This is a genomic window from Enterobacter sp. 186315, assembly GCF_053290175.1.
Genome location: NZ_JBPTTK010000001.1, coordinates 169,094 through 224,887 on the forward strand (window position 1 = coordinate 169,094; position 55,794 = coordinate 224,887).

Below are 55,794 nucleotides of genomic sequence, written 5' to 3' on the forward strand. Positions count from 1 at the left end.
GAATTGTTGTTATAAGAGAGACTAAAAAAAGCCGCCATAACGGGCAGCAAGAAGAAAATGCAGGGGGGCGCCAGCTATTGTAGCGGGGTTTAACTAATTATCTAGTGAAAAAATCGCCGGAAAATGCGCTCCACTGGCAACCTGTTTTTCCAACTGTTATTGTGGTGGGATTAAACGGTGTCACCACCGTACGCAAGAAACAGGAGTTGTAAGCATGTTTACTGGTATTGTTCAGGGCACGGCTAAACTGGTGTCCATTGATGAAAAACCCAATTTCCGCACCCACGTTATCGAGATGCCGGAATATATGCTCGATGGCCTGGAAACAGGCGCGTCGGTTGCGCATAACGGGTGTTGCCTGACGGTGACTGAAATTAACGGCAACCACATCAGCTTTGATTTAGTGAAAGAAACGCTGCGGATCACCAATCTGGGCGAGCTGGTGGTCGGTGATACTGTCAACGTTGAGCGCGCCGCGAAATTCAGCGATGAGATTGGCGGACATTTGATGTCGGGCCACATTATGACCACGGCGGAAGTTGCGAAAATACTGACTTCCGAAAATAACCGCCAGATCTGGTTTAAAGTGCAGGACCCTTCATTACTGAAATACATCCTTTATAAAGGATTTATTGGTATTGATGGTATTAGCCTGACGGTGGGTGAAGTCACGGCGACACGTTTCTGCGTGCATTTAATTCCAGAAACATTGCAGCGCACCACGCTGGGGGCGAAAAAATTGGGCCATCGCGTGAATATTGAAATAGATCCGCAGACCCAGGCGGTAGTGGATACCGTTGAACGCGTGCTGGCCGCAAAAGAGGCGGCAATTATCAGGGCGGCAGAAGCGGAATAAAAACAACCCCGGATATCCGGGGTTATTTTTTATCGGGCCACGCGCAGGCCGTGTTCAACCCCACGGCTGAAAACAACCTGCCAGAGCTGTATATCACGCGCCCGGAATGCACCCGCGCAGGCGTTCAGATAATAGCTAAACATGCGTTTAAATCGTTCGGAATAGTTGTCTGCAATTTCCGGCCAGGCCGCCTGGAAGCGCGCGTGCCATGCCATCAGTGTGGTGTCGTAATCCGCGCCGAAGTTATGCCAGTCTTCCACAATAAAATGCGGCTCGCTGGCGTTCGCAATCTGGCGAACGGACGGTAAACAGCCATTCGGAAAGATGTATTTATTGATCCAGGGATCGACATTGTTGTCGGTGCGCTTAGAGCCGATGGTGTGCAAAAGGAAAATACCGTCAGGCTTCAGGTTACGATCGGCGACCTCGAAATAGGTTTTGTAATTTTTCGGCCCGACGTGCTCAAACATGCCCACGGAGACAATGCGATCGAACTGCTCGTTAAGGTCGCGGTAATCCTGAAGACGGATATCCACATCCAGCCCCTGACAGCGTTCCAGCGCCATCTTTTGCTGCTCGGCAGAAATCGTCACGCCCACCACGCTGACGCCGTAATTCTGCGCCATAAACTGGGCAAGCCCGCCCCAGCCGCAGCCGATATCCAGCACGCGCATTCCCGGCTGTAGCTGCAATTTCTCGCAGATCAGACGCAGTTTAGCCTGCTGGGCATCTTCAAGGGTGGTGGCCTCTTTCCAGTAGGCGCAGGAATATTGCATAAAGGGATCGAGCATCCGGCTAAAAAGGTCATTACCGAGATCGTAATGCTCTTTACCGACGATCCACGCCCGCTTCTTATTTTGCAAATTAAACAGGCGGGCAGACGCCACGCGGAGAGTGTCTTTGAAATGGCGGGGGAGCTGATTTTCCAGCCCGGCGCGTAATACGCTTGTGAAAAAAATATCCAGCCGCTCGCATTCCCACCAGCCGTCCATATAACTCTCACCCAGGCCTAACGATCCCTCCTGCAACACGCGCTTGAAAAAATCGGGATGTTTGACCTGAAGATCCGAGGGGGACGGCCCGTTGATGGCGATGCCTGCACGACCCAATAGTTCACTGACGATTCTGGACCAGTTATCGTCCGGAATGCTGACCTCTTCTATACACGATGAACTCATAGCTTCTCCATCACCTGCTGTGATCAGAACCTTCAAACAGCGTAGACGCTTTTTTTGGTTTGTGAGAAATCTCACGGTATTCCACCGTGAGGCTAATATCCGACGTAGAACAGAGGAAGGGGATAGCCCTTGCCGAAATGCCTTCCATGGTAAAACGGGAGCACTCCGGCTCCCGTTAACACTTAATATTTATCGTATTTAATCGAACCAAATTTAGTATAGGCCTCAAAATTTGGTGATTCAATAGAAAATTCTTAGCAACCTAATCACTGAAATGTAACATAATTTCAGCCGCGATTATGCGTGCGACGTTTCCGCCTGCGTGCCGTTATCTGACGCTTTCTGAGCGGACGATTGCATCCTGTAGCCAAGTACCGCCAGCGCAACGGTTACCAGCATCACGCTGGTGGTGGTCAGCAGCGGAGTGGTAATCAGGGCAGAGACCACCAGGCTTGCCAGGAAGCAGAGGCCAAGCTGAAGCGTATTCTGCAAGGCGGCAGCACGCCCCGTAGCCTGCGGGAACGGGCGTAACGCCTGCGCCACCACAATCGGGTAAATCGCACCATTTGCAATTGCCATCACGCAGAACGGAATCAAGATCTCAGCCAGACCCGCGCCCGGAATAAACCCGACCGCCCAGGTACCGATTACGCTGAGGGCGTAGAGCACCATCAGCCAGGGCAGCATCTGCTGGCCTTGCCATTTTTGCAGCGCCGCACGACAGCCGTATCCGCCAATCAGGAAGGCGATGGTCTGCGGGACATAGCTCAGGCCAATCGCCGCCGGGCTGTAGCCCATATCGTGAAGAATAAAGGGTGAACCCGTCAGCCACGCGAAGAAGCTCGCAGAGCAGGCCGCGTAAATCAGCACGTTTCCGCGATAGGCTTTGCTACGCAGTAACGAGGTAAAGGTGATCGGTTTCGCTTCGGGATGCAGAACTTTTTTATGCGCGGGCTTAAGCGCAAACGCGGGCAGCATCAGGACAAGGGTGATAGCAAACAGCGTAGCGAAAATAGCCTGCCAGTCGAAATGCGCCAGGATCCAGCTTCCCAGCAGCGGGGCAAGCGCCGGAGACAGGCCGACCAGCGGCATGATGGTGGCGAAAATACGGTTAGTGCGCGACGCCGGATAGTAATCCGTGACCAGCGCCTGCCAGGTGACCGCCGCCGCACACACGCCCACCGCCTGAACGAAGCGCAGCACCAGCAGCCAGGTCGCGTCGCGAACCCACAGCATCCCCAGACAGCCCACGGCAAAAATCGCCAGGCCCAGCAACAGCACCGGCTTACGGCCAAAACGATCCGAGAGCGGCCCCCACAGCAGCTGCGCAAAGGCAAAACCGGCAAGGAACAGGCTCAGGCTGGCGCTGATGGCGGCGGCAGGGGTTTGCAGATCCTCCTGCATGGCGGCAAAAGCGGGTAAATACATGTCGGTGGCTAAGAAGCCCAGCACGCTCAGACCGCCAAGCCAGACTAAAAATCCTTTCCCAGGTTGCATTCTTTTATTCTCCTTCAGGAGGCAGGTGTAATTGGCGCAAAGTGTAGGGAGTGCAAAGCGGCTTGTGAAACGCTAATATTTGGCGGTTGCATTCAAAAATTTTGCAGGCAGAAAATGTGGTCAGATTATTCTCTTGAAGTGGTGGACGCTGTCGCCCGTAACGGCAGCTTTAGCGCAGCCGCGCAGGAACTGCACCGCGTCCCGTCAGCCATCAGCTATACGGTGCGGCAGTTAGAGGAGTGGCTGGCAGTTCCGCTCTTTGAACGCCGCCATCGCGACGTGGAATTAACGCCTGCGGGGGCGTGGTTTTTAAAAGAAGGGCGTTCTGTTATCAAAAAAATGCAGATCACCCGCGAGCAGTGCCAGCAGATCGCCAACGGCTGGCGCGGGCACCTGTCGATTGCGGTGGATAACATCGTCAAGCCCGAACGCACCCGGCAGATGATTGTGGATTTCTATCGTCATTTCTCCGACGTGGAGCTGCGCGTCTCCCAGGAGGTGTTCAACGGCGTATGGGACGCGCTGGCGGACGGCAGGGCAGAGATGGCGATCGGCGCGACCCAGGCCATTCCGGTAGGGGGGCGCTACGCGTTTCGGGATATGGGCATGCTGAGCTGGACGTGCGTGGTGGCAAGCACGCATCCGCTGGCGCAAATAGCCGGGCCGCTGAGCGACGACACGCTGCGCGACTGGCCGTCGCTGGTGCTGGAAGATACCTCGCGCTCGCTGCCCAAGCGCATCACCTGGCTGCTGGACAACCAGCGACGGGTGGTGGCGCCGGACTGGGAATCCTCCGCGACCTGTCTGTCGGCGGGGCTGTGCGTGGCGATGGTGCCGGTCCATTTTGCGCGCCCGCGCATCGATGCCGGAGAGTGGGTGGCGCTGGCGCTTGAGAACCCGTTCCCGGACGCGGCCTGTTGCCTGACGTGGCAGCAAAACGACGTCTCGCCCGCGATGGCCTGGCTTCTGGATTATTTAGGGGATAGCGAAACCCTGAACCGGGAGTGGCTACGGGAGCCAGCTTAGCTGGCCCCGTAAAGAGATTAACGGCGGTAGTCGCGGAACGGGCCGTCTGCGACCGAGCGGCGCTCGATAAGACGCGGATGAACCTCAATAGACTGGGACTCTTCGCGCTTGTTCACGATCCTGTCCATCAGCATATTGAAGGCCGTTTCGCCCAGCGAATCTTTCGGCTGGTGGATAGTGGTCAGCGCCGGGGTGAAGAAACGCGCGTTGCGCACGTTGTCATACCCGATCACCGAAATATCCTGCGGCACGCGAAGGCCCAGCTCGTCGGCGGCACACAGCGCGCCCATCGCCATGATATCGCCGCCGCAGAATACGGCGGTCGGACGGTGCTGCTGGGACACGATTTGCTGCATCGCGCGGTAACCGGATTCCGGCTCAAAGTCACCCTGCACGATCCAGTTTTCCGGTACGGCGATCAGCGCTTCTTCCATCGCTTTCATAAAGCCCGCCAGACGACCGGCACCGGTGTTGCGCTCCAGCGGGCCCGGGATCACGCCAATCTCGCGGTGACCGCGTTCAATCAGGTAACGTCCGGCCATGTAGCCGCCTTCGAAGGCGTTATCGATAACCGAGTCGGTGAAGTCTGCGCGCGCTTCGCCCCAGTCCATCACCACCATCGGGATATGACGGTACTCTTCCAGCATCGAAAGCACGGACTCCGGATATTCGGAGCACATCACCAGCAGGCCATCCACGCGCTTTTGCGCCATCATCGACAGATAGGCGCGCTGCTTTTCAATGCTGTTCCAGGCGTTGCCCAGAATCAGGGTGTAGCCTTTCTGGAAGCAGTTTTTCTCAACCGCTTCGATAATTTCAGCGAAATAGGCCGCTTCGCTGCTGGTCGCCAGCAAACCAATCGACTTGGTGTGGTTTACCTTGAGGCTACGCGCCACCGCACTTGGAGAGTAGTGCAGCTCTTTGATCGCCGCCCAGACGGCGTTGCGCGTTTCTTCAGCAACAAAACGGGTTTTGTTAATTACATGTGATACGGTTGTAGTGGAAACGTTTGCTCGTTTTGCCACGTCTTTAATTGTTGCCATTAAATGTCACTCCAGACCATATCCTAAGCTCCTGAAAAACGGGAAGGTAAACGTTTGCCTTCTCACACCCTTAACGCGCAATTCTGGATTGCGGCACGCCGGGAAAACGACACGGGACGTCAGGAGGGGATCAATGGCCGGTACGCTAATAAATTTAGCGTGGAATTTTGTCCTATCTTGATGAAAAGGGGAAGAGTTAAAATGAGGATCGGTTTAAATCCAGGAAGATTTTTGACCTGAACTGTGTAAAAATGAGCAAGCTCACTTTTCGTGGGGGGATTAAAAGGAGAAAAATTGATGAGTTCCGATCTGAAGTTTTCGCTTGTTACCACCGTTATCGTGCTGGCGTTAATCGTGGCTGGCGGTTTGACGGCCGCGCTGCACTGATTTACAAGGGGGGAGAGCCTTCTCCCTCCTCAATACCTTCCTCGATTGTTACTTCTTCAGCAAAAATCTTTTGCCAAATTGTTAACTTCTCATTTTTTGTGATTGGTGTCATGCTTTCGGCTTCTTTGTCCTGTGTCGCGTAATGACACGGCAACCGGAGTTGACCCATGAAAATCAATTTTCCCCTGCTGGCCCTGGCGATTGGCGCTTTCGGGATTGGCACCACTGAATTCTCCCCAATGGGATTACTGCCCGTTATCGCCCGGGGCGTGGATGTCTCGATCCCGGCCGCCGGGATGCTGATCAGCGCCTACGCCATTGGCGTGATGATCGGCGCGCCGTTAATGACGCTGCTGCTCTCTCACCGTGCGCGACGCAATGCGCTGATTTTCCTGATGGCTATTTTTACGCTGGGCAACGTGCTCTCCGCCATTTCGCCGGATTACACCACGCTGATGCTGTCGCGTATTCTGACGAGCCTTAACCACGGGGCCTTCTTCGGCCTGGGTTCAGTGGTGGCCGCAAGCGTGGTGCCGAAGCACAAGCAGGCAAGCGCCGTAGCAACCATGTTTATGGGGCTGACGATCGCCAATATCGGCGGCGTGCCCGCTGCGACCTGGTTAGGCGAAGCCATTGGCTGGCGTATGTCCTTCCTCGCCACGGCGGGGCTTGGCGTGGTGGCGATGGCGGCGCTGTTCTTCTCGCTGCCGAAGGGCAGCGCAGGGGAGCGTCCTGACGTGCGTAAAGAGCTGTCGGTGCTGCTGCGCCCTCAGGTGTTGTCTGCACTGCTGACTACCGTGCTGGGCGCGGGAGCGATGTTTACGCTCTATACCTATATTTCGCCGGTGCTGCACGACATCACTCACGCCACGCCGCTGTTTGTGACCGCGATGCTGGTGCTGATTGGCGTCGGCTTCTCGGTGGGCAATTTCCTCGGCGGCAAGTTTGCGGATCGCTCGGTCAGCGGCACGCTGAAGGGCTTTTTGACCCTGCTGATTGTCATTATGGTGGCGATCCCGTGGCTGGCGCGCAATGAAATTGGCGCGGCGGTGGCGATGGTTATCTGGGGTGCGGCGACCTTTGCCGTTGTGCCGCCGTTGCAGATGCGGGTGATGCGCGTGGCGCACGAGGCGCCGGGGCTGTCATCATCGGTGAATATCGGGGCGTTCAACCTCGGCAATGCGCTGGGTGCGGCAGCCGGCGGTGCGGTGATTTCAGGCGGGCTGGGATACAGCTTTGTGCCGGTGATGGGCGCAATTATCGCAGCGCTGGGATTGCTGCTGGTGTTGATGTCCGGTCGCAAACAGCCGGAAGCCGCCTGCGCGGCAGAATAAAAAAACGCAGAAGGGCGAACCCTTCTGCGTGTCTCTTACGCTGCGAAGTTCTTCGCAACAAATTCCCAGTTAACCAGCGCCCAGAAATGCTCCAGATAGTTCGGGCGCGCGTTACGGTAATCAATGTAGTAGGCGTGTTCCCACACATCGACGGTCATCAGCGGGGTTGCGCTGGTGGTCAGCGGTGTACCTGCGTTAGACGTTGACACGATAGCCAGTTTGCCATCCGCCTCTTTGACCAGCCAGGTCCAGCCGGAGCCGAAGTTTTTGATCGCGGCGTCGGTGAATTTCGCTTTGAAATCCGCAAAGCTGCCGAACGCGGCGTTGATGGCCGCAGCCAGTTCGCCGGTCGGTTCTCCGCCCGCGTTTGGTGCCAGGCAGTGCCAGTAGAAGGTGTGGTTCCAGACCTGAGCGGCGTTGTTGAATACGCCACCGTCAGCGCTACGCACGATCTCTTCCAGCGTTTTGCCTTCAAAGTCGGTGCCTTTAATCAGGTTGTTGAGGTTGGTGACGTAGGTCTGGTGGTGTTTGCCGTAGTGATATTCCAGGGTTTCCACAGAAATATGTGGGACCAGGGCGTCTTTTGCATACGGTAATGCAGGTAATTCGAACGACATTGCATCTCTCCTTATTGTTTTTAATGTTGCCAATAACCATACAGACAACAGGGATAGAGTAGCAAATTGAAAGGGTATGCAAAAGAGGAACTTACCCCGCCGCAGTGCGGCAGGGCAGGGGTTAGCGGATGGTCTGCGGGGTCATGACGCGGCGGGCGCCAACGTAATGACGAACCCAGTAATCTTCACTCAGAGAGGTAATCTGAATGTCCTGGCCGCTGCGCGGGGACTGGATGAATTTCCCGTTGCCAACATAAACGCCAACGTGGTCAGCCGTACCGCGCCCCTGGGTGCGGAAGAAGACCAGGTCGCCGTTTTCGAGCTCGCCGCGATTAACCGGGGAGGCGTCACGCAGGTGGTACATTTCGTTCGCGGTGCGAGGAATACGGAATTTCACTAAATCTTTATAGGCGTAATAGACCAGGCCGCTGCAATCGAATCCGGTACGCGGCGATGTGCCGCCCCAGCGGTAAGGTTTGCCGATCTGCCCCATCAGCTTATTCAGTGCCGTTTTCTGCGCCTTCTGTACGCGCACCTTATGCACTTCAGCGATTTTCATCCCTTTCACGCACTTGGTTTTACGCCCTTTACGGACGGTACATTTTTCGTTGACGAGGTTTGCGGCCGTTTTTTGAACTTTACGCGTGCTGGAAGGGGTGATGCGGGCGACTTTGGCTTTGCTGGAGGTCGTACGTTTGGTAGTTGCTGTGGTTTTTTTCTTTTCGGTTTTGCTGGTGGTTTTTTTCTTACGTTCTGTGTTTTTCGCCAGATGCGTTTTTTGCACGGCAGAATGCCGCACCTGCTGTGATGCGTTAGCCGCTGGCGTGAATGCGAGTGATGTAAACAATAAAGCACAGAGCGTGATCGAGATTTTAGTTATCCGCGCCACTGGCCAATCCTCTGGTAATTGCAGGTCATCAATACTACCTGCGAATGATTTTCAAAACCCGTCGATTCTAATCTATAAAAAGCCCGGAAGTTAATAGCATTTTTCAATCTAAAATTATGTTTCGTTAGCGAGTGCAAAAAAATTGATCGATTTGACACACTGTTGCTCGCTCCTTGAGCAAAACCTTATGCGCAGCAGGGTTAAACTATATATTGAATGCATCTTTTGCGACTAATGGTTAAAATAGCTATACGTGACAAAAATGTTATTTTCCGATGTTGGTCTGAACCGCTACAATGTCAGACGTATGCCGTAACGGAAGTATAAGGAAGCAAAACATGAGCACCACTATTGAAAAAATCCAGCACCAGATCGCTGAAAACCCGATTCTCCTGTACATGAAAGGTTCTCCGAAGCTGCCAAGCTGCGGCTTCTCCGCGCAAGCGGTACAGGCGCTGTCTGCCTGCGGTGAGCGTTTTGCTTACGTCGATATCCTGCAAAACCCGGACATTCGCGCCGAGCTGCCTAAATACGCAAACTGGCCGACCTTCCCGCAGCTGTGGGTTGACGGTGAGCTGGTTGGCGGTTGCGATATCCTGATCGAAATGTATCAGCGTGGCGAATTGCAGCAGCTGATCAAAGAGACCGCAGCCAAGTACAAAACAGAAGAGCCAGGCGCAGAATAAGTTCTCTTCCGCGCAGATAAAAAAAGCGACCCGTTGAGGTCGCTTTTTTATTGCCTGCAAAACCGGCTCAGGGCTGAGGGTCGGCCTCGTCATTGACGGGCAGCGGCCAGCCGCCCAGGCGTTTCCAGCGGTTGACGATTTCACAGAACAGCTCTGCCGTACGCTCGGTATCGTACAGCGCCGAGTGCGCCTGCGTGCCGTCAAATTCGATACCCGCCGTGATACAGGCTTTAGACAACACCGTCTGTCCCAGCGCCAGGCCGCTCAGCGCAGCGGTGTCGAAGGTGACAAACGGGTGGAAAGGGTTGCGTTTGAGCGATGCGCGTTCGGCTGCCGCCATCATAAAGCTGTGATCGAAGGTTGCGTTATGCGCCACCATGATCGCGCGGCTACAGTCGCTCTCTTTCATCCCTTTGCGCACCATTTTGAAGATGGCGTGCAGGGCGTCGTATTCGCTGACGGCACCGCGCAGAGGGTTGTGAGGGTCTATACCGTTGAAGGCCAGCGCTTCAGGCTGAAGGTTGGCGCCTTCGAATGGCTCAACGTGAAAATGCATCGTGGTGTCCGGTGAAATCCAGCCCTGTTCATCCATCTTCAGCGTGATAGCGGCAATTTCAAGCAACGCATCGGTTTTAGCGTTAAATCCGGCTGTTTCAACATCGATCACAACGGGATAAAAACCACGAAAACGGTCGCACAGACCGGTAAGTTGAGCGTTATCGGACATCTGGGTCTCTTACATGGGGAAAAAAGCAGTGCGCATTATGGCAAATTTTAAGAGGGGATGCAGTAAAACTACGGGCGCATAATGCGCCCTGAGGATCAGTTGCCCAGACCGCGACCCGCGTCTTTGGCTTCGATCAGTTCGATCTTGTAACCGTCCGGATCTTCTACGAAAGCGATAACCGTGGTGCCGCCTTTTACCGGGCCTGCTTCACGGGTCACGTTACCGCCGTTGCTGCGAATGCGTTCGCAGGCTTCCGCCGCGTTGTCGACTTCCAGGGCGATGTGGCCATAAGCGGTGCCCAGCTCATAGCTGTCGACTCCCCAGTTATAGGTCAGCTCAATAACGGCCTCTTCGGATTCCTCACCGTAACCAACAAACGCCAGCGAGTATTTGTATTCCGGGTTTTCGCTGGTGCGCAGCAGCTTCATGCCCAGTACGTTAGTGTAGAAATTGATAGAACGTTGCAGGTCGCCAACACGCAGCATGGTGTGAAGTAAGCGCATAATGTCCTCATTAACCAATGGAATGGATTATCTTTTTGATCAGAAACGATGTTTTAGTATAGCGGCGAATCATCGCCGCTATCAATGCAAAACGGGGGAATTACAGGGAAGGGTAGTCGGTGTAACCTTCAGCACCACCGCCGTAGAAGCTTTCCGGACGCTGCGGGTTCAGCGCGGCTTTTTTCTGCAAGCGGGCCACCAGATCCGGGTTGGCGATGAAGTCACGGCCAAACGCCACGGCATCAATCAGACCTTTATTGATCAGATCTTCCGCTTTTTCCGGGGTGTACGCGCCCGCACCGATAATTACGCCGTGGAAGCGATCGCGTACCTTCTGACGGAATGCTTCGGTATAAGGCTGACCGCCCGCCCAGTCCGGCTCGGACATATGCAGGTAGGCAATACCGCGTTTTGCCAGCTCTTCAATCAGGTACAGCGCATCGGCTTCTTCGTTCGGGCCGTTGTCGACGTTCTGGAAAGAGCCAATCGGGGATACGCGAATACCGATACGGTCGGCGCTCCACTCTTTACATACCGCATCCACCACTTCCAGCACCAGACGCGCGCGGTTTTCGACGCTGCCGCCGTACTGGTCGGTACGATGGTTAGAAGACGGAGAGAGGAACTGGTGCAGCAGGTAGCCGTGGGCGGAGTGCAGCTCGACCAGGTCGAAACCGGCTTCACGGGCGTTGGCGACAGCCTGACGGAAATCGTTCACGATGCCCGGGATCTCGTCGAGTTCCAGCGCACGCGGCATGGAGGTATCGACGCGGATCGCGTTGCCGTTTTCGTCGCGCAGCGAGGTGCGGGTGTTGGCGCTCAGGGCAGAGGCGGACACCGGCGCCTGGCCGCCAGGCTGGATGCTGCTGTGTGAAATACGGCCTGTGTGCCACAGCTGCACCGCGATACGGCCATCTTCAGCGTGAACGCCAGCGGTAATTTTTTTCCACGCGGCGATCTGCTCCGGGCTGTGCAGGCCAGGCGCACCCGCGTAGCCTTTGGCCTGGGCGGAGATTTGGGTTGCTTCAGAGATGATAAGACCAGAGCTTGCACGCTGGCGATAGTATTCACCCATCAGTGGCGTAGGGATATCGCCCGGTTCGATGCTACGCAGGCGCGTCAGTGGGGCCATGAATACGCGGTTTGGCGCGGTAACGGCACCGACTTTCAGTGGGGTAAATAATTTTTCAGCGGACATAGATACTCCTGAGTAGACCAGTCGACTAGTAATAAGATAAATAAAAACGCCTTATACGTCAGGCGTTGTAATACAGCTTTTCACATGTGCCAGCGCGCTTTCCAGCGGCACCGCACTGCGAGATATTTTGGCTTGCAGGTTTGCCCCTAACCACAGCGCATACAGCACCTGCGCCTGAGTCAGCGGCTCACCGGAGAAGGCCAGCGTTTTTTCACGGCGGCCGTTCTCAAGCGCCTTCGCCAGCAGCGCGATGACACCGCTGGCGCCTTTATCCATCGCGGCGCGCATATCTTCAGAGAGATCGCACACCTCGGCAGAGAGTTTTACCGTCAGGCATCCGCTGATAATGCCCTGCTGACAGAACTGGTTCAGCGTTTCCTGATAGTAGTTCAGCACACGATCGCGATAGTTGCCTGCGCCGCTGTCAAAATGGGTGGCGAGGCGCTGATGGTATCCGGCATAGTGCCGCTCCAGCATCGCCACGCCAAACGCCTCTTTGGAGCGGAAGTAGTGGTAAAACGACCCCTTCGGCACCTCGGCGGTTTTTAACAGCTCGCTCAGCCCCATACCGGTAAACCCGCGGTGCATACAAAGACGCTCGCCGGTAGCCAGTAAGTTTTCGCGTGTGTAGTGTTCAGTGTTTCTGCTCATGGATCGCACTCTAATAGACCGTTCGGTCTATTGCAAGCGTGTCGACTGCCGACAAGGGTGAAGAATATCCATCTGTGGCTGGTAAACCGTTGATTTCACATCCATCATCCCGAGCACGGTAGCGTACAAATTGTCCTGCGAAACCGCATTTTTTGCAGCCTCGCCGCGCAAGCACTGCGCGTTAACCCCGTAGTTACGGGCGTAATCCGGGGAGAGCCAGAACATAAACGGAATATGCGTTTGTTGTTCAGGTGCAAGCATGTACGGCGTGCCGTGCAGGTAGATCCCGCTTTCGCCCAGCGATTCGCCGTGATCCGAGAGGTAAATCAGCGCCGTGTTCATGCTGCCCTGACGCGCCTTCAGGGCGTCGATGGTTCTGCTGACCACGCTGTCGGTATAAAGAATGGTGTTGTCATAGGTGTTAATCAGCGCCTGATGATCGCAATCCTGGATCTCGTTGGTGTCGCAGGTAGGGGTGAATTTGCGGAAACTATCCGGGTAGCGGCGGTAGTAGGCCGGGCCGTGGCTGCCCATCAGGTGGATCACCAGCACGGTATCCTGCTTCAGGCCGTCGAGCACGTTATCCAGACGATACAGGTTCACGTCATCAATGCAGGATTTGTCTTTGCAAAACTGATCCAGCTTCCACTGGGTCATGTCGGTGTGCGGAATACGGTCGCACGCCCCTTTACAGCCGCCGTCGTTATCACGCCACAGCAGGTTAACGCCCGCGTGTCCGAGCACGTCGAGCAGGCCTTCCTGATGGCGGGCAAGGTCGGCATCGTATTTTTTACGCGGCATGCCGGAGAACATGCACGGCACGGAGACCGCCGTTTCGGTTCCGCAGGAAGAGGCCTGCGGGAAGTTAATCACGTCCTGCTTTTTCAGCTCCGGGTTGGTTTCACGCCCGTAGCCGTTCAGCGAATAGTTCGCCGCGCGGGACGCTTCGCCCACCACAAGTACCAGCACCGTTTTTTTCTGCTGGCTGGAAATCAGCGGCCCTTTACGGGCGTCTTCACCCATGCGCACCAGCGTTTGATCCCCGGCAAACCAGCGCATTTTGCTGTAACGCATGACGGCGCTGACGTAGTTGGCCGGCGTCACCATCTTGACGATGCTTTTGTTGTTGCGAAACAGCGAGGCGTAATCTTTGTAGAAAACGGACGCCACCAGGATGATGACCAGCAGCGCGCCCAGCATCGCGGCAACGCGGGTCAGCAGGGCATACCACCATTTCCCGGTGCGGATGCGCGTCAGGGCTAACACAACGGAAGGGACCAGCCCGGCAACCGCAATCCACAGGATCAGCTGCGGCGTGAGCAGCGCGGTGGCCTCCTGGGAGTTAGTCTCGAAGACGTTAACCATCATGTTCTGGTCGATAACCGCGCCGTAGGTGTACATAAAAAAGGTCGCGGCGGCGCACCCTATGGTCAGCACAATCAGCAGCGGCTTGCGGATATAGGGGATGTTGAGCACGCTGAAGACAATGACCCAGCCGCAGAACAGCACCAGCGGCACGGAGGCGGCGAACAGCAAGTCGTGCAAATGGGCAGGGGCGATAATGGCCCAGCTGCGCTGAATAAACAGGGCATTTAATACCGTAAAGAAGAGCGCGCAGCCCAGGGTGAATTTTATATCGTTACACTGTAACTTTTTTGCAAACCACATCATTAACAAACCATTCTTTATATTGATGCGGTGAGTATAGGGAGCGAAGATTAGTGAAACCTTAATACCACATTTGTGCGCTAACGCCTTGCACGCGCGGCGTTTAGCGTCTTCACTGTAGGGGAATAACGTTTTCTGGAGGTGTGTGTGGCAGAGCAGCTGGAGTTTTTCCCCATCCAGAGCCCGTGCCGGGGAATTTGTCAGGCAGACGAGCGCGGCTATTGCCGTGGGTGTATGCGCACCCGCGACGAGCGTTTTAACTGGCAGAATTTTAGCGACACGCAGAAACAGGACATTATTCGCCTCTGTCGGCAGCGGTTGCTGCGCAAATTACGCGCAAACAAAGCGGCTGATACCGAAGAACCTCAGCAACCTTCACTGTTTTAGCAACGTAATTGCGTATACTCATGACATCTACTCCTTGAGGAAATTGTTATGGTTCAGCGTATTACTCTTGCACCCCACGGCCCGGAGTTTTCCCGTTTTGTGATGGGCTACTGGCGTCTGATGGACTGGAATATGTCCCCCATTCAGCTTGCAAGCTTTATCGAAGAGCACATTGAATTAGGGATCACCACCGTCGATCATGCTGATATTTACGGCGGCTATCTGTGCGAAGCGGCGTTCGGCGAAGCCATGAAGCTGGTGCCGGCCCTGCGCGATCGGATGGAAATCGTCACCAAGTGCGGCATCGCCACCACCGCGAAGCCGGAACACGCGCTGGGGCATTACATCACCGACCGTGACCACATCGTTAAAAGCGCCGAACAGTCGCTGGTGAACCTGGCGACAGACCGCATCGACCTGCTGCTGATCCACCGCCCGGATCCGCTGATGGACGCGGACGAGGTGGCGGAAGCTTTCCTCAGTCTGCACCAGAGCGGCAAGGTGCGTCATTTCGGCGTGTCTAACTTCACCCCTGCGCAGTTCACCTTGCTTCAGTCCCGTCTGCCGTTCACGCTGGTGACCAACCAGGTGGAAATCTCTCCGGTGCATCAGCCGCTCCTGCTGGACGGCACGCTCGACCAGCTGCAACAGCTGCGCATCCGTCCAATGGCGTGGTCATGCCTCGGCGGCGGACGTCTGTTTAACGACGAGGCGTTCCAGCCGCTGCGTGATGAACTGACGACGGTTGCCCGCGAGCTCAACGCCGAGAACATCGAGCAGGTGGTATACGCCTGGATTATGCGTCTGCCGTCAAAACCGCTGCCGATTATCGGCTCCGGAAAAATTGAGCGCGTGCGCTCCGCCATTGCCGCCGAAGAGCTGAACATGACCCGCCAGCAGTGGTTCCGCATTCGCAAGGCGGCGCTCGGCTACGACGTGCCTTAATCTGGAAAACGGTGACTTTCCGGTGAAATCTCTGCCCCTGGTCTAGGCTTAAGGGGCAAAAAATAATCAACGGAGGTCACATGAAGCGTTTTACTCTGGCACTGGTCACGCTGGTGGTGTGCGCAGGCGCGCACGCAGCCAGCGATGAAGTCGAAATGAATCTCGTCACCTCGCAGGGTGTTGGACAGTCCATCGGGACGGTGAAAATTACCGAAACGGATAAGGGCCTTGAGTTCGCACCCAATCTGAAAGCGCTTCCCCCCGGTGAACATGGTTTCCACGTTCACGCCAAAGGCAGCTGTCAGCCCGCCATGAAAGAGGGTAAAGCCACGGCGGCAGAAGCGGCCGGAGGCCACCTCGATCCGCAACACTCCGGTAAACACGAAGGGCCAGACGGAATGGGCCATCTCGGCGATCTGCCCGTGCTGGTGGTGAATAATGACGGCAAGGCCACCGATTCGGTCGTTGCACCACGACTGAAAAAGCTGGATGAGGTTAAAGGCAAAGCGCTGATGATCCACGTTGGGGGCGATAATATGTCCGACCAGCCTAAACCTCTCGGCGGTGGCGGCGAGCGTTACGCCTGCGGCGTGATCTGATCCCCAATCGTACCCGGCGCGGGCGCCTGCTCCAGCTGTGACAGCGAGCAGTGAAGTCGCCAGATAATCGACGCCAGATCGCGCGCTGCCGGAAGGTGGTGGCGCGCGAGCGCATCGCAGATCCGCTGGAGTTCATCGAGCGTGGTTTTCAGCGGCCTCTGCTGCACGCCGCGCTCGCTCATCACATCCCGCAGCAGGGCAATACAGACGTCCCGGACCTGCGACAGCGGGTCGGAACGCGATTCCCACGCGCGCAGCTGCCACACCACATGCGAGCAGTTTAGCAACACCACGCCCCAGCGCAGCAGCCAGCGGCGGGAGAGGTCGTCATGGCTGTTATTGAGCTGGCTGACGTGATGATAGACCAGCGACTCATACTCGCTTTCGCGCAGGTGCGGCCTGCGGCTCAGCTGATCGACAAACCCGCGCCGCAGCTCCCGAATGTGGCGTCGGCTTTTACGCGCGTCAGAGCCGGGTCGCAGCACGGCAAAGGCCAGCCAGGCGAGCGCCACGCCGATAATCTTCGCCAGATTGTCGTTCAGAAAATCGGCAAAGTCATACACCGGCGGGTTGGTAACGGCGATAAACGAACCCATAAACACAATCAGCTGCCCCCACAGCCCGGCCAGCTTCGGCATCTGGAGCTTGAGCAGCTGCATGGTGGTGAGCAGGGGGAAGAGAAAGAGCAGGAACTGCCACAAGTCGGTGATCTGCACCATAAGGCCAAACATCACCACAAAGCTGAACAGAGAGAGCAGCACCAGGGTGCGAAGCAGCAGCGTCAGCGAGTTAAAGGGCGACGCGGCCACCGAGTAAAGCACGCAGCTGATCGCCGCAAGGGTGAGCGCGGCGGAGGTGGCTTCCCACTGGGTATTGATGCCCCAGGTACCGACCAGCGTCAGGGCGCAGAAGGTCCTGAACCCGCTCCAGAGCGCCTCCATGTTATCCGTGTGTCGCGCCAGCGCCGGGCTTCGCGGTACGGCGAATTCGGTGATCGGCGTGGCATTTTCCACGGCGCGGATCCAGCGGCTGCTGGCGAGGTAAAGGCGGCAAAAATAGCGCAGCCGCTGCCAGAAGGCGCGGTGGCGATAGTCATATTCATTCACCGGGGCCAGAGGGGCGACGATCCGCGCCACGCTGTAAAAATCGGCCGTCGGGCGGGCAAGCTCGGCCAGCAGCGCGTCGATCACCTCGCGGGTATTGGCCGGGGGATCGGGCCAGTTCAGCAGCATCCGGCGCAGGCTGGATATGGCGCTGGTCATGCGCAGCTGCTGGTGCAGCAGATGGTTAAGCAGGGCGTTCTGGCGGCGGAACCGGTAGTGGCTCCAGAAGGCCTGGATGCGCAGCAGGTTCATGGTCAGGATCTGGCCGATGACCTTTTCATGGGCAAGACGGATGTCGTCGCTGGTGTCGGGCTGCCACAGCAGGCTGGCATGTTCCAGCAGGCGCGCGTGCATGGTCTTTAATGCGCTAATAAGCGTGGTGCCGTCCGAGGTGCTCGGCAGGATCATCATCATCACTCCGCCGCACAAAATCCCGATGATCACTTCGCAGACGCGCGCCTGGGCGATATCCCACAGCTCGGTGGTATCCAGAACGTTGATTACCGGAAACGCAATGATGGCGGCGGTATAACCCGCAAGCTGGAAGGCGTAGGCGACGTTATTGGTAAAATGCGCGCAGGCCCAGGTACACAGCCCCAGCCAGGCCGCCATGCTGAATAAAAAGAGCCACGGATCGTTCAGCGTGTGACCGGCGATGATTAGCGCGGCGGTTGCCCCCAGCAGGCTGCCCGCCACGCGACCCAGGCTTTTACTGATCACCCCGCCCACCGTAGGGAAGCTCACCACCGCCGCGGAGGTCATCGCCCAGTAGGGCTCGTCCAGATTCAGGTGATAAGCCACCATGAGCGCAAGACACATGGCAATGCCGTTACGCAGCGCATAGCGCCACTGTGGCCGGGTTGCTTTGCTCCACGGCAGCGTGCGCCAGGAAAAAGCGGGCAGGTTCATCAGCGGGTTCCAATCGACACGGTGCAGGTGATGCCCGATACCAGCGTGATGTCCTTCGGCAGGCTGTCGAACTCGACGCGTACCGGCACGCGCTGGGCAAGCCGCACCCAGGGCACGTTAGGCTTAATGTCCGGCACCAGGCCAGAATCCGTTTCAACGCTCTGATCGTAGATAGCGCGTCCAATACTGGATACGTGACCCTGTAACGATTGCGTGCCGCTGTAGAGCGTGATCTGGGCAGGAGCGCCCTGCTGAATGTGGCGCAGCTTGGTCTCTTCAAAATAACCCACCACGTAGAATGAGCGGCTATCGACCAGCGCAAATACCGGCTGCCCGGTAGTGGCGTAATTACCCACGCGCGCCGACAGGTTCGTGACCCAGCCGTCTACCGGCGATTTGACCACCGTTTGCGACAGCTGCCACTGGGCCTGTTTCAGCGTCGCCTCGGCGACATCCACGCTGGCCTGCATGGCTTTGACGTTGATGTTGGCGGTGTCCAGGTCCTCCGCAGAAATATAGTTTTGCGAGAGATGACGGCGGCGATTGGCTTCGTTGTTGGCTTTTGCCAGATCAGACTGGGCTTTGGCAAGCTGCGCCTGGGCATTTAGCACCGCGATATGAAAGGGCGTTTCATCGATGCGAAAAAGTACGTCGCCTTCTTTAACAAACTGGTTATCTTTTATCGGCAGCGTGGTGATGGTGCCCGAGACCTGCGGCGTAATGCTGACCTGCTCGGCGCGGATTTTGCCATCCCGCGTCCAGGGAGACTGCATGTAGTAATTCCACAGCCACCACCCGGCGATAATTGCCAGAGCCAACACCATTAAACTGGAAAAATATTTAAGCGTTTTCATCGAGTTATCTACCAAGCAATCAAGACGGCAAGGCCAAGGCATACGGACAGGGCGAACAGGGAGAGATCCATCAGCATCGGGTGCCAGATGTCCCCAGAGTACATCCAGTCGCGCAGCAGGCGGTGCGCAACCAGCCAGATAAGAAAGCCCACAAAGACGGCTTTAAAGACGGGAGGAAAATAGACGGATGCACCGACAATCAGGTCCTGAAGGGGTAACCCCGCGGAGCTAAATGGAAACTTCACGAGCAGAGATCCTTTGCAGTTGAAGAAAGGGGCCACAGGGCCGGCCATCACGCGATGAGGCGTCAGCTATCAGTTTACGCCATACTTTCAACATCGATGAATGCAGTATTACATTTGTTTTGGCAATATAAATGCTGCACACTATTCTAAAATCAGTATAATAACTTAGCAAGCTAATTATAAGGAGATGAAATTGGAATCGCCACTTGGTTCTGATCTGGCAAGGTTGGTACGCGTCTGGCGTGCTCTGATTGACCATCGCCTGAAACCTCTGGAATTGACACAGACGCATTGGGTCACGCTGCATAACATTCATCAGCTGCCGCCCGATCAGTCGCAAATTCAACTGGCTAAAGCGATAGGCATCGAGCAGCCGTCTTTGGTGCGTACGCTCGATCAGCTGGAGGAAAAAGGACTGATCTCCCGGCAAACCTGCGCCAGCGATCGTCGCGCTAAGCGAATCAAGCTCACTGAAAAAGCGGCCCCTATCATTGATGAGATGGAAGCCGTGATCAGTAAGACGCGAGGGGAGATCCTTTCCGGGATCTCGTCTGAAGAACTGGAGATGCTCATCAGCCTTGTCGCACGGCTTGAGCAGAACATCAGTGAATTACAGTCTCGCGACTAAACGCTAAAAAAGCCTTGCTGATGCAAGGCTTTTTTTTCACTTAAACACCACCACGCGGTTACGCCCGGTCTCTTTTGCCTCATACATCGCTTTATCCGCGCGCTCCACGCACTCTTCCGGCGTCGTCTGGGAAGAGGTCGCCGTAAACACGCCCATACTGATGGTAATCGGCTCAGGAAGCTGTCCGTCGGTGCTGGATTTATCAAAGCTGCTCAGTTTTAGACGAATACGTTCGGCCACCTGGTGTGCGGACTCGGAAGAGGTGTTGGTTAACATCAGCACGAACTCTTCACCGCCGATGCGCGCGGCAATATCCTGCGGGCGAACGGAGTCCATCAGAAGATGGGCGACAAACTGCAACACTTTGTCACCCTGAAGGTGCCCATAGGTATCGTTTATGCGCTTAAAACGATCGAGGTCGCTGACGATCACAGACACCGGGCGGCTGGCTTTTGCCGCGCTCAGCGCCTGGGTTAACGCGTCGTAGAAATAGCTACGGTTATACAGGCGCGTCAGCGGGTCGCGGATCGAGTTTTGATAGGACTGCTGATACTTAAGATGCGAGTCGCGGTAAAGGCTAAACACGTCATACAGCAGCACCAGAATAATCAATAGCGTGGCGGCGGTTTCAAACAAACGCGAGCGATACCAGGCGATATCTTCGGCGCGACCGCCAAATAACAACATGCAGAGCGTCACGATATAGCAAATGCATAAGAAATTGCCGCCAACCCAGAATAGATTGCGCAAGCGGGTAATAAACATCAGAGCTGCTAATGTAACCACCCACAAAATGATCAAAATAATATTAATTACATGGCTCCACAGCACCATGAAATGACGCGTTTCATTATCCACTAAATCAAGCATCAGTTTGTCTGAATGGCTGGAATAGAGCCACGCAAATGAAACCATAAATATGGTGAATATAATTAGCGCGACGACAATACTAATATGGGTCAGACGAGAAAGGGGATAATCGCGAATCGAATAGAGTACCGCAGCGACAATCATCAGAACGGCCATCATGAGATGGCGGAACATGTAGAAAATCATCGCGTCGTTATAGTTAATGACGTTGAACTGGTAGAGATTAAGCCAGGCCGGGAAGCTCGACAGCGTGCCCAGCATGAGCAGCATCGACCCGCTGAAGGCGAGGGCAATCGCCACCAAATAGACGCGTCTGCGGTCGCACCAGTATTTCATCGACATGAAGCAGGCGATAAACAGATGAAAGACCAGTAAAAAGATGGTGAGCGTCGGGAATAAAAGGGGCGACAGTGAAGGAACTAATTCAAGCAACTTTGAAAATGAAAGTTGTAATATCCCGATGACGATAATGCAGCCCAGGCAGAAGGCAATATAACGGTTCTGTATATAACGTGTAATCGGAAGCATACGTGCCTTTAACAAAAAGCGTAAATGAGAGTAGGGAGCGTGAACTGATTAGTTTTATGGATTAGTTCAGTAAATACTTTGCGCGGGAGCAATAATTAGGGAGGTAATTATTAAAAGAAGAAGAGATCTTATGTAAATAGATTTAAGGAAATGCTGGAGAATGTAAAAGGATGCAGCCGGGCGGCTACATCCCTTTTAATGTTAACGCGGGGAAACGGTGACCTGGCTACCGTTGCTCGCCAGTACAACACGCTGGCCAGCAGAGAATCGGGTGTTACCCTGTTTCTGCACAACCATGATGGTGCTGCCGTCGTCTTTGCGGATTTCCAGCTCAACGCCCTGAGTTTTGTTCATTGCACCCTGAACGCCCTGGCCTGCCACACCACCGGCAACGGCACCTGCCGCTGTTGCCAGAGAACGACCTGTACCACCGCCTACGGTGTTACCCAGGAAACCACCCAGCACTGCACCACCGATAGCGCCAACAACGTTGCTGTTATCGCCACCCTGGATCTGTACAGGACGTGCATTAACCACCGTACCGTAAGTCACGTTTTGAACTTGTTTCGCCTCAGACGCGGTGTAAACGTCCCCGGAGAGGGAATCGTTATTCACACAACCTGCAAGCGTTAATCCGATCAGCGAAACGCCCAGTACACGTAAAATCATTTGAATCTCCTGTTCACCAAAAAGCGCCGATGTCGGCATCCGTTATGGCTAAATTATATGGCATAAGGGGCCATAGTTCATATCTTTGCACTACCAATAGAAAAATTGTACCGGAATTTGGCTTAACGGGGCATAAACAAACGGCCTCGCTCGGCGGGCTGGTATTGTTAAAAAATATTATCGTCGCGTAGCAAAGCGGCGCCGTTTATGGTGGAGTGTTGGCTAATCGCCCACGTAACGTAAGGAAAGCGCATGAAATCGGGTCGCTATATCGGTGTGATGTCAGGCACCAGTCTTGATGGTGTTGATGTCGTTCTGGCTGCAATAGATGAGAATATGGTGGCACAGCAGGCGAGCCTGAGCTGGCCGATCCCCGTTCCGCTCAAAGAAGCCATTCTGGGCATCTGCCAGGGCCAGCAGCTGACGCTTTCCCAGCTGGGCCAGCTCGACGCGCGCCTGGGATCGCTGTTTGCCGATGCCATTCTTGCGCTGATGGAAAAAGAGAAGCTGCAACCGCAGGATATCGTGGCGATCGGTTGTCACGGGCAGACGGTCTGGCATGAGCCCACCGGCGAGGCGCCGCACACGATGCAAATTGGCGATAACAACCAGATCGTCGCCAAAACCGGCGTCACCGTAGTGGGGGATTTTCGCCGTCGGGATATGGCGCTCGGTGGACAGGGCGCGCCTTTAGTGCCCGCATTCCATCAGGCTTTGCTGGCTCACCCTACGGAGCGGCGCATGGTATTAAACATCGGCGGTATTGCGAATCTGTCGATGCTCATCCCCGGTCAGCCGGTGCGCGGGTACGATACCGGACCGGGCAATATGCTGATGGATGCCTGGATCTGGCGCCAGTGCGGAAAACCGTATGACCAGGACGCGCAGTGGGCCTGCAAGGGGAAAGCGATCCTGCCGCTGTTGCAGTCGATGCTGAGCGATCCCTATTTCTCCTCTCCGGCGCCGAAAAGCACCGGACGCGAATATTTTAACTACGGCTGGCTCGAACGTCAGCTGGCGGCTTATCCCGCGCTTGCGCCGCAGGATGTCCAGGCGACCCTGGCAGAGCTGACCGCCGTGTCGGTGTCCGAGCAGGTGCTGCTCAGCGGTGGCTGCGAGCGCCTGCTGGTCTGCGGTGGCGGCAGCCGCAACCCGCTGGTGATGGCCCGTCTGGCGGCGCTGCTTCCGGGCACCGAAGTATCCACGACCGACGACGCCGGGATCAGCGGTGATGATATGGAAGCGCTGGCCTTCGCCTGGCTGGCCTGGCGTACCGTGGCCGGACTGCCGGGCAACCTGCCGTCCGTCACCGGGGCGCGGGAAGCCTCTGTTCTCGGCGCCATTTTCCCCGCCAATCCGCGTCATAATCAGAGTTAACTGAATTTCAGCGTTACGCGTTGTCGTTAACATACAGGGACACACGGGAGGGCGCGCAAGCCCTCCAGGACCAGGAAAGTCTTCGGAATAAGCTCATGAAAAAAATCCTTCTTATTGCTCTCCCTTTCGTACTGACAGGGTGCAGCGCCTATAACCAGTTCGTTGAACGGATGCAGACTGACACCCTCGAATACCGCTGTGACGAAAAACCGCTGACCGTGAAAATCAACAATCCTCGCCAGGAAGCCAGCTTTGTGCTCGACAACACTCTGCTGACGCTGAAGCAGGGGATGTCCGCTTCCGGGGCGCGTTATACCGACGGGATTTACGTTTTCTGGTCGAAAGGTGACGACGCGACGGTCTACAAGCGCGACCGCATCGTGCTGAACAATTGCCAGCTGCAAAATCCGAAGCGTTGAGATTTTCACAGGGGCGGCGCACAATAGCGCCACCCATTGTCAATGTCAGCTAACGCCATGTCAGATAACGATGAATTGCAGCAAATCGCGCACCTGCGCCGTGAATACACCAAAGGCGGCCTGCGTCGCCAGGATCTTCCCGCCGAACCGCTGGCGCTGTTTGAACGCTGGCTAAGACAGGCCTGCGATGCCCGACTCGCCGATCCAACCGCGATGGTTGTCGCCACCGTTGATGAACACGGCCAGCCGTATCAACGCATCGTGCTGCTTAAGCATTACGACGAAAAAGGACTGGTGTTTTACACCAACCTCGGCAGCCGTAAAGCGCACCAGATTGAAAACAACCCGCGCGTCAGCCTGCTGTTCCCGTGGCACATGCTGGAGCGGCAGGTGATGGTGACCGGCAAAGCCGAGCGCCTGTCGACGCTGGAAGTAGTGAAATATTTCCACAGCCGCCCGCGCGACAGCCAGATTGGCGCATGGGTCTCTAAGCAGTCCAGCCGAATTTCCGCTCGCGGCGTGCTGGAGAGCAAATTCCTCGAATTAAAACAGAAATTCCAGCAGGGCGAAGTCCCGCTGCCGAGCTTCTGGGGCGGTTTCCGTATCCCCATCGATCAGATGGAGTTCTGGCAGGGCGGTGAACATCGCCTCCACGACCGCTTTTTATACCAGCGCGACAACGGCGGCTGGAAAATCGACAGACTGGCACCCTAATCCCTGAAATTTGTTGTGTTAAGCGCTAGCGCTACGTGCGCCAGCGCTTTATTCTATGGTCCTTTCGCATCAGGCGAAAAGTCGTGTACCGGCAAAGGTGCAGTCGTTTATACATGGAGAATTGGATGGCAAGCAGTAACTTGATTAAACAATTGCAAGAGCGGGGCCTCGTGGCCCAGGTGACGGACGAGGAAGCGTTAGCAGAGCGACTGGCGCAAGGCCCGATCGCGCTCTATTGCGGCTTCGATCCCACCGCTGACAGCTTGCATTTGGGGCATCTTGTTCCATTGTTATGCCTGAAACGCTTCCAGATGGCGGGCCATAAGCCTGTTGCACTGGTGGGCGGCGCGACCGGTCTGATTGGTGACCCAAGCTTTAAAGCCGCTGAGCGTAAACTGAACACTGAAGACACCGTGCAGGAGTGGGTGGATAAGATCCGCAAACAGGTTGCGCCTTTCCTCGACTTCAACTGCGGTGACAACGCTGCGATTGCCGCCAACAACTACGACTGGTTTGGCGGCATGAACGTCCTGACCTTCCTGCGCGACATTGGTAAGCACTTCTCTGTTAACCAGATGATTAACAAAGAAGCGGTGAAGCAGCGCCTGAACCGTGACGATCAGGGCATCTCCTTTACCGAGTTCTCCTATAACCTGCTGCAAGGTTACGACTTCGCCTGCCTGAACAAGCTGCACGGCGTGGCGCTGCAAATTGGCGGTTCCGACCAGTGGGGCAATATCACCTCCGGTATCGATCTGACCCGTCGTCTGCACCAGAACCAGGTCTTTGGCCTGACCGTTCCGCTGATCACCAAAGCAGACGGCACCAAGTTCGGTAAAACCGAAGGCGGCGCGGTATGGCTCGATCCGAAGAAAACCAGCCCGTACAAGTTCTACCAGTTCTGGATCAACACCGCCGATGCGGACGTGTACCGCTTCCTGAAGTTCTTCACCTTCATGGACATTGAAGACATCAACGCCCTGGAAGAAGAAGACAAAAACAGCGGCAAGGCCCCTCGCGCGCAGTATGTGCTGGCGGATGAAGTGACTAAACTGGTTCACGGTGAAGAAGGCCTGGCCGCGGCAAAACGCATTACCGCAAGCCTGTTCAACGGCACCCTGAGCGATCTGAGCGAAGCGGACTTCGAACAGCTGGCGCAGGACGGCGTGCCAATGGTTGAGATGGAAAAAGGCGCTGACCTGATGCAGGCGCTGGTGGACTCCGAGCTGCAACCGTCCCGCGGGCAGGCGCGTAAAACCATCGCCTCTAACGCCATTACCATCAACGGTGAAAAGCAGGCCGATCCTGAATACACCTTTGTTGACAGCGATCGTCTGTATGGCCGCTACACGCTGCTGCGTCGCGGTAAGAAGAACTACTGTCTGGTCTGCTGGAAGTAATTAAATAGAATACAGGGGCGTGGGAAACCACGCCCCTTTTGTTTGTTCAGGGTTTGGTAAGCAAAAAATGAAGAATATCCTCGCCATTCAGTCCCACGTTGTTTTTGGACATGCTGGCAACAGTGCCGCAGAATTTCCGATGCGCCGCCTCGGTGCCAGCGTCTGGCCCCTCAATACCGTTCAGTTTTCCAACCACACCCAGTACGGCAAGTGGACCGGCTGCGTGATGCCGCCGTCGCACCTGACGGAGATTGTGCAGGGCATCGCCGATATCGACCAGCTTAAGCGCTGTGACGCCGTCCTGAGCGGCTATCTGGGCTCCGCGGAGCAGGGCGAGCATATCCTCGGGATTGTGCGTCAGGTGAAAGCGGCTAACCCGGCGGCGAAGTACTTCTGCGATCCGGTAATGGGTCATTCGGAAAAGGGCTGCATTGTCGCGCCCGGCGTGGCGGAGTTTCACGTTCGTCACGCGCTGCCGGCAAGCGATATCATTGCGCCTAACCTGATTGAGCTGGAAATCCTCTGCGAGCACCCGGTCAACAGCGTAGAAGAGGCCGTGAGCGCTTCTCGCGAGCTGATTGCGCTTGGGCCTGAGATTGTACTGGTGAAGCACCTGGCGCGTGCAGGGCTTAGCCAGGACCGCTTTGAGATGCTGCTGGTGACTAGGGACGACGCCTGGCACATCAGCCGTCCGCTGGTGGACTTCGGCGCGCGTCAGCCGGTTGGCGTAGGGGATGTGACCAGCGGTTTGCTGCTGGTAAAACTGCTGCAAGGCGCAGGCCTGCGCGACGCGCTGGAGCACGTCACAGCGGCGGTATACGAAATTATGATTGCGACAAAAGAGATGCAGGAGTACGAGTTACAGGTGGTGGCAGCGCAGGATCGTATCGCGAAGCCGGAGCATTATTTCAGCGCCACGCAATTGTAAGAGCAGGGATTTTGTAGGCCGGGTAAGCGCAGCGCCACCCGGCAACACAGGCCGCTCGGTTAATTAAGACCTTCCGCTTTCAGCGCCGCAGCCACCGCAGGGCGCGCCGCCACGCGTTCCATATACGACGCAATATGATCCAATCCGTCCATATTCAGCTTAACCGCACGGGCCCAGCGCAGCACGGTAAACAGATACGCATCGGCAATGGTGAAACGCTGCCCGCAGATCCACTCGTCGTTTTTCAGCGATTCATTAACGTATTGCAGCTTTTTCTCCAGCAGCGCGCGCACGGTCGGCTTGTACTCTTCCGGCGTGTCCGGGCGGAACAGCGGGGTAAAGCCTTTGTGCAGCTCGGTCGCGATGTAGTTCAGCCACTCCAGCGTTTTATAGCGGGAGATACTGCCGGCCGGGGCCAGAAGCTGGCGGTCTGGAACGTTATCGGCGAGGAATTGCATGATCGCCACGCCTTCGGTCAGCAGCGTGCCGTCGTCGAGAAGCAGAGCCGGAACTTGTCCCTTCGGGTTGATCGCCAGGAAGTCATCACCGTTTTCGAGGCGTTTTTTCATCAGGTCGACGCCATCCAGCGTGAAATCTTTGCCGCTCTCGCGCAGGGTAATGTGGGAAGCAAGAGAGCAGGCGCCCGGTTTGTAGAACAGTTTCATCGGTAACTCCTTTTGGCTGAGGTTTCAGCTATGGTAGTGCGCGTTCAGATAAAAAAAAAGCCGCTAACTCAAAGTTAGCGGCCCAGGTTCAGTCGTTTCCCGATGACATTACGCGGTAGCGGATTCGCTCGCTTTCACGTCGTTGTCGTCGTCCTGAGTCATACGATTCAGTTTTGGTGCGGTCAGCAGCATCAGCAGCGCGATAACGCCTGTTGCGATACCAATCTGCATGAACACGCTACCGTAAACGTGCAGTGACGCCAGCGGATCGGTCACGTTTTCCGGCACCGCCATCAGGTTTGCAATCTTACCTGCAATAATTGCCGCACCTGCGGTGGTCAGGAACCAGCTACCCATGATGAAGCCCATCAGACGCTGTGGAACCAGCTGAGCAACCATCGCCAGGCCCAGGCCGGAGATCATCAGCTCACCGATTGATTGCAGCGCGTAGCTCAGGATCAGCCAGTTAACGGATACGATACCCGCGTCAGTCGCAAATTTCGTACCCAGCGGCAGCACCAGGAATGCGCCGGAGCACAGCACCATACCCACCGCGAACTTGTGCGGCATTGGCAGACGGTCACCCATCTTGTTGTAGATAGCCGCCAGAATCGGGGAGCCTACCATGATCCAGAACGGGTTCAGCGCCTGGAACTGCTCTGGTTCGAACGCGATGCCCAGAATTGAGTGCTCAACGTTACGAATGGCGAAGAAGTTCAGAGAAGTCGGCATCTGGCTGTACAGCACGAAGAAGATAATCGCTTCGAGCATCAGGATGAACGCCACAATCATCTTACGACGGGCAGCGCCCTGCATGGCGAAAGCTTCTTTAGCGAAGATGCAGACGATACCCAGCGCAACCACGCCCAGAACCGCACGAGCGATACCCTGGTTGTGCAGCAGCCAGGTCGCGATAGCCGCGAGGATCACCACGCCAACGATAGTGGCCAGCAGTTTACCCATGTGTACCGGCTCGAAGTCTGGCTTAGAACCGTAGTCCTTAACCCAGCTGCGGCAGAACAGGAAGTTCACCACGGTGATCAGCATACCCACGAAGCTCAGCGCAAACGCCACGCTCCAGCCGAACTTCGCGGCGAGCCACGGCGTTGCCAGCATAGAGAAGAATGAACCGATGTTGATGGACATGTAGTACATGGTGAATGCACCGTCCAGACGCGGGTCATCTTTGCTGTAGCAGGTAGAGAGCAGGGAAGACGGGTTCGCTTTGAACAGACCGTTACCCACGGCGATGGTCGCCATACCCATATAGACCACACCGGCATCGTGTCCAGACCAGGCTACCAGGCCATAACCAATCGCCAGAACGATGGCGCCCAGCATAATAACGCGTTTGGTGCCGAGGACTTTATCGCCCAGCCAGCCGCCGATGGCGACCAGACCGTATACCAGGGCACTGAATGAGGAGAACAGCGTGATGGAATCGGCTTCTGACATACCCAGCTGTTTAACCAGGTAAACCGCCATGATCCCTTGCAGGCCGTAATAACCAAAACGCTCCCATAACTCGATAGAGAAGATGAGATAGAACGCTTTAGGCTGTTTGAAAGCGTTCAGACTTACGCTTTCCTCTGTTGGTTTATTGTTTGCAGTAGACACATATACCTCTTTTTTTACATCCCATATTAACGGGGGTGTTCATAGCGTGATGACCGTAGTCCATCCGCCTTATAGTTATATTGGGAGGGGAAACGGCGGGTAATGTTCACTATCCTGACCATTCTGGCAAGGCATTTGTAATACTCTGTTACATATAACTGAGGCGCTATAATCGTCCGTTCATACAAATGTTATTCAGCGTTAAATTTCATTGGCTGAGTTTTGATGGTTTTTTTCACTGCTAAAATCCCCAGAAAGGCGGTGACTGGCAATATGTTCTGCTATTTGCCCTTTGAGGTAGTGATATAGCCCATATTCTGAAAAATGACTGGTCTTATCTGCGGCATTCGATCGGTTACATCTTATCTGGCAAAGGCTTTACACAGCTTTTCACAACAAAAATCCAACATGACGTTATCAGAGTGATCCCGATCACAGATGTATAGAAATTTTTGGTGATGAAAAAACAATTAACCTGTTTGAACGTTAAATAGCCGAGTAATGCACAAGGCGATAAGCGGGAAAAGCGAACAATAAAGGGAGAAAAGGAAGGTTGTCAGTAGACCTTCCTTTTTTAAGGTTTTGATAAGTGGCTAAAACAATTATGAATAGACTTTTTCTTTGAATTCACACAGATCTTCGATGATGCAGGAGCCGCAGCGGGGCTTACGCGCAATACAGGTGTAACGCCCGTGCAGGATCAGCCAGTGGTGGCAGTCGACCTTAAATTCCGCCGGAACCACCTTCAGCAGCTTCTCTTCAACCTGCTCGACGTTTTTCCCCGGGGCAAAATGGGTGCGGTTAGACACGCGGAAGATATGGGTATCCACGGCGATAGTGGGCCAGCCAAAGGCGGTGTTCAGCACCACGTTTGCTGTCTTGCGCCCTACGCCCGGTAATGCCTCCAGCGCGGCGCGATCTTCCGGCACGTCGCCGCCGTGCTGTTCAAGTAAAATCCGGCAGGTTTTTATCACGTTCTCAGCCTTGCTGTTAAACAGGCCGATAGTTTTAATGTAGGACTTCACGCCGTCTACGCCCAGCGCCAGCATCGCTTCAGGGGTGTTGGCGACTGGATAGAGCAGGGCGGTCGCCTTGTTGACGCTCACGTCGGTGGCCTGCGCAGAGAGCAGCACCGCGATCAGCAGCTCAAAGGGTGAGTTAAAATTCAGCTCCGTCGTCGGATGCGGGTTTTCGTCCCGAAGGCGGGTCAGTATCGCAATGCGTTTCTCTTTGTTCATGAGGCTTTCTCGGGGATCCCTTCCTGTACGCTGCGCTCAGCCGCGCGGCGCTTACGTTTCTCATCAATGAGGTATTTTACTGCCAGCATCATGCCCAGACCGATAAACGCGCCCGGCGGCAGCATCGCCAGCAGGAACGGGGTATCGGTATGGAAGACTTCGATGCGTAATGCTTTTGCCCAGCCGCCCAGCAGGGCGTCCGCGCCGTCGAACAGCGTTCCGTTACCTAAGATCTCGCGCATCGAGCCGAGCACGAACATGGCGCAGGTTGCCCCCATGCCGATGGCGAAACCGTCCAGCGCCGAGATAGCCGGGCTGTTTTTGACGGCAAAGGCTTCCGCGCGGCCAACCACAATACAGTTGGTCACAATAAGCGGGATGAAGATCCCGAGCGACTGGTACAGACCAAACGCGAAGGCGTTAATCAGCATCTGCACGACGCTCACCACCGAGGCGATGATCATCACGTAGATAGGAATACGGATTTCTGACGGCGTCCAGCGGCGCAGGGCGGAAATCGACAGGTTCGTCAGGGTCAGCACCAGCGTGGTCGCCAGACCCAGCCCCAGCGCGTTGGTGGCGGTGGAGGTGACCGCCAGCAGCGGGCACATGCCCAACAGCTGCACCAGCGCGGAGTTGTTCTTCCAGAGTCCCTGGACGATGACCTCTTTTACCTGGCTCATTGCGACTCCTCACAGGCCGGAAGATTATTCAGTTGCGCAGGCAGCGTTTGTGCATACAGCCCGGCACGTTTGACGGCATTGACCACCGCGCGTGGCGTAATGGTCGCGCCCGTGAACTGGTCGAACTCACCGCCGTCTTTCTTCACCGCAAAGGCGGCGTCGTTTTCACCGTGAATGACTTTACCGGCAAAATGCAAAATCCAGTCGCTCAGGCGCAGCTCGATTTTATCCCCCAGGCCCGGCGTTTCGTGATGTTCCGTGACGCGCGTGCCGAGGATGGTGCCGGAAAAATCACTGCCGACCAGCAGCTGAATCGCGCCGGAATAGCCGTCGGGAGCGGTAGTTTCCATCACCACGCCCACCGGGTTTTCACCTTTGCGGGCAACAAACAGGCGGTGCTCGCCCTTGCCTAACTGCGGGGCCTGTACGATAAAGCAGCTTTTTTGCAGGTCATTATCGTAGAAATCTGACGGGATCACCTGGTCGAACAGCGCCTTTTGCTGCTTCACCGCCTGCTCTTCGATAGTGGTTTTTGTCAGCGCGTTCACCAGCGCCGTCAGGCCGGTCAGCACCGCCGCGAAGACCGCCAGCGTGACGCCGTGTTTTTGCATCGTTTTCAGCATGGCGTTACTCCTTGCGATGGCCGTACACGCGCGGACGGGTGTAGTAGTCAATAAGCGGAACGGTGATATTCGCGAGCAGTACCGCAAAGGCCACGCCGTCCGGATAGCCGCCAAAGCTGCGGATCAGCCATACCAGCAGGCCCGCCAGCGCGCCGAAGATCAGACGCCCACGGTTGGTAGTGGAGGCCGTCACCGGGTCGGTCAGAATAAAGAACGCGCCCAGCATGGTCGCTCCGGAGAGCAGATGCAGCTGCGGGCTTGCCAGCGGCTCGGACGAGAACGCCCAGCCGAGCGTCGAGCACACCGCCAGCGTCACGAGGAAGCTGACCGGGATGTGCCAGCGGATCGCTTTTTGCTGCAACAGGAACAGGCCGCCCAGCAGATAGGCAAGGTTCACCCACTGCCAGCCCGCGCCCGCCAGCACGCCGCTGTAGATAGCGGATTTCATGATCTGCTCTACGCTGTGTCCGGCGTGCAGCGACGTTTTAAAGGTATCCAGCGGCGTCGCCTGGCTGATGCCGTCCACGCCCATGCGCAGGGAATTCATGTCAGCTCCGAGTGCCGTGTGGCCGGTGAAAATCACATGCAGACCGTCCATAAAGCCCGGCACGGTAGCGGCGATCTCATGCGGCGGCAGCCAGCTGGTCATCTGCACCGGGAAGGAGATCAGCAGCACCACGTAGCCGATCATCGCCGGGTTAAACGGGTTGTGACCGAGGCCGCCGTAAAGCTGTTTAGCGATAATGACCGCGAAAACGGTACCCAGCACCACCATCCACCATGGGGCAAACGGCGGGATACTGATCGCCAGCAGCAGCCCGGTCAGCAGCGCGGAGTTATCGCTAAGCACGGGCCCGACCGTTATTTTGCGCAGTTTCAAAACCAGCGCTTCGGCGGCCAGCGCGGCGCCACAGCCCAGGATTATCTGGAAAAGCGTTCCCCAGCCGAAAAACCACAGCTGCACGGCGATGCCCGGCAGCGCGGCCAGGCAGACCAGCATCATAATGCGCGACGTCTGGCGCTGGTTGTGGGTGTAGGGGGAGCTTGCGATTCTGAAAACCATTTATTCCTCGTTTACGGCTTGTTGAGCGGCTTTCCTGGCCTGAACGCGCGCAATCGCGGCGGCGACTGCGGCTTTGCGTGGATCGTCGTCGTTGGCGGCCTGGGGCTGCTCTTCCTGCTGTGCGGCTTTGCGCGCTTTGGCGCGGGCGATAGCGGCCTCAACGGCGGCTTTACGCGGATCGACCGGCGCCTCTGGCTCGGCAGGCTGTGCCTGTTCGGCTTTGCGCGCTTTGGCGCGAGCGATAGCGGCCTCAACGGCGGCTTTGCGCGGATCGACCGGCGCCTCTGGCTCGGCAGGCTGCGCCTGTTCGGCTTTGTGCGCTTTGGCGCGGGCGATAGCGGCCTCAACGGCGGCTTTACGCGGATCGACCGGCGCCGCTGGCTCGGCAGGCTGCGCCTGTTCGGCTTTGCGCGCTTTAGCGCGGGCGATGGCGGCTTCGACAGCGGCTTTGCGCGGGTCAACGTCAGCCTGCGGCTGCGCGTGTTGCGCTTTTTCCGCCTGACGGGCGCGGGCTTCGGCTTTACGCGCCTCGCGCGCGGCAATCACCGCGCTGTTATCCGGCTTCTCTCCGGCGGCGATAACGACCGGCTCTGCGGCGCTGGCTTTTTTCTCGCGAACGCGGGCCAGCGCGGCGTTGATGGCGTCCTGATCTTTCTCGCCAGGCTGCACGGCGGCCTGCTTATGGCGCGCCTGACGCGCGGCTTTTTCGCGCTCAAGGCGAGCCTGACGCGCTTCGAAACGGGCTTTAGCTTCCGCCGCGCGTTTTTCTTCCATTGAGATGGCGTAGATTTCAGCCTTCTCCTGACGGAAATACTGCACCAGCGGAATATTGCTCGGACACACCCAGGCGCAGGCTCCGCACTCGATGCAGTCGGCCAGATTGTGCGCTTTCGCTTTGTCGTGCAGCTGGCCTTTGCTGTACCAGTAAAGCTGCTGCGGCAGAAGATCGGCCGGACAGGCGTCGGCACAGGCGCTACAGCGAATGCAGCCTTTCTCTTCCTGCGACTCGCCCATTTCGGTTGCGGACGGGGCCAGCAGGCAGTTGGTAATTTTCACTACCGGGACGTCGAGCCAGGGCAGGGTAAAGCCCATCAGCGGGCCGCCCATAATCACCATCTGTTCGCTGGCCGCGCAGAACCCGGCGTGATCCAGCAGATGACGCACCGGCGTGCCCAGGCGGGCCCAGACGTTCCCCGGACGGGAAACGGACTCCCCGGTCAGGGTCACCACGCGTTCGGTCAGCGGTTCACCGTCGATCACCGCGCGCTTCACCGCATAGGCGGTGCCGACGTTTTGCATCAGCACGCCGATATCGGACGAGCGGCCGCCGTGCGGAACCTGCTTGCCGGTGAGGATTTGGGTCAGCTGTTTCGCGCCGCCGGACGGGTATTTGGTGGGAATGACGCGCAGGCTGATATCGTGGCTGCCCGCCAGCACCGCACGCAGCATTGAGATGGCCTGCGGTTTGTTGTCTTCGATGCCGATTAACACTTCACGCGGCTGCAAGATATGCGCGAGGATGCGGATCCCTTCCACCACCTGCGCGGCGCAGTCCTGCATCAGACGATCGTCGGCGGTGATGTACGGCTCGCATTCGGCGGCGTTAATAATCAGCGTCTGGATCTTGTCGCCACCGCCGCGCAGCTTCGTGCCCGTCGGGAAGCCCGCGCCGCCAAGCCCGGCAACGCCGAACTGGTGAACGCGTTCGATAAGCTCTTCGCGGCTGTGCGCGCGGTAGTCGCTCCAGCCGTCACGATCGATCCAGCGGTCTTCGCCGTCGGCGTCAATCATGACGCTCAGTTCAGAGAGGGCGGAAGGGTGCGCAACGGTGTGCGGGGCAATGGCCGTCACCGTACCGGAGGTGGGGGCGTGAACCGGCAGCATCCGTCCGCGACCAAAGGTCAGGGGCTGCCCGCGCAGGACATAATCGCCCACTTTTACGCACAGCTCGCCTTCTGCGCCAATGTGCTGTTTGAGCGGCATAACGTAGCGCGCCGCCAGCGGAATTTGACGCAGCGGCGTGCCGTTAGACTGGGTTTTCATCTCTGGCGGGTGAATGCCGCCGTCAAAGTCCCAAATCTTCTCTTTTCTGAAGGCAGAAAATAACTTAAGCATGTTGTTCCACAGGAATGATGCGAACCGGAATGGTCTGAAGATCCCATTTCCAGCTTTCGGTAGTCGTTTCGACCGGGCGTAGCTCGATACACTGCGTCGGGCAGGGGGCTACGCAGAGGTTACAGCCGGTACACAGATCCGCCACCACGGTGTGCATGGCGCGGGTAGCACCGACGATGGCGTCGACAGGACACGCCTGAATACATTTGGTGCAGCCGATGCAGTTAGCTTCGTCAATGACGGCCAGCGCGCGCACCGGCTCTTGTACGTCGTCATCGCCATCAACAGGCTGCGGATCGACGTTAAGCAGGGCGGCGATTTTCAGCATCACCGCTTCGCCGCCTGGCGCACAGCGGTTAATTTTTTCACCCTGCACGCCCACCGCTTCGGCATACGGGCGACAGCCAGGATAACCGCACTGCCCACACTGGCTTTGCGGCAAGAGTTCATCGATTTTTTCTACAACGGGATCGTCCTCCACCGCGAAACGGCGGGAGGCATAGCCCAGAATGATGCCAAACACCAGACCCAGCACGCTGATCGATGCGATGGCAATCCAGATAGCATTCATTACAGCTTCACCAGACCACTAAAGCCCATAAAGGCCAGAGACATTAAACCGGCGGTGACCAGCGCAATGGCGTTACCGCGAAACGGTGCAGGAATATCCGCTGCCGCCAGGCGTTCGCGAATCGAGGCGAACAGCACCATCACCAGAGAGAAACCGACCGCCGCGGAGAAACCGTACAGCGCAGATTGCATAAAATTATGCCCGAGGTTGATGTTCAGCAGCGCCACGCCCAGCACGGCGCAGTTGGTGGTAATCAGCGGAAGGAAGATACCCAGCAGGCGATAGAGCGCCGGGCTGGTCTTGCGCACCACCATCTCGGTGAACTGCACCACTACCGCGATCACGAGGATAAAGGCCAGCGTGCGCAGGTAAGTCAACCCGAGCGGGATGAGGATCCAGTTATCAATCCACCAGGCGCAAATCGACGCCATCGTCATGACGAAGGTGGTTGCCAGCCCCATGCCCATTGCGGTTTCAAGCTTTTTGGACACGCCCATAAACGGGCAGAGGCCAAGGAACTTCACCAGCACGAAGTTGTTAACCAGCACAGTTCCGACAAAGAGCAGTAAGTAATCGGTCATTATTCAGCCTGAAATAAAAAAGCCGCCTATTATCGGACAAACCACAACAGGCGACAACAGGATAACTGTAAGGGTATTACGGGTTCACGAAGGTTTTTTTCACGCGCGTCGAGCGCTTGAAATAGGGGACCAGCAGCGCGGTTGCCAGCAGCGGGAACAACAGCTGGCGAACGGCCAGCGTGTCCGACACCGGCGAGAAAGCAAAGGCTTTAACCGCCAGCAGGACGGAGACCAGCAGCCAGATAATGTAGTGCTTCGGCACTGACCTGCGGCGTTTAAAGAAAGCAATGGTCAGCCACAGCGTGTAATACCACATGCCGATGGCGAAAACGAACGATGCAAACCACAGGGCAATTCTGCCGTTGCTTTGAGACATCAGGGCCTGAATAGCGTGAGGCGTGATCAGCGCAGTGGTATAAAGCAGCAGCGCCAGCGACGCGCTTAATAATGCAACCAGCAGCCATGCCAGCGGGGCGATTAACCAGCCTCCAATTCGTTCTCCGGGCGTTGCGGTCATGTCTTCTCCCATAAGTCTGCGCGAAACGTTATATATAAATTTGCAGGGCGCAGAGTATATAACATTTCGCGCTGATGGCTACTTCTTATAGTACGTAACGCCACACGGACTTAGGGACTTCCCCCACGTTGAACAGGCGACCGCCAGAGACCAGCTCCGCACGACGGTGGTCGGCAGCGCGGTACATGCTGATGATTTCCTGATTATCCGACAGGGTGTAATTCAAATGGTCAAACAGTTTTTCCAGGCTCTCAAGGGAATTGATCTTGCGAAATTTTAATAAATAGTCCTGAACTGTCATGTTAATAAGTTTCCATATAAAAGTGAGTAATACCCGCAAAGGTAATACGTTCGAATAATAAACGGATTAATAAAGACGTAAACTGCCCACTCAGGTAACGCGACTAAATTAGGAGTTTTCTTTGTTGAAAGATTCAGGCATCAGATGATGCCTGGAAGAGAAGGGTAACCCTGTTCAACACGGCTGGCAATACGTTACTGACATAATATGTCATGCTTTATTACCGTGCTGAGATCACTTCGGATGAGCGACTACGACTGGCTCCGGCGGCTGGTAGTTATCAATATGGCTGGCAAAGCCCAGCAAAATGACTGACACACCCAGAACAATCCATCCCGCTAATTCAATGATTCGATTAAATATTGATATCATGATTCGTATAAGTAATTTATCCATAAATTCAGGTTGTAAATATTACTGCGCAACCCGGTTTCCGGCAAGGGCTTTGGGAACGGTTCCCTGCAAATGAAATCAGAAGGTTATAGGAGTGTAACGAAAATAACCGACAGAGAATGCTATCCTAAGTCCTGTGGCACATTATTACTCTTTCATCGCAATACAGTAACCAGTGTGAAATAAGCACATCACCTGCGAGGGTAACACTATGAATGACACTATCCGTGTCGGGCTTATTGGGTATGGTTATGCGAGTAAAACCTTTCACGCCCCGCTGATTGCCGGTACGCCGGGTATGGACCTGGCGGCAATCGCCAGCAGCGACGCTGCAAAAGTGGCAACGGACTGGCCCTCGGTGCCGGTCGTGTCAGAGCCAAAGCATCTGTTTAACGATCCGAACATCGATTTAATTGTCATTCCCACGCCCAACGATACCCACTTCCCGCTGGCGAAAGCGGCGCTGGAGGCCGGGAGACATGTGGTGGTGGATAAACCCCTCACCGTGACGTTGTCACAGGCGCGCGAGCTGGACGCGCTGGCGAAAAGCTTCGGTCGCCTGCTCTCGGTATTTCACAACCGCCGCTGGGACAGCGATTTTCTGACCGTGAAGTCACTGATAAATGAAGGCTCGCTCGGGGAGATCGCCTGGTTCGAGTCGCATTTTGACCGCTACCGGCCGCAGGTGCGCAACCGCTGGCGGGAGCAGGCGGGGCCGGGCAGCGGAATTTGGTACGACCTGGGCCCGCATCTGCTCGATCAGGCGGTGAACCTGTTTGGCCTGCCCGTGAGCCTGACCGTCGACCTGGCGCAGCTACGACCCGGCGCGCAAACCACCGACTGTTTCCACGCGATTTTAAGCTATCCGCAGCGGCGCATCGTGCTGCACGCCTCGATGCTGGCGGCGGCGGAAACGGCGCGCTACATCGTCCACGGGACGCGCGGCAGCTACGTGAAGTTCGGTCTGGATCCGCAGGAGGAGCGGCTCAAGAACGGCGAGCGTCTGCCGCAGGAGGACTGGGGCTACGATATGCGCGACGGGGTGGTGACGCGTTTTGAAGGAGAGGTGCAGGTAGAGGAAACGCTGCTGACGCAACCGGGGAATTACCCGGCCTATTATGCGGCGATCCGCGATGCCCTGAACGGGACGGGCGAAAACCCGGTTCCCGCAAGCCAGGCGATTCAGGTCATGGAGCTGATTGAGCTGGGGATCGAATCTGCCAAACATCGCGCCACGCTCTGTCTGGCATAGGTTTTATCCGTTTTTCCATGCCGGGCGCTACCCGGCACGGGGTTTAGGCGCTTGCGACTTTATCCCGCAGCGCCTGTTTTTCTAACGGCGTCAGGAAGGCCATCTCCAGACCGTTGATCTGCGCCTGGCGGATCTGCTCCCGGCTCAGCCCGGCTTTTGGCGCCGCGATATTGTACTCATGAATGATGTCCACGCTCTGAACCGCCGGATCGTCGGTGTTGAGCGACGCCAGCACGCCATGTTCCAGGAAGGTTTTCAGCGGATGCTTGTCCAGCGAGGCCACGGTGCTGGTCTGAATGTTCGAGGTCAGGCAGGATTCAATCCCGACGCGCTGCTCGGCGAGGAAATCCATCAGGGCGCGATCTTCAACGGCTTTCACACCATGACCGATACGCTCTGCGCCCAGCTCGCGAATGGCCTGCCAGATGCTTTCCGGGCCTGCCGCTTCGCCCGCGTGAACGGTGATGTGCCAGCCCGCATCGCGGGCGCGGTTGAAGTGGGAGAGGAACAGGCTGCCGGGGAAGCCCAGCTCGTCGCCCGCCAGGTCAACGGCGGTGATCTTATCCCGGTGCGCCAGCAGCGCCTCCAGCTCCTGCAAGCATGCCGCTTCACCGAAGGTGCGGCTCATGATGCCAATCAGACGCGCCTGTACGTCAAACGCCTTACAGCCTTCTTCCACGCCAGCAATCACCGCTTCAACCACGCCCGCTACCGGGAGGCTGTGGGTCATCGCCATATAGCCCGGGGAGAAGCGCAGCTCAACGTAGTGCAGGCCGTTACGGGCGGCATCTTCGATATTTTCAAACGCCACGCGGCGGCAGGCGTCAAGGGACGCCAGCATCTTCACGCCCCAGTCGAGCTTGCTGAGAAAGCTCACCAGATCCGGTTCATTCGAGGTCACCTGGACATGCGGGATCAGGGTTTCAAGAGTTTGTGCGGGAAGGGTTAGGTTGAACTTGCGGCCAAGATCGAGAATGGTTTGGGCACGAATGTTACCGTCAAGATGACGATGGATATCAGTGAGGGGAAGGCGTGTATCAATCATGGTCGCACTCTTTTTCTGGTTAAAGTGCGCCATATTATAAAAACAAATCGGGGTAAAAAGCTATTTGCGCAAGGGAATATTCCGTTGCGCAAATGTGTTACAGCAGCGCGCTGATCCCGGCGATAAGGCGTTGAACCCCTTGCTCCAGCTTGCCGCGTGGACACCCTGCGTTCAGGCGAACAAAACCGTTACCCTCTTCACCGTAGGTATATCCCGGCATGATGGCGACTTTTTGCTGCTCAATCAGCACCTTTTGCAGCGCGCGGTCGTCGATATTAAGCGGGCGCAGGTCGATCCAGGCTAGATACGTTGCCTCCGGCGGCTGCCAGTTAAGGGCAGGGAACGCGCGGTTAAGTTGGTCAGCCACGTAGCGCAAATTATCTTCTAAATAGTGGCGAAGCGCGTCGAGCCAGGCTTCTCCCTCCTGATAGGCGGCAATGTGGGCAACCAGCGCCAGCACCGACGGCGAAGAGAGCCCGTCGCGGCCCTTCAGGGCGCTGAGGTAACCGCTGCGGCTGGCCTCATCGCCGATCAGCCCGTACGCGCCGGTCAGCGCCGGGATGTTAAAGCTCTTGGAGCCGGAGGTCAGCAGCGCCCACCTGCCGCGCGCCACCGCGTTCCACGGCGTATGGCGATGTTCGCCCCACACCATGTCCATATGGATCTCATCGCTAATCACCGCCACGTCGTAGCGCTCGCACAGCGCCGCCATTGCGTTCAGCTCGTCACGCGTCCAGACCTTCCCGGTGGGGTTGTGCGGGCTACAGAGCAGCAGGGTTTTGTTTTCCGGTTTTGCCAGCGCGGCTTCCAGCGCGGCCATATTGCCCTGCCAGCCCTGCGCGGTTTTCTCCATCGCCACCGGGACAACGCGGCGCTGGTTGCCCTCAATCGCCTTATAAAACGCGTCGTAGGCCGGGGTATGTACCACCACGCCGTCACCCGGCTCAGACCAGATGCGGATCAGCTCCGAAACCATATAAATGACCGACGGGCCGTAAACAACGGAGTCGGTATCAATCTCGCTGTTGAAGCGCTGGTGGAACCAGTGCGCCACGGCGGCGAGGAACTCGTCGTTCTTCCAGCGGCTGTAGCCAAACACGCCGTGGTCGATACGCTGATGCAGCGCGTCGATAATGCACGGGGCGGTGGCGAAATCCATATCGGAGATAGTTAAGGGCAGCAGATCGGCGGCCCCGAAGCGGTCGGCGATATAATCCCACTGGGTACACCAGGTGCCGTGGCGATCGACGACCTTAGAAAAATCAAACATAACGTGACTCCTAAAAATAAAACCCCCTCATGGCGAGGGGGCGAGGCATCAGGCTTCGACCGTTCGCATCAGGGTCGCCAGCTCGTCTTTGACCGACTGGACCTGCGGGCCGATAACCACCTGCAAATTATGCTGATTCAACTGTACCACGCCGATTGCCCGGTTGGCCTTCAGGGCGTTGGTATCCACTTTGGACATATCCGCCACCGACAGGCGCAGGCGGGTGATGCAGTTATCCAGAGAAGTAATGTTATCCGCACCGCCCAGCGCCGCCAGAATCGCAGGGGTGTTATAGCCGGATTTGCCGACGGTACCCGCCACAGCCTGCTCAACGCTTGCGGTGTCCACATCGCGGCCCGGCGTTTTCAGGTTAAAGCGGGTGATAGCGAAGCGGAAGATGCCGTAGTACACCGCGAACCAGATAGCCGCCACAACCGGCACCAGATACCACTTGGTCGACAGACCGTGCAGGATCCCGAACACCACGAAGTCGATCACGTTACCGTCGGTGTTACCGATAGTCACGCCCAGCACCGCCATGACGGTAAAGCCCAGACCGGTCAGCAGCGCGTGGATGAGGTACAGAACGGGCGCAACGAACAGGAACAGGAATTCGATTGGCTCAGTGGTGCCGCCCACGACGCAGGCGATCACGCCGGAGATAAGCAGGCCCTTAATTTTATGACGGTTTTCAGGACGGGCGCAGTGGTACATCGCCAGCGCCGCACCCGGCAGACCGCCGAGGAAGGCCGGCATTTTACCCTGCGACAGGAAGCGGGTGGCGCTTTCGGAGAAGCCGTGGGTGGTCGGGCAGCTCAGCTGCGCCTGGAAGATGGTCAGCGCGCCGCTCACGTCGTGGCCGCACACGTCCATCGTACCGCCCGCTTCGGTAAAGCGGATCAGCGCGACCAGAATGTGTTGTAAACCAAACGGCAGCAGCAGACGTTCACCGGTACCGAAGATCATCGGGCCAAAATCGCCCGCGCCGTTGATGATGCGGCCGATGCCGGTAATGCCCATCGCAAAGACTGGCCAGATCAGCGGGATAATCAGACCAAACAGGCCCATGACTACGAGGGTGATAATCGGCACAAAGCGGGTGCCGCCAAAGAAGGCCAGCGCGTCCGGCAGGCGGATGTTGTGAAAGCGCTCGTGCAGCATCCAGATGATAACGCCCGCAATCACCGCACCCAGGATCCCGGTATCAATAGACTGAATACCAATCACGCTCTGAATGTTGTTGGCTTTGAGGATCGCGGCATCGGTAGTGGGCAGAATGCCTTTGGCGGTCAGCCAGAAGTTGACCGCCAGGTTCATCACCGCGTAGCCGACGAAACCGGCAAAGGCCGCAACGCCTTTGTTTTCACGCGCCAGCCCGAGCGGGATAGCAATACAGAACATCACCGGCAGGAAGCTAAACGCAAAGGAGCCGACCTTACTCATCCAGATGAAGATCGCCTGCAATACCGGATTGCCGAGGAACGGGATCAGCGTGATAACGTCGTGACTGCTCAGGGAGCTGCCGATCCCGAGCATGATCCCGCAGAAAGAGAGAAGTGCCACGGGCAGCATAAAGGTTTTACCCAGTTGCTGGAAAAACTCCCACAGCGATATTTTTTGTGCTGTTTTCGTCGTCATAAAACGACTCCTTTATGGTTAAACTCAGTTTGCCTGCTTCAATGCAGCGAGAAGATAAAACGTTTTATCAAAGTTTAGTGCGCGCTAAATCACATTCTTAATCTTTGGCTGGTAGTATAAAGAGACCTTATTGATAAAACGTTTTACCGATCTCATTATCAGGGAGTTCCGCCACACATGGCTGTCGCGAAAAAAGTCACCATTAACGATGTCGCTCTGGCGGCTGGCGTGTCCGTCAGCACCGTTTCGCTGGTGCTGAGCGGAAAAGGGCGCATCTCTTCCGCAACGGGCCAGCGCGTTAACGAGGCCGTCGAGCAGCTGGGCTTTGTGCGAAATCGCCAGGCCTCGGCGCTGCGCGGCGGGCAGAGCGGGGTGATTGGGCTGATTGTGCGCGATCTGACCTCGCCGTTTTACGCCGAACTGACCGCCGGGCTTACCGAAGCGCTTGAGGCGCAGGGGCGGATGGTCTTTTTGCTGCACGGCGGGCGCGATGCTGACCAGCTGCTGTCGCGTATGGATATGCTGCTGACCCAGGGCGTTGACGGCGTGATTGTCGCTGGGGCGTCCGGCGTGGGGAGTGAGCTGTGCGAGCGCGCCGCCGAAAAGGGGGTGCCGCTGGTGTTTGCCTCGCGCGCCAGCTATCTGGATGAAGCGGATACGCTGCGCCCGGACAATATGCAGGCGGCACAAATGTTGACCGAACATCTTATTCGTCGCGGCCATCAGCGGATCGCCTGGCTTGGCGGCAAAAGTTCATCACTGACCCGCGCCGAGCGGGTCGGGGGCTATTGCTCCACGCTTATCAAATACGGCCTGCCGTTTCACAGCGAATGGGTGGTGGAGTGCGAATCCAGCCAGAAGCGCGCGGCGGAAGCGATAAACGCCTTACTGCGCGCCAGCCCGACGATCAGCGCCGTCATTTGCTACAACGACGTTATTGCGATGGGGGCCTGGTTTGGCCTGATCCGCGCCGGACGCCAGAGCGGCGAGGGCGGGGTTGAAACTTTCTTCGACCAGCAGGTCGCGCTGGGCGCCTTTGCCGACGTGGGCGAAAACGCGCTGGACGATTTGCCCATCGTCTGGGCAACCACTCCCGCGCGTGAGATGGGCTACACGCTGGCGGACAGGATCATGCAGCGCATCGAGAAAACGGACGTACAGTCCGGACACCAGATTGTCTCGGCCCGGATCGTGACGGTGAAGTAATCTCGCTGCCCACCGTCCGGCAATAAAAAACCCCTCATTCGAGGGGTTTTGCGTTTACTGCTGAGGCGCAACCGGTGCCGGTGGCGCTAACGGCGCGGCTGGCGCTGCCGGTTCAGGCAGACCAAGCGACGGCATTCCGAACATCCCGACGAACTCCTCCAGCGGCATTTTCTGGCCGTTAAGGGTCACCTGACCGTTCGTGTATTGCAGGCTGGCACCAATGGTGTTGTTTTCAAGCGTGGTGATGCGGAACATCTGGCCCATTGCCGCCAGGCCTTTCACCTGCTGGTTCGCCAGCTTACCGGCATCCTCTTCACCATAGCCTTCGAGTTTCGCAATCTGGGTCATAAACTCGGTGGCCATGTCGACCGGAATAGCGAGCTTGCCGTCGAGGGATTTCACGCTGCGATCCAGCTCCTGAGCCAGCGTCTGCGCTTCAGCCTTGGCCGTGGACGGATCCTTCAGGAACAGCGACAGGTTAAAGGTGGTTTCACCTTTGCTGTTTTTCCAGCTCAGCGGCGCAACGGTAATGACTGGCTCGCCTTTGAGCAGGATCGGCAGGTTATTAAACAGCACCGCCATGGCCTGCTGCTGATACATCACCGGATTCTGTTGCAGGGCCGCATCGGTCAGCAGCGCCTGGCTCTCTTTGCTGTACTTCTGGCTAAACTGGTGCCACGCCGCGCCGTCGATATTGCCGATTTTCAGCGACAGCTTGCCGGTGCCCAGATCCTGATTCTGCACCTTCAGGCTTTTCAGGGTGTAGTCCAGCTGGGTGTTGATGCTCTTGCCATCTTTGGAGACGTCGGATTTACCGTCCAGATCCATCCCTTCCAGCACCGCCATCTCTTTACCTTCAACGGCGATGGCAAGTTTCTCCAGGCTGAGCTTCTGATCGCCAATGCGCTCGTCAAAGCTGGTCATCTTGCTGTTGCCGTCGGCCTTGAGGTTATTAAAGGTGAGCTGCACCTTCTGGTCGTATTCGTTGACCGCGTTCACCAGGCCGCTCTGCGCTTCGCCGCTCAGGCTCACGTTTTTACCGTCGCGATCCGCGTCGAGCTGGAAGTGGCCGCCGCTAAAGGCCACTTTGTCAGTACCGTTTTCGTAGTTCAGGGCTTTCAGGGCGATATCGGAGCTGGTGTCTCCGCTATAGCTGATGCGGGTTTCAATTTCAAACGGTGAGGTGTCTTTGGCGATGTCGAACAGCTGCTTCGTAACATCGTTCTTCACCAGCACGGTTTTCACCGACGCCATGGAAGGAATGAGATTAAAGGATTTCAGCTGTGCCAGCGGGAAGGGGCCGTGGCTGACCACTTCATTGAGCACCACGCTTTGACCCGGCTTCAGCAGGGCATTGGTGTTACCGGCTACCGGTTTAACCACCAGATCCATATGGCTGGTGAATACGCCACGCTGATAATTCTGATAGCTCAACTCAACGCCCGCTTCCGGGGCGCTGCGTTTAATTTCGCTGTTGGCCTGTGCAACCATCTCTGCCAGGCGACCCTCAAGCTGCTTGCCGGTGAACCAGGATGCTCCCGTCCAGACCACGCCTAATGCGACAATAACGCCAACCGCTACGACCGATTTTTTCATTGCGACTATCCCTAAAATGAAACCAGGCGGTACTAACCGCCTGGTGATAAATGCCTTCAATTAGAGTAGCAAGAGTTGTTAAAAAAATCAGTAAGTGCTTAAAGCTTATTAAAAACCCGCGCCAGGCGACCGGTGCCGCTGATGCTAATCGGAGACTCATTGGCCGCGACGAACGCCGACTCGCCCGGCTTTAGCACCAGACGCTGCGCGTCTTTGTGCAGCACCGCTTCGCCCTCAACGCAGAACAGGATCGCCGCGCTGTCCTGGGCAACGGGGGTTTCCGTCTGGCTGAGATCGTGCAGCGAGAAGGCGAAATCGTCGACCGGAATCGGGAAGTCCAGCTCTGCGCCATTTTTCACCGGCTGGGTCAGCAGCTCTGCCGCCGGCTTGGCAACAAACTTCACGTTCGCGACCAGCTCGGGGATGTCGATATACTTTGGCGTCAGCCCCGCGCGCAGCACGTTATCGGAGTTCGCCATCACCTCCAGCGCCACGCCTTGCAGGTAGGCGTGCGGGGTTTCGGCAAAGAGGAACATCGCCTCGCCCGGGTTGAGCTTCACCACGTTCAGCAGCAGCGGGGAGAACAGGCCGCTGTCGTCGGGATAAAATTCAGAAATCACGCGGATGGTGTCCCACGGCTCGCCCTGCTGGCCGTTGAGCGCCGCTTTCAGCACCGCCAGCGCGTGGGATTTTTCCTCGCCCTGCATGTTGAGCAGGCTGGCAAACAGCTGGCTCAGCCCCTGAGCGTCAGGGTTTTGCAGGAAGTGGGCGATAGCCTTATTGGCACCCGCAACCGGCTGGAGCAGGGAGATAATGTCGGAAAATTCGCGGAACGCGTTCATCGCCAGGAACGGCGTCAGCGCAAAGACCAGCTCCGGCTTGTGGTTCGGATCTTTGTAGTTACGCTCGGCGGCATCTAAAGGAATACCGGCGGCGTTCTCTTTGGCAAAACCGATTTCAGACGCTTTCTTGTTCGGGTGAACCTGAATAGAGAGCGGCTGGTCAGCGCACAGCACTTTAAACAGGAACGGCAGCTCGCCGAAACGGCTGGCGACTTTATCACCGAGCAGCGCGGATTTGTCCGCGTCGATTACGTCGCGCAGGGAGCGAACCTGACCGCTGGCATCTTCAACCTTTGAGCTGCTCTTCGGGTGGGCGCCCATCCACAGCTCGGCCATCGGCTGGTTGTCTGGATTTGCAATGCCGTAGAGATCCGTTAACGCAGTTTTACTTCCCCAGGCGTAGTTTTGCACTGAGTTGATGAGTTTTTGCATTATCAAGCCCTGATTCAAATGTGGAATTAACTGCGGGTATTAAAGCAATAAACCGTCGGGAAGTAACCTGCGGATGTAAAAAGTCGTACTAGTCTCAGTTTTTGTTAAAAAATTGTGTAGGATAAGCAAACTCGCTTTTACGCCGGGCAGCGGAACATCTGCCCTGAATAATCAGACCCAAGCAGTCAGTGAGAGAACAATGTCGAACAAACCCTTCTATTATCAGGATCCTTTCCCCCTCAGTCAGGATCGGACCGAGTATTACCTGTTAACCCGCGATTACGTTTCTGTCTCTGAGTTTGAAGGGCAGGAGATCCTCAAAGTCGATCCGCAGGCGCTGACGCTGATGGCGCAGCAGGCCTTCCACGACGCCTCTTTTATGCTCCGTCCGGCGCATCAGCAGCAGGTTGCCGATATCCTGAACGATCCGCAGGCTAGCGAAAACGACAAATACGTCGCGCTGCAATTCCTGCGTAACTCCGATATCGCCGCCAAAGGCATTCTGCCGACCTGTCAGGACACGGGCACCGCGATCATTACCGGTAAAAAAGGCCAGCGCGTCTGGACCGGCGGCGGTGACGAAGCGGCGCTGGCGCACGGCGTCTATAACACCTATATCGAAGATAACCTGCGCTACTCGCAAAACGCCGCGCTCGACATGTATAAAGAGGTCAACACCGGCACCAACCTGCCCGCGCAGATCGATCTCTACAGCGTGGACGGCGATGAATACAAATTCCTCTGCATCGCCAAAGGCGGCGGTTCAGCCAACAAAACCTACCTGTATCAGGAAACCAAAGCGCTGCTCACGCCGGGCAAGCTGAAAAATTATCTGGTGGAGAAGATGCGGACCCTCGGCACGGCCGCCTGTCCTCCGTACCATATCGCCTTTGTGATTGGCGGTACCTCTGCTGAAAGCACGCTGAAAACCGTGAAGCTCGCCTCAACCAAGTATTACGACGGCCTGCCAACCGAAGGCAACGAGCACGGCCAGGCCTTCCGCGACGTGCAGCTGGAACAAGAGCTGCTGACCGAGGCGCAGAATCTGGGTCTGGGCGCGCAGTTTGGCGGTAAATACTTTGCCCACGATATCCGCGTGATCCGCCTGCCGCGCCACGGCGCTTCCTGCCCGGTGGGGATGGGCGTGTCCTGCTCTGCGGATCGCAACATCAAGGCCAAGATCAACCGCGACGGCATCTGGATCGAGAAGCTGGAAAATAACCCAGGCAAATACATCCCGGAAGAATTGCGTAAAGCGGGCGAGGGTGAAGCGGTACGCGTGGACCTCAACCGTCCGATGAGCGAGATCCTGGCGCAGCTTTCTCAGTACCCGGTATCGACCCGCCTGTCCCTCAACGGCACGATTATCGTGGGGCGCGACATTGCCCACGCGAAGCTGAAAGAGCGTCTGGACAACGGCGAAGGGCTGCCGCAGTACATCAAAGATCACCCTATCTACTACGCGGGCCCGGCGAAAACGCCTGAGGGGTATGCGTCCGGTTCACTAGGCCCAACCACGGCGGGGCGTATGGACTCCTACGTCGACCAGCTTCAGGCCAACGGCGGCAGCATGATCATGCTGGCGAAAGGCAACCGCAGCCAGCAGGTGACGGACGCGTGCCACAAGCACGGCGGCTTCTACCTCGGCAGCATCGGCGGCCCGGCGGCGGTACTGGCGCAGGGCAGCATCAAGAGCCTGGAGTGCGTGGAATATCCGGAACTGGGTATGGAAGCTATCTGGAAAATTGAAGTGGAAGATTTCCCGGCGTTTATCCTGGTGGATGACAAAGGTAATGACTTCTTCAAACAGATCCAGTCGTCCCAGTGTTCGGCGTGTGTGAAATAGTCTGAAGAAAATGCCGGGTGGCGCTGACGCTTACCCGGCCTACATTCTCGTAGGTCGGGTAAGGCGAAGCCGCCACCCGACACCAAAAAGAGCGCACAAAGCGCCATATCGATCCTCAGAAGTCATCAATACTTATCTCTTAAGCATGTGAGCCATTCCATCATTGTTATCAAGGAGAAAGTAATGACCACGGTACGTAGCGAAAAAGATTCTATGGGCGCGATCGACGTCCCGGCCGATAAGCTATGGGGCGCACAAACCCAGCGTTCGCTGGAACATTTCCGTATCTCAACTGAAAAAATGCCCGTTTCGCTGATCCAGGCGCTGGCGCTGACCAAACGCGCCGCCGCTAAGGTGAATCAGGATCTCGGCCTGCTGGCGGCCGACAAAGCCACCGCCATTATCAATGCCGCCGATGAAGTGCTGGCGGGCAAACACCCGGATGAATTCCCGCTCGCCATCTGGCAGACCGGATCCGGCACCCAGAGCAACATGAACATGAACGAGGTGCTGGCGAACCGCGCAAGCGAGCTGCTGGGCGGCGTGCGCGGAATGGATCGCAAGGTTCACCCGAACGATGACGTGAACAAAAGCCAAAGCTCAAACGACGTCTTCCCGACGGCGATGCACGTAGCGGCGGTGATTGCCATCCGCGAGCAGCTTATTCCGCAGCTGAACGTGCTCAAAACCACGCTCAACCAGAAAGCCGACGCCTTTAAAGATATCGTCAAAATTGGCCGTACCCATCTGCAAGACGCCACGCCGCTGACGCTCGGTCAGGAGATCTCCGGCTGGGTCGCCATGCTGGAACACAACCTGAAGCACATCGATAACAGCCTGCCGCACCTGGCGGAGCTGGCGCTCGGCGGTACGGCGGTCGGGACGGGGCTGAATACCCATCCGGAATACGCGGTGCGCGTGGCGAAGGCGCTGGCGGAGTTCACCGGGCAGCCGTTTGTCACCGCCCCGAACAAGTTTGAAGCGCTCGCCACCTGCGATGCGCTGGTGCATACCCACGGCGCGCTGAAAGGGCTGGCTGCCTCGCTGATGAAAATTGCCAACGACGTGCGCTGGCTGGCCTCGGGCCCGCGCTGCGGGATCGGCGAAATCAGCATTCCTGAAAACGAGCCGGGCAGCTCCATCATGCCGGGCAAAGTGAACCCGACCCAGTGTGAAGCCATGACCATGCTCTGCTGTCAGGTGATAGGCAACGACGTGGCCGTCAATATGGGCGGAGCGTCCGGTAACTTTGAGCTGAACGTCTATCGCCCGATGGTGATCCACAACGTGCTGCAATCGGTGCGTCTGCTGGCGGACGGCATGGAGAGCTTTAACGAGCACTGCGCGGTGGGTATCGAGCCGAACCGCGAGCGCATCAGCCAGCTGCTGAACGAGTCGCTGATGCTGGTGACCGCGCTCAACACCCATATCGGCTACGACAAAGCGGCCGAAATTGCCAAGAAAGCGCACAAGGAGGGGTTAACCCTGAAAGCCTCCGCGCTGGCGCTGGGCTATCTGACGGAGGCCGAGTTCGACAGCTGGGTGCGCCCGGAAGAGATGGTCGGCAGCCTGAAGTAATCACTCCGCCACGTACAGGTGCAGCCGTGGGATAATCAACCGCAGCGGCTGCGCCTCTGGCTTATAGCGATGCTGAACATTTTCGGCATCGTAATTCAGCAATTCCCCGATATCCGGCACCACCGCCCCCTGATCCGCATCATACAGCGCGATCAGCGGCGTCGGGCAGGCGTGCTGCACCTGCTTTTGCTGCCCGGAATACCACACCCGCGCGATGGGCTGCACCTTGACCGGACGCTTGATCTTCAGCCGCGTACTGGCGGGCAGCAACGCAATGCTCTGATACTCCTGCTCCAGACGCTCGATCCACTGCTCACGCGACCAGGGGGCGACGGTGCGCGGCGCTCTCAGGCTTTTCTCCAGCTGCGCCAGGATCTCATCCCGGGTGAAGTTTTTAATAATGTGCTTGTTCGCCCAGCCAAACCGCAGCGTGGCGGGGTGGCGCAATACCGTCAGCGTGCGGTAGGCGTTCAGCGTGATAAGCCCCGGAAGCTGGCGGTGAACCCATTCAAAGCGGGCGGCGGGGGCTAAACTCGACTCCTCGGTAACGATCTTCTCAAAGGCCGCTTTCAGGCTGTTAATGTGATTAATTTGATTTTCCAGCGCCTCGCGCGTCGCACCGTCCGTCTGCAAACAGATCACCCCCGGCAGGCGAACGGCCGCTTTGCTGCTGCGGTTTTCGGACTGCTGCTGGATAAACAGGCGGCGATAGTGCTGTAAGGTCAGCTCCAGCGCGGCCTTACCCAGGTGTTGTTTCACCTCGATGGTCTCCAGCGGATCGTGCTCCGCGCCTTTTACGACGTCCGGCAGGGTAAAGACGCGCGCGGCCAGCAGGCGACAGGTCTGCAAACGTTCGGTCAGCGTGAGCAGTTCGTGTTCCATTTCGCGAAACGTGGTGTTGAGCCTTTCAATCAGATCGTAAGTCGCCATAAAGCACCTTTTTTAGTTACAACATACTTACCGTATAGCACAGCACGCCGGGTCAGACCAGCGTGCGGTAAAGGTCAGGCAGGGACGGGAAGGGCGATATTGTGATAAACCGGCCAGCTAAAACAGAAACGCGCGCCGCCCAAATCGCTCTCGTCGCAACGCACCGTGCCGCCCATGGCCTGCGCGATGGAGTACACGATTGCCAGCCCCAGCCCGCAGCCGCCCGTTGCGCGGTCGCGGCTTGGATCGAGGCGCACAAACGGCTCAAACACTTTCTCGCGCTCGTCTTCAGCAATGCCCGGGCCGTCGTCCTCAACGGACAGGCTCGCCTGATTGCCCTGTATATTCAGCGCGATGCGCAGCGTGCTTTCGCTATAGCGCATGGCGTTATTCATCAGGTTATCCAGCACACGCTCCATCAGGCGCATATCCAGCGCGCCGTAATCACCTGGCGTGACGGCGGTCAGCAGGGTGCGCTGCGGGTTAACGCTCTGCACATCGGCAATATGCGCTTGCAGCCAGAGGGGCAGGTCGGGGGTGGTCAGGTTTAGTTCGTTTTGCGGACGGTCGAGGCGCGCGTAGGTGAGCAGCTCCTCAATCAGCGCTTCAAGCTGGCCGATATCGCGGTTAAGCGCCTGAGATTCCGCCTCGGTGAGGTTCTCGCTCATCTCCAGCCGATAGCGCAGGCGCACCAGCGGCGTGCGCAGCTCGTGGGCAATGCCGTCGATCAGCTGCTTTTTACTGGCAATCAGCGCGTTAATATTGTCGGCCATCTGGTTAAAGGCGATGCCCAGACGGTCAAAGCTGGATCCGCTGTCAAAATGAATGCGTTCGCTGAAATGCCCCTCGCCAAAACGCTGGGCGGCGGATTCGAGCCTCAGCATGTCCTGCCAGTGGGGGCGCATCCAGATAAACACCGGGAACGCCAGCGAAATGGCGATAAACGCCATCAGCGCCATGTCCAGCAGACGCATCTGGTGCAGATAATAAAGGTAGGGCACCGGGCCGACCGCCAGCACATAGTGGCTGCGCGGAATACGCTGGATAAAGGTGTACTTCTCGTCCAGCGCCACGATGTCCCCGTCGCGCAGCCGCTGCATGGTGGACGGATCTAAGTCGAAATCTTTCATCGGCTCGATACCCAGATCGAACGACAAATTGAGATCCAGCTCTTTCAGCGTGCGCGCCCAGTCGTGGGGCGGTATTTCACGCAGCTCGCTGCGCATCAGGTAGAGCGAGCTTTTCATCAGATCGTCCAGCGACTGTCGGCCTGCGCGCTCGGCGGTAAATTTATAGACCAGCCCGACCAGCATGGTCATCACCAGGAAGCAGACAAACAGTAAAAGATAAAACTGCACAAACAGCTTCTTCATGAAATATCACCGACGATCAAAGTGTTAGCGACTCCGCGCTGCGCCCTGAGCAGGGTAAAAATCAGCCTGCTTCTCTGGTGCGCGTTTCTGCTGGCAGAGTACACTGGAAATCCCCTTTCTGCATCAGATGATACTAGCGATTATTTTTGCTCAGCAATAAACGTAGCAATTTATTATTTGCTAAAAAAAGGGCATAAGTTTTGGCAAAACGCCACGCTTATGCCCGCTTTGTTACATTATCAATTACTGACTGTCGTTATATCGCAGTAATAATGGATTTGTTGAAAATCCGTGAGGACATTTACGCGCGTTACAATGTATTGAATAAGAACAGGTATCCGTTTCGAGGTTTTTGTTAAAAGGACAGGCCATCTTATTTTTTATCTCTTCCCATAAGGTATCATTGTAAGGTGAAACGTTGTAGAGCGTAATGTGGGTGAAAATACCGTTGATAAAGACGCCCTCTTTAGAGGGGTGGATCCTGTCGCCAGGCAATAAGTAGATGTCACTTTCATACCAGATTATCAATCTCAGCAACCTCAATCCTACGATGTGTGAATAAACGATCCCGGTGCTCGGGCATATTACAGAACTCAGCACTCTCCATGACATCATACTTCTCTCCATCTACGATTTAAGGGCTGTAATAGTGTTTAGCACGAGAAGGGTTAACGATCAAAGCGGTAACTTATTGATATTGATCAGTATTTTACATTGCGCCCCGACAGCCCCTTATGTTTCAATGATATAGAAAATTATCGCATCGAGTTCTTTACAAAATATTAAAGATAATGATCGTTTGACTGTCTGATTTTTGATCGTTTGTTACTTGTCTGCTCGCTGCATATCCTGTGCGATTCGCGATAATTCCCAGGATATATAATGTTTCACAAACTTGTCTTTAATTGGATTATTATTTCGTTGCGTGATTAATTAATAATTTTATTTTGAGGTTAACGGGTAGGTGAGCCTTCCGTCATAATTTCGCTTGCGGTGATCCTGAAAGGGCTGCCGATTTCATTTTTTTATCGCTTATAAGGCATGAAATCGGTTCAGCAGGCAGGGGAAATCTCAAACCGCCGCTACCGACGGTTTTCATTGGCCGTCCGGGCGGGTTACATGGCTTCCGAGCTGCGTTTTACCTTAGCGATAAGGCTTTCTGTCACGGACAGGCCTTCTGTGATATCCGCGTCAATGACGGATGTACCAAACTGGTTGATTAAATCAAGAAGCGTTTCGTAGGTCTGAATGAGTTCGAGAAGGTTGAAGAGTGCTTTTTGGTCAGAGCTGGTGGGCAAATGCTGGCAGGCAGTTGTCTGATGAACAATCCACTCAAGATTGGTCTTTATCTTTTCTATGTCATCGTAGCTATACATATGTCATGGGCTTAAATCCTCACTTCAAGATTTTTTGAGAAAAATGCGTCTATGGCTTCCTGTAAGCGAAGCTAAAAGGGCGATATTCAACGATAAAATGTAGCGGCTTTCGCCGGGGCGGGGGAGCGGTAGGTGCGTTTCCTTATGATAACGCTGCTACTGGCAAAACCCGTTAGGAATGGTCTGATGTATGACTTAATTATGCAGTTGTGTGAGCAGATAGCAAGGAACCTGCTACACGGATTAAAAATAAATACCTGCTTTAAGTGAAATCGTTACGTTTCCCAGGCATGTGGCGCGAATAAATAGCCTTTGTTGCGAACGGTTTTTATACGATATGGCTCGGTGGCGCTATCCAGCAGTTTCTTTCGCAACCGCGAAATCGCCACGTCAACGCTGCGATCCATACCGTCGTAACTGACGCCGCGCAGGTTTTTCAGTAGCGCATCTCTGTCCATAATCTGTCCGGCGTGGGTCGCCAGCTCCCATAGCAGGTCAAAATCTGCCGTTGAAAGCGCGATTTGCTCGCCGGATAACAGCACCTGGCGGTTAACGGGATCGATAGAGAGGGTGCCGAAACGCATCGCTTTGTGCGGGGTAAGCGACGGCGCGGGCGTTTCGCGCTCCACGCTTGCACGCTGGCGCAGATGCAGCCGCAAGCGGGCAAGCAGCACGGCAGGAGGCGTGGTTTTCAGGATGTAGTCGTTAGCCCCCATCTCCAGCGAGAGAATATGGTTCATATCGCTGTCGAGCGAGGTAAGCAGCACTATCGGGCCGTCCCAGCTGGCGCGCAGGTCGCGGCACAGCGTCATCCCGTCTTTGCCGGGCAGCATGATATCCAGCAGCACCAGATCGGGGTTTTCGCGCATTACCACCTCTTCGGCACGATCGCCCCGAGGCTCAACAATCACGTCCATATCGTGTTTACCCAGATAGGCGGCGATCAGCTGACCCACCTCAGGCTCATCTTCTACATAAACAATCTTATTCATACAGCGTCTGTGTTCGCGAAAAATGCCAACATACACCGCACAACCTTAACCTTCCATTAATCTTTCGCAAATAACCGCAGTTCCGCTATTCTGGTGCGCATTGTTACTTGATTGTTATAGGGAAAAGCATGGGGCTGGTGATAAAAGCCGCGTTGGGTGCGCTGGTGGTCTTATTGATTGGGATTCTGGCAAAAACGAAGAACTACTACATTGCCGGGCTGATCCCGCTCTTCCCGACCTTTGCGCTGATTGCGCACTATATCGTGGCGTCGGAGCGGGGCATCGAGGCGCTGCGCACCACCATCGTGTTCGGGATGTGGTCAATCATTCCCTATTTTCTCTACCTGCTGTCGCTGTGGTACTTCACCGGCGTGATGCGTTTGCCGCTGGCGCTGGGCGGAGCCGTTGTCTGCTGGAGCCTCAGCGCCTGGGTATTAATCTTTTTCTGGAGCCGCCTCCACTAGCGTAGCGGGCGACCGCCATCAACGGCGAAGGTTCTTCCGGTGACGTAACAGCTGGTCAGCAGATAGTCGATAAGATCGATAATCTCTTTTTCACCAGGTGCGATTTTCATCAGCGATTTATTCAGCGCCTGCTGGCGATATTCGGCGTCATCTCCCTCGTTAAACAGGATCAGCGAGGGCGCAATGGCGTTCACTTTTACCTCCGGCGCCAGCTTGCGCGCGAACGAGCGGGTCATATTATCCAGCGCGGCTTTACTGGCCGCGTAGGCGATATGCTTGTCGCTACCGCGCTCCACCACGTAATCGGTAAAGTGAATAATATCGCTTGCCGCATGTCCGTGACCGCGTAACAAATCCTGAAGCGCATGGTTAAGCAGGTACGGGGCGTTAACGTGGATCTGCATCATGCACGCGAGCGTATCGCTCAGGGACGTGCCCGGCTTCTCTGCCAGCCAGGCGCTGGCGTTGTGAATAATCGCCCGCAGCCCGTTGGTTTGCGATTTTACCTTCTCTGCAAAGTCGAGAATGCCCGCATCGCTGGAAAAATCGGCCTGAATGCAGACCGCGCCGGCGCTGCGCAGCCCGTCAATCGACGGATAGTCGTTGCGATAGCTGACGATCACCGGATGGTGAAGATTGAGAAAATGATGGGCGATGGCGAGGCCGATGCGACGGCCTGCGCCTGTGATGAGAATAGGGCGGTGCGGTGATTTTCCCATCGTAGTCTCCTTTCCGTTCAACAATGGGAAAGC

General features: G+C 56.4%; 57 protein-coding genes. 19 read left to right on the forward strand and 38 right to left on the reverse strand.

Annotated elements, in window-relative coordinates:
- Window positions 1-214: 214 nt before the first annotated feature.
- Window positions 215-856, forward strand: a complete 642-nt coding sequence (locus ACSVHP_RS00825; protein ID WP_417313851.1) for a riboflavin synthase subunit alpha — start codon at window positions 215-217, stop codon at window positions 854-856.
- A 29-nt stretch (window positions 857-885) separates the two neighbouring features.
- On the opposite strand, the gene cfa is transcribed toward ACSVHP_RS00825, so the two are convergent.
- Together cfa and punC are read right to left on the reverse strand one after the other, a co-directional pair.
- Window positions 886-2,034, reverse strand: a complete 1,149-nt coding sequence (gene cfa, locus ACSVHP_RS00830; RefSeq protein ID WP_447550658.1) for a cyclopropane fatty acyl phospholipid synthase — start codon at window positions 2,032-2,034, stop codon at window positions 886-888.
- Between the two features lie 297 nt (window positions 2,035-2,331).
- Complete coding sequence (punC, locus tag ACSVHP_RS00835) at window positions 2,332-3,531, reverse strand: purine nucleoside transporter PunC (protein ID WP_447550659.1); 1,200 nt, start codon at window positions 3,529-3,531, stop codon at window positions 2,332-2,334.
- Between the two features lie 114 nt (window positions 3,532-3,645).
- On the opposite strand from punC, the gene punR reads away from it, so the two are divergent.
- On the forward strand, window positions 3,646-4,557 hold the full coding sequence (punR, locus tag ACSVHP_RS00840) for a DNA-binding transcriptional activator PunR (RefSeq protein ID WP_417313848.1): 912 nt from the start codon (window positions 3,646-3,648) through the stop codon (window positions 4,555-4,557).
- Window positions 4,558-4,574: 17 nt separating this feature from the next.
- Here the strand turns inward: punR and purR are convergent, their stop codons facing one another.
- On the reverse strand, window positions 4,575-5,600 hold the full coding sequence (gene purR, locus ACSVHP_RS00845; protein WP_234675201.1) for an HTH-type transcriptional repressor PurR: 1,026 nt from the start codon (window positions 5,598-5,600) through the stop codon (window positions 4,575-4,577).
- A 297-nt stretch (window positions 5,601-5,897) separates the two neighbouring features.
- Between purR and cydH the strand changes: the two genes are divergently transcribed.
- Both cydH and ACSVHP_RS00855 read left to right on the forward strand, forming a co-directional pair.
- Complete coding sequence (cydH, locus tag ACSVHP_RS00850; protein ID WP_042319665.1) at window positions 5,898-5,987, forward strand: cytochrome bd-I oxidase subunit CydH; 90 nt, start codon at window positions 5,898-5,900, stop codon at window positions 5,985-5,987.
- Between the two features lie 167 nt (window positions 5,988-6,154).
- Complete coding sequence (locus ACSVHP_RS00855) at window positions 6,155-7,321, forward strand: MFS transporter (protein ID WP_234675202.1); 1,167 nt, start codon at window positions 6,155-6,157, stop codon at window positions 7,319-7,321.
- 35 nt (window positions 7,322-7,356) lie between these two features.
- On the opposite strand, the gene sodB is transcribed toward ACSVHP_RS00855, so the two are convergent.
- Both sodB and ACSVHP_RS00865 read right to left on the reverse strand, forming a co-directional pair.
- Window positions 7,357-7,938 (reverse strand): superoxide dismutase [Fe], encoded by a 582-nt coding sequence (sodB, locus tag ACSVHP_RS00860; RefSeq protein WP_234675203.1) that lies wholly within the window; start codon window positions 7,936-7,938, stop codon window positions 7,357-7,359.
- A 121-nt stretch (window positions 7,939-8,059) separates the two neighbouring features.
- Window positions 8,060-8,827, reverse strand: coding sequence for a C40 family peptidase (locus tag ACSVHP_RS00865; protein ID WP_447550660.1), 768 nt, complete (start codon window positions 8,825-8,827; stop codon window positions 8,060-8,062).
- Between the two features lie 338 nt (window positions 8,828-9,165).
- Here ACSVHP_RS00865 and grxD point away from each other — a divergent pair, with 338 nt between their 5' ends.
- Entirely contained in the window at window positions 9,166-9,513 is a 348-nt protein-coding gene (grxD, locus tag ACSVHP_RS00870) for a monothiol glutaredoxin 4 (RefSeq protein WP_234675205.1), read from the forward strand.
- Between the two features lie 67 nt (window positions 9,514-9,580).
- Here grxD and rnt read toward each other — a convergent pair whose 3' ends face one another.
- From rnt to eptA, 5 genes are all read right to left on the reverse strand, one after another.
- A complete protein-coding gene (gene rnt, locus ACSVHP_RS00875) occupies window positions 9,581-10,240 on the reverse strand; it encodes a ribonuclease T (RefSeq protein WP_234675206.1) in 660 nt (219 codons plus the stop codon).
- Window positions 10,241-10,335: 95 nt separating this feature from the next.
- The gene (gene gloA, locus ACSVHP_RS00880) at window positions 10,336-10,743 is read right to left on the reverse strand and encodes a lactoylglutathione lyase (protein ID WP_234675207.1); all 408 of its coding nucleotides are present in this window, start codon (window positions 10,741-10,743) and stop codon (window positions 10,336-10,338) included.
- A 100-nt stretch (window positions 10,744-10,843) separates the two neighbouring features.
- Entirely contained in the window at window positions 10,844-11,941 is a 1,098-nt protein-coding gene (gene nemA / locus ACSVHP_RS00885) for an alkene reductase (RefSeq protein ID WP_234675208.1), read from the reverse strand.
- A 51-nt stretch (window positions 11,942-11,992) separates the two neighbouring features.
- A complete protein-coding gene (locus ACSVHP_RS00890) occupies window positions 11,993-12,592 on the reverse strand; it encodes a TetR/AcrR family transcriptional regulator (RefSeq protein ID WP_447550661.1) in 600 nt (199 codons plus the stop codon).
- Between the two features lie 27 nt (window positions 12,593-12,619).
- Entirely contained in the window at window positions 12,620-14,260 is a 1,641-nt protein-coding gene (gene eptA, locus ACSVHP_RS00895) for a phosphoethanolamine transferase EptA (RefSeq protein WP_447550865.1), read from the reverse strand.
- Between the two features lie 147 nt (window positions 14,261-14,407).
- Between eptA and ACSVHP_RS00900 the strand changes: the two genes are divergently transcribed.
- From ACSVHP_RS00900 to sodC, 3 genes are all read left to right on the forward strand, one after another.
- Window positions 14,408-14,647, forward strand: a complete 240-nt coding sequence (locus ACSVHP_RS00900) for a DUF1289 domain-containing protein (protein WP_234675210.1) — start codon at window positions 14,408-14,410, stop codon at window positions 14,645-14,647.
- A gap of 48 nt (window positions 14,648-14,695) precedes the next feature.
- On the forward strand, window positions 14,696-15,592 hold the full coding sequence (locus ACSVHP_RS00905; RefSeq protein WP_447550662.1) for an aldo/keto reductase: 897 nt from the start codon (window positions 14,696-14,698) through the stop codon (window positions 15,590-15,592).
- An 80-nt stretch (window positions 15,593-15,672) separates the two neighbouring features.
- Window positions 15,673-16,191, forward strand: coding sequence for a superoxide dismutase [Cu-Zn] SodC (gene sodC, locus ACSVHP_RS00910; RefSeq protein WP_234675212.1), 519 nt, complete (start codon window positions 15,673-15,675; stop codon window positions 16,189-16,191).
- On the opposite strand, the gene ACSVHP_RS00915 is transcribed toward sodC, so the two are convergent.
- From ACSVHP_RS00915 to ACSVHP_RS00925, 3 genes are read right to left on the reverse strand one after another with little or no spacing between them, the layout of a single operon-like run.
- A complete protein-coding gene (locus ACSVHP_RS00915; RefSeq protein WP_447550663.1) occupies window positions 16,170-18,203 on the reverse strand; it encodes an FUSC family protein in 2,034 nt (677 codons plus the stop codon). The genes sodC and ACSVHP_RS00915 overlap by 22 nt on opposite strands.
- A complete protein-coding gene (locus tag ACSVHP_RS00920) occupies window positions 18,203-19,057 on the reverse strand; it encodes an efflux RND transporter periplasmic adaptor subunit (RefSeq protein WP_447550664.1) in 855 nt (284 codons plus the stop codon). The genes ACSVHP_RS00915 and ACSVHP_RS00920 overlap by 1 nt, the downstream gene beginning before the upstream one ends.
- An 8-nt stretch (window positions 19,058-19,065) precedes the next feature.
- Window positions 19,066-19,302 carry a DUF1656 domain-containing protein gene (locus ACSVHP_RS00925; protein WP_234675215.1) on the reverse strand — a complete coding sequence of 79 codons (237 nt, stop codon included), beginning with the start codon at window positions 19,300-19,302 and terminating at the stop codon, window positions 19,066-19,068.
- Between the two features lie 187 nt (window positions 19,303-19,489).
- Between ACSVHP_RS00925 and slyA the strand changes: the two genes are divergently transcribed.
- Window positions 19,490-19,930 carry a transcriptional regulator SlyA gene (gene slyA, locus ACSVHP_RS00930; protein WP_234675216.1) on the forward strand — a complete coding sequence of 147 codons (441 nt, stop codon included), beginning with the start codon at window positions 19,490-19,492 and terminating at the stop codon, window positions 19,928-19,930.
- Between the two features lie 36 nt (window positions 19,931-19,966).
- Here slyA and ACSVHP_RS00935 read toward each other — a convergent pair whose 3' ends face one another.
- On the reverse strand, window positions 19,967-21,328 hold the full coding sequence (locus ACSVHP_RS00935) for an MASE4 domain-containing protein (RefSeq protein WP_447550665.1): 1,362 nt from the start codon (window positions 21,326-21,328) through the stop codon (window positions 19,967-19,969).
- A 201-nt stretch (window positions 21,329-21,529) separates the two neighbouring features.
- Window positions 21,530-21,997 carry an outer membrane lipoprotein SlyB gene (slyB, locus tag ACSVHP_RS00940; RefSeq protein WP_234675218.1) on the reverse strand — a complete coding sequence of 156 codons (468 nt, stop codon included), beginning with the start codon at window positions 21,995-21,997 and terminating at the stop codon, window positions 21,530-21,532.
- 252 nt (window positions 21,998-22,249) lie between these two features.
- Between slyB and anmK the strand changes: the two genes are divergently transcribed.
- The 5 genes from anmK to pdxY all read left to right on the forward strand — a co-directional run bounded on the left by anmK (window position 22,250) and on the right by pdxY (window position 26,835).
- Window positions 22,250-23,374: an anhydro-N-acetylmuramic acid kinase gene (gene anmK, locus ACSVHP_RS00945; RefSeq protein WP_447550666.1), complete on the forward strand. Its 1,125-nt coding sequence runs from the start codon at window positions 22,250-22,252 to the stop codon at window positions 23,372-23,374.
- 95 nt (window positions 23,375-23,469) lie between these two features.
- Window positions 23,470-23,793, forward strand: a complete 324-nt coding sequence (gene mliC, locus ACSVHP_RS00950; protein WP_234675220.1) for a C-type lysozyme inhibitor — start codon at window positions 23,470-23,472, stop codon at window positions 23,791-23,793.
- A 57-nt stretch (window positions 23,794-23,850) separates the two neighbouring features.
- Window positions 23,851-24,507, forward strand: a complete 657-nt coding sequence (gene pdxH, locus ACSVHP_RS00955) for a pyridoxamine 5'-phosphate oxidase (RefSeq protein ID WP_234675221.1) — start codon at window positions 23,851-23,853, stop codon at window positions 24,505-24,507.
- Window positions 24,508-24,632: 125 nt separating this feature from the next.
- Window positions 24,633-25,907, forward strand: a complete 1,275-nt coding sequence (tyrS, locus tag ACSVHP_RS00960; protein ID WP_447550667.1) for a tyrosine--tRNA ligase — start codon at window positions 24,633-24,635, stop codon at window positions 25,905-25,907.
- Window positions 25,908-25,974: 67 nt separating this feature from the next.
- Complete coding sequence (gene pdxY, locus ACSVHP_RS00965) at window positions 25,975-26,835, forward strand: pyridoxal kinase PdxY (RefSeq protein WP_447550668.1); 861 nt, start codon at window positions 25,975-25,977, stop codon at window positions 26,833-26,835.
- Window positions 26,836-26,894: 59 nt separating this feature from the next.
- Here the strand turns inward: pdxY and gstA are convergent, their stop codons facing one another.
- The 12 genes from gstA to blr form a co-directional block, all read right to left on the reverse strand.
- On the reverse strand, window positions 26,895-27,500 hold the full coding sequence (gene gstA / locus ACSVHP_RS00970; RefSeq protein ID WP_447550669.1) for a glutathione transferase GstA: 606 nt from the start codon (window positions 27,498-27,500) through the stop codon (window positions 26,895-26,897).
- A 108-nt stretch (window positions 27,501-27,608) separates the two neighbouring features.
- Entirely contained in the window at window positions 27,609-29,117 is a 1,509-nt protein-coding gene (gene dtpA, locus ACSVHP_RS00975) for a dipeptide/tripeptide permease DtpA (RefSeq protein ID WP_447550670.1), read from the reverse strand.
- 602 nt (window positions 29,118-29,719) lie between these two features.
- Complete coding sequence (gene nth, locus ACSVHP_RS00980) at window positions 29,720-30,355, reverse strand: endonuclease III (protein WP_447550671.1); 636 nt, start codon at window positions 30,353-30,355, stop codon at window positions 29,720-29,722.
- The gene (locus tag ACSVHP_RS00985) at window positions 30,352-31,038 is read right to left on the reverse strand and encodes an electron transport complex subunit E (RefSeq protein WP_234675227.1); all 687 of its coding nucleotides are present in this window, start codon (window positions 31,036-31,038) and stop codon (window positions 30,352-30,354) included. The genes nth and ACSVHP_RS00985 overlap by 4 nt, the downstream gene beginning before the upstream one ends.
- Window positions 31,035-31,661 (reverse strand): electron transport complex subunit RsxG, encoded by a 627-nt coding sequence (gene rsxG, locus ACSVHP_RS00990; RefSeq protein ID WP_447550672.1) that lies wholly within the window; start codon window positions 31,659-31,661, stop codon window positions 31,035-31,037. Before rsxG ends, ACSVHP_RS00985 begins: the two co-directional genes overlap by 4 nt.
- A 4-nt stretch (window positions 31,662-31,665) precedes the next feature.
- Window positions 31,666-32,724, reverse strand: a complete 1,059-nt coding sequence (gene rsxD, locus ACSVHP_RS00995; RefSeq protein WP_447550673.1) for an electron transport complex subunit RsxD — start codon at window positions 32,722-32,724, stop codon at window positions 31,666-31,668.
- Window positions 32,725-34,839: an electron transport complex subunit RsxC gene (gene rsxC / locus ACSVHP_RS01000; protein WP_447550674.1), complete on the reverse strand. Its 2,115-nt coding sequence runs from the start codon at window positions 34,837-34,839 to the stop codon at window positions 32,725-32,727.
- The gene (gene rsxB, locus ACSVHP_RS01005; protein ID WP_417313923.1) at window positions 34,832-35,410 is read right to left on the reverse strand and encodes an electron transport complex subunit RsxB; all 579 of its coding nucleotides are present in this window, start codon (window positions 35,408-35,410) and stop codon (window positions 34,832-34,834) included. Before rsxB ends, rsxC begins: the two co-directional genes overlap by 8 nt.
- Window positions 35,410-35,991, reverse strand: coding sequence for an electron transport complex subunit RsxA (rsxA, locus tag ACSVHP_RS01010; RefSeq protein WP_234675232.1), 582 nt, complete (start codon window positions 35,989-35,991; stop codon window positions 35,410-35,412). The genes rsxB and rsxA overlap by 1 nt, the downstream gene beginning before the upstream one ends.
- 76 nt (window positions 35,992-36,067) lie before the next feature.
- On the reverse strand, window positions 36,068-36,508 hold the full coding sequence (locus ACSVHP_RS01015; RefSeq protein WP_447550675.1) for a DUF2569 domain-containing protein: 441 nt from the start codon (window positions 36,506-36,508) through the stop codon (window positions 36,068-36,070).
- A gap of 85 nt (window positions 36,509-36,593) precedes the next feature.
- Window positions 36,594-36,809 (reverse strand): transcription modulator YdgT, encoded by a 216-nt coding sequence (gene ydgT / locus ACSVHP_RS01020; RefSeq protein ID WP_234675234.1) that lies wholly within the window; start codon window positions 36,807-36,809, stop codon window positions 36,594-36,596.
- 234 nt (window positions 36,810-37,043) lie between these two features.
- Window positions 37,044-37,181 (reverse strand): division septum protein Blr, encoded by a 138-nt coding sequence (blr, locus tag ACSVHP_RS01025; protein WP_447550866.1) that lies wholly within the window; start codon window positions 37,179-37,181, stop codon window positions 37,044-37,046.
- A 232-nt stretch (window positions 37,182-37,413) separates the two neighbouring features.
- On the opposite strand from blr, the gene ACSVHP_RS01030 reads away from it, so the two are divergent.
- Window positions 37,414-38,454, forward strand: coding sequence for an oxidoreductase (locus ACSVHP_RS01030; protein ID WP_447550676.1), 1,041 nt, complete (start codon window positions 37,414-37,416; stop codon window positions 38,452-38,454).
- 43 nt (window positions 38,455-38,497) lie between these two features.
- Here ACSVHP_RS01030 and add read toward each other — a convergent pair whose 3' ends face one another.
- The 3 genes from add to malX all read right to left on the reverse strand — a co-directional run bounded on the left by add (window position 38,498) and on the right by malX (window position 42,407).
- Window positions 38,498-39,499 (reverse strand): adenosine deaminase, encoded by a 1,002-nt coding sequence (gene add, locus ACSVHP_RS01035; RefSeq protein ID WP_447550677.1) that lies wholly within the window; start codon window positions 39,497-39,499, stop codon window positions 38,498-38,500.
- Between the two features lie 97 nt (window positions 39,500-39,596).
- A complete protein-coding gene (locus ACSVHP_RS01040) occupies window positions 39,597-40,769 on the reverse strand; it encodes a MalY/PatB family protein (RefSeq protein ID WP_447550678.1) in 1,173 nt (390 codons plus the stop codon).
- 48 nt (window positions 40,770-40,817) lie between these two features.
- Window positions 40,818-42,407 carry a maltose/glucose-specific PTS transporter subunit IIBC gene (gene malX, locus ACSVHP_RS01045; RefSeq protein ID WP_447550679.1) on the reverse strand — a complete coding sequence of 530 codons (1,590 nt, stop codon included), beginning with the start codon at window positions 42,405-42,407 and terminating at the stop codon, window positions 40,818-40,820.
- 177 nt (window positions 42,408-42,584) lie between these two features.
- On the opposite strand from malX, the gene ACSVHP_RS01050 reads away from it, so the two are divergent.
- On the forward strand, window positions 42,585-43,613 hold the full coding sequence (locus ACSVHP_RS01050; RefSeq protein ID WP_234675239.1) for a Mal regulon transcriptional regulator MalI: 1,029 nt from the start codon (window positions 42,585-42,587) through the stop codon (window positions 43,611-43,613).
- A gap of 54 nt (window positions 43,614-43,667) precedes the next feature.
- Here the strand turns inward: ACSVHP_RS01050 and ACSVHP_RS01055 are convergent, their stop codons facing one another.
- Window positions 43,668-45,209 (reverse strand): YdgA family protein, encoded by a 1,542-nt coding sequence (locus ACSVHP_RS01055; protein ID WP_447550680.1) that lies wholly within the window; start codon window positions 45,207-45,209, stop codon window positions 43,668-43,670.
- A gap of 98 nt (window positions 45,210-45,307) precedes the next feature.
- On the reverse strand, window positions 45,308-46,483 hold the full coding sequence (gene manA / locus ACSVHP_RS01060) for a mannose-6-phosphate isomerase (RefSeq protein WP_234675241.1): 1,176 nt from the start codon (window positions 46,481-46,483) through the stop codon (window positions 45,308-45,310).
- A gap of 199 nt (window positions 46,484-46,682) precedes the next feature.
- Here manA and fumA point away from each other — a divergent pair, with 199 nt between their 5' ends.
- Window positions 46,683-48,329: a class I fumarate hydratase FumA gene (gene fumA, locus ACSVHP_RS01065; protein ID WP_447550681.1), complete on the forward strand. Its 1,647-nt coding sequence runs from the start codon at window positions 46,683-46,685 to the stop codon at window positions 48,327-48,329.
- Window positions 48,330-48,512: 183 nt separating this feature from the next.
- Window positions 48,513-49,907, forward strand: coding sequence for a class II fumarate hydratase (gene fumC, locus ACSVHP_RS01070; protein WP_447550682.1), 1,395 nt, complete (start codon window positions 48,513-48,515; stop codon window positions 49,905-49,907).
- On the opposite strand, the gene tus is transcribed toward fumC, so the two are convergent.
- The 5 genes from tus to rstA all read right to left on the reverse strand — a co-directional run bounded on the left by tus (window position 49,908) and on the right by rstA (window position 54,578).
- On the reverse strand, window positions 49,908-50,837 hold the full coding sequence (gene tus / locus ACSVHP_RS01075) for a DNA replication terminus site-binding protein (protein ID WP_447550683.1): 930 nt from the start codon (window positions 50,835-50,837) through the stop codon (window positions 49,908-49,910).
- Window positions 50,838-50,911: 74 nt separating this feature from the next.
- Entirely contained in the window at window positions 50,912-52,210 is a 1,299-nt protein-coding gene (gene rstB, locus ACSVHP_RS01080) for a two-component system sensor histidine kinase RstB (RefSeq protein ID WP_447550684.1), read from the reverse strand.
- Window positions 52,211-52,453: 243 nt separating this feature from the next.
- Window positions 52,454-52,837 carry an anti-adapter protein IraM gene (iraM, locus tag ACSVHP_RS01085; RefSeq protein WP_420536319.1) on the reverse strand — a complete coding sequence of 128 codons (384 nt, stop codon included), beginning with the start codon at window positions 52,835-52,837 and terminating at the stop codon, window positions 52,454-52,456.
- Between the two features lie 488 nt (window positions 52,838-53,325).
- Window positions 53,326-53,586, reverse strand: a complete 261-nt coding sequence (locus ACSVHP_RS01090) for a hypothetical protein (protein WP_447550685.1) — start codon at window positions 53,584-53,586, stop codon at window positions 53,326-53,328.
- A gap of 275 nt (window positions 53,587-53,861) precedes the next feature.
- The gene (rstA, locus tag ACSVHP_RS01095; protein ID WP_417313739.1) at window positions 53,862-54,578 is read right to left on the reverse strand and encodes a two-component system response regulator RstA; all 717 of its coding nucleotides are present in this window, start codon (window positions 54,576-54,578) and stop codon (window positions 53,862-53,864) included.
- 128 nt (window positions 54,579-54,706) lie between these two features.
- On the opposite strand from rstA, the gene ACSVHP_RS01100 reads away from it, so the two are divergent.
- Complete coding sequence (locus ACSVHP_RS01100) at window positions 54,707-55,042, forward strand: GlpM family protein (RefSeq protein ID WP_447550686.1); 336 nt, start codon at window positions 54,707-54,709, stop codon at window positions 55,040-55,042.
- On the opposite strand, the gene folM is transcribed toward ACSVHP_RS01100, so the two are convergent.
- The gene (gene folM, locus ACSVHP_RS01105) at window positions 55,039-55,761 is read right to left on the reverse strand and encodes a dihydromonapterin reductase (protein WP_447550687.1); all 723 of its coding nucleotides are present in this window, start codon (window positions 55,759-55,761) and stop codon (window positions 55,039-55,041) included. The genes ACSVHP_RS01100 and folM overlap by 4 nt on opposite strands.
- Window positions 55,762-55,794: the final 33 nt, after the last annotated feature.

Excerpts from the sequence above, each read along its gene's own strand:
- ACSVHP_RS01055 (WP_447550680.1), bottom strand. The coding sequence starts at position 45,209 with ATGAAAAAATCGGTCGTAGCGGTTGGCGTTATTGTCGCATTAGGCGTG.
- ACSVHP_RS00825 (WP_417313851.1), top strand. The coding sequence starts at position 215 with ATGTTTACTGGTATTGTTCAGGGCACGGCTAAACTGGTGTCCATTGAT.
- grxD (WP_234675205.1), top strand. The coding sequence starts at position 9,166 with ATGAGCACCACTATTGAAAAAATCCAGCACCAGATCGCTGAAAACCCG.
- rsxA (WP_234675232.1), bottom strand. The coding sequence starts at position 35,991 with ATGACCGATTACTTACTGCTCTTTGTCGGAACTGTGCTGGTTAACAAC.
- tus (WP_447550683.1), bottom strand. The coding sequence starts at position 50,837 with ATGGCGACTTACGATCTGATTGAAAGGCTCAACACCACGTTTCGCGAA.
- mliC (WP_234675220.1), top strand. The coding sequence starts at position 23,470 with ATGAAAAAAATCCTTCTTATTGCTCTCCCTTTCGTACTGACAGGGTGC.
- pdxY (WP_447550668.1), top strand. The coding sequence starts at position 25,975 with ATGAAGAATATCCTCGCCATTCAGTCCCACGTTGTTTTTGGACATGCT.
- fumA (WP_447550681.1), top strand. The coding sequence starts at position 46,683 with ATGTCGAACAAACCCTTCTATTATCAGGATCCTTTCCCCCTCAGTCAG.
- blr (WP_447550866.1), bottom strand. The coding sequence starts at position 37,181 with ATGATATCAATATTTAATCGAATCATTGAATTAGCGGGATGGATTGTT.
- rsxB (WP_417313923.1), bottom strand. The coding sequence starts at position 35,410 with ATGAATGCTATCTGGATTGCCATCGCATCGATCAGCGTGCTGGGTCTG.
- ACSVHP_RS00935 (WP_447550665.1), bottom strand. The coding sequence starts at position 21,328 with ATGCTTCCGATTACACGTTATATACAGAACCGTTATATTGCCTTCTGC.
- cydH (WP_042319665.1), top strand. The coding sequence starts at position 5,898 with ATGAGTTCCGATCTGAAGTTTTCGCTTGTTACCACCGTTATCGTGCTG.
- cfa (WP_447550658.1), bottom strand. The coding sequence starts at position 2,034 with ATGAGTTCATCGTGTATAGAAGAGGTCAGCATTCCGGACGATAACTGG.
- pdxH (WP_234675221.1), top strand. The coding sequence starts at position 23,851 with ATGTCAGATAACGATGAATTGCAGCAAATCGCGCACCTGCGCCGTGAA.
- sodC (WP_234675212.1), top strand. The coding sequence starts at position 15,673 with ATGAAGCGTTTTACTCTGGCACTGGTCACGCTGGTGGTGTGCGCAGGC.
- gloA (WP_234675207.1), bottom strand. The coding sequence starts at position 10,743 with ATGCGCTTACTTCACACCATGCTGCGTGTTGGCGACCTGCAACGTTCT.
- rsxD (WP_447550673.1), bottom strand. The coding sequence starts at position 32,724 with ATGGTTTTCAGAATCGCAAGCTCCCCCTACACCCACAACCAGCGCCAG.
- ACSVHP_RS01030 (WP_447550676.1), top strand. The coding sequence starts at position 37,414 with ATGAATGACACTATCCGTGTCGGGCTTATTGGGTATGGTTATGCGAGT.
- ACSVHP_RS00985 (WP_234675227.1), bottom strand. The coding sequence starts at position 31,038 with ATGAGCCAGGTAAAAGAGGTCATCGTCCAGGGACTCTGGAAGAACAAC.
- anmK (WP_447550666.1), top strand. The coding sequence starts at position 22,250 with ATGAAATCGGGTCGCTATATCGGTGTGATGTCAGGCACCAGTCTTGAT.
- slyB (WP_234675218.1), bottom strand. The coding sequence starts at position 21,997 with ATGATTTTACGTGTACTGGGCGTTTCGCTGATCGGATTAACGCTTGCA.
- ACSVHP_RS01100 (WP_447550686.1), top strand. The coding sequence starts at position 54,707 with ATGGGGCTGGTGATAAAAGCCGCGTTGGGTGCGCTGGTGGTCTTATTG.
- ACSVHP_RS01040 (WP_447550678.1), bottom strand. The coding sequence starts at position 40,769 with ATGTTTGATTTTTCTAAGGTCGTCGATCGCCACGGCACCTGGTGTACC.
- rsxC (WP_447550674.1), bottom strand. The coding sequence starts at position 34,839 with ATGCTTAAGTTATTTTCTGCCTTCAGAAAAGAGAAGATTTGGGACTTT.
- ACSVHP_RS00915 (WP_447550663.1), bottom strand. The coding sequence starts at position 18,203 with ATGAACCTGCCCGCTTTTTCCTGGCGCACGCTGCCGTGGAGCAAAGCA.
- rstA (WP_417313739.1), bottom strand. The coding sequence starts at position 54,578 with ATGAATAAGATTGTTTATGTAGAAGATGAGCCTGAGGTGGGTCAGCTG.
- nemA (WP_234675208.1), bottom strand. The coding sequence starts at position 11,941 with ATGTCCGCTGAAAAATTATTTACCCCACTGAAAGTCGGTGCCGTTACC.
- punC (WP_447550659.1), bottom strand. The coding sequence starts at position 3,531 with ATGCAACCTGGGAAAGGATTTTTAGTCTGGCTTGGCGGTCTGAGCGTG.
- rnt (WP_234675206.1), bottom strand. The coding sequence starts at position 10,240 with ATGTCCGATAACGCTCAACTTACCGGTCTGTGCGACCGTTTTCGTGGT.
- ACSVHP_RS01015 (WP_447550675.1), bottom strand. The coding sequence starts at position 36,508 with ATGACCGCAACGCCCGGAGAACGAATTGGAGGCTGGTTAATCGCCCCG.
- ACSVHP_RS00855 (WP_234675202.1), top strand. The coding sequence starts at position 6,155 with ATGAAAATCAATTTTCCCCTGCTGGCCCTGGCGATTGGCGCTTTCGGG.
- rstB (WP_447550684.1), bottom strand. The coding sequence starts at position 52,210 with ATGAAGAAGCTGTTTGTGCAGTTTTATCTTTTACTGTTTGTCTGCTTC.
- ACSVHP_RS01050 (WP_234675239.1), top strand. The coding sequence starts at position 42,585 with ATGGCTGTCGCGAAAAAAGTCACCATTAACGATGTCGCTCTGGCGGCT.
- gstA (WP_447550669.1), bottom strand. The coding sequence starts at position 27,500 with ATGAAACTGTTCTACAAACCGGGCGCCTGCTCTCTTGCTTCCCACATT.
- iraM (WP_420536319.1), bottom strand. The coding sequence starts at position 52,837 with ATGGAGAGAAGTATGATGTCATGGAGAGTGCTGAGTTCTGTAATATGC.
- ACSVHP_RS00920 (WP_447550664.1), bottom strand. The coding sequence starts at position 19,057 with ATGAAAACGCTTAAATATTTTTCCAGTTTAATGGTGTTGGCTCTGGCA.
- rsxG (WP_447550672.1), bottom strand. The coding sequence starts at position 31,661 with ATGCTGAAAACGATGCAAAAACACGGCGTCACGCTGGCGGTCTTCGCG.
- ACSVHP_RS01090 (WP_447550685.1), bottom strand. The coding sequence starts at position 53,586 with ATGTATAGCTACGATGACATAGAAAAGATAAAGACCAATCTTGAGTGG.
- ydgT (WP_234675234.1), bottom strand. The coding sequence starts at position 36,809 with ATGACAGTTCAGGACTATTTATTAAAATTTCGCAAGATCAATTCCCTT.
- eptA (WP_447550865.1), bottom strand. The coding sequence starts at position 14,260 with ATGTGGTTTGCAAAAAAGTTACAGTGTAACGATATAAAATTCACCCTG.
- tyrS (WP_447550667.1), top strand. The coding sequence starts at position 24,633 with ATGGCAAGCAGTAACTTGATTAAACAATTGCAAGAGCGGGGCCTCGTG.
- nth (WP_447550671.1), bottom strand. The coding sequence starts at position 30,355 with ATGAACAAAGAGAAACGCATTGCGATACTGACCCGCCTTCGGGACGAA.
- folM (WP_447550687.1), bottom strand. The coding sequence starts at position 55,761 with ATGGGAAAATCACCGCACCGCCCTATTCTCATCACAGGCGCAGGCCGT.
- malX (WP_447550679.1), bottom strand. The coding sequence starts at position 42,407 with ATGACGACGAAAACAGCACAAAAAATATCGCTGTGGGAGTTTTTCCAG.
- punR (WP_417313848.1), top strand. The coding sequence starts at position 3,646 with ATGTGGTCAGATTATTCTCTTGAAGTGGTGGACGCTGTCGCCCGTAAC.
- ACSVHP_RS00905 (WP_447550662.1), top strand. The coding sequence starts at position 14,696 with ATGGTTCAGCGTATTACTCTTGCACCCCACGGCCCGGAGTTTTCCCGT.
- add (WP_447550677.1), bottom strand. The coding sequence starts at position 39,499 with ATGATTGATACACGCCTTCCCCTCACTGATATCCATCGTCATCTTGAC.
- slyA (WP_234675216.1), top strand. The coding sequence starts at position 19,490 with ATGAAATTGGAATCGCCACTTGGTTCTGATCTGGCAAGGTTGGTACGC.
- sodB (WP_234675203.1), bottom strand. The coding sequence starts at position 7,938 with ATGTCGTTCGAATTACCTGCATTACCGTATGCAAAAGACGCCCTGGTC.
- manA (WP_234675241.1), bottom strand. The coding sequence starts at position 46,483 with ATGCAAAAACTCATCAACTCAGTGCAAAACTACGCCTGGGGAAGTAAA.
- ACSVHP_RS00890 (WP_447550661.1), bottom strand. The coding sequence starts at position 12,592 with ATGAGCAGAAACACTGAACACTACACACGCGAAAACTTACTGGCTACC.
- fumC (WP_447550682.1), top strand. The coding sequence starts at position 48,513 with ATGACCACGGTACGTAGCGAAAAAGATTCTATGGGCGCGATCGACGTC.
- purR (WP_234675201.1), bottom strand. The coding sequence starts at position 5,600 with ATGGCAACAATTAAAGACGTGGCAAAACGAGCAAACGTTTCCACTACA.